This window comes from Geodermatophilus sp. SYSU D00697, assembly GCF_054050175.1.
Window position 1 is genome coordinate 1 of the sequence record NZ_JBJGYV010000011.1, and the last position, 55,532, is coordinate 55,532.

Sequence of the window (55,532 nt, forward strand, 5' to 3'; positions counted from 1 at the left end):
GATCCTGCAGAACTCAGTCTGGCTGTGACCTCCAGCAAGCCGGCATGGCAGTGATCCGGTGGGGACCCGGGGTGCGCCAGCGACCCTGTCAGTCAGTCACCGGCCCGTCGAGGGTGCTCCAGTGAGCAGGCCCGTCCTCCCCACCCCGGGCTCGCGCAGGGTGGGGAGGACGGCCGGCCCCTCAGATCCAGCCGTGCCGGCGGGCGGCGGCGACGGCCGCGTGCCGGTTGGGCGCACCGAGCTTGGTCGCCGCGGACGACAGGTGGTTGCGGACCGTGCCCGGTGACAGGTGCGCGCGGGCGGCGATCTCCTCGACCGGTGCTCCCCCGGCCGCGAGCTCCAGGACGTCGGCCTCCCGCGGCGTGAGCGGGCTGTCCCCGGCGCTGATCGCCTCCGCGGCGAGCTCGGGGTCCACGTAGCGGCCGCCGCGGTGCACCGTGCGGACGACGTCGGTGAGCACCGGCGCGCTGACCGTCTTCGGCAGGAACCCGCGGATCCCCGCCTCCAGCGCCCGCTTCAGGTGCCCGGCCCGCCCGTGCCCGGTGACGATGACGACGGCGCAGCCGGGCACGGCCGACAGCAGCTCCCCGGCCACGTTGATGCCGTCCCGGTCGGGCATCTGCAGGTCGAGGACGGCGACGTCGGGGGTGTGCGCTCGCGCCATCGCCAGCGCCTCCGCACCCGAGGCGGCCTGGGCCACGACCTCGAGGTCCTCCTCGAGGTCGAGCAGCGCGGCCAGCGCCGTGCGGATGAGGTTCTCGTCGTCGGCCAGCAGGACCCGGATCACGCCGGCACCCCCACCGGCACCGACGCGGTGACCACGAACCGGTCGCCCTCGGGCCGGGCCGCCAGCCGGCCGCCGGTCCCGGCCAGCCGCTCGGCGAGTCCGGTCAGCCCGTTGCCCCACCCGCCGGTCGTCCCGGCCACCCCGTCGTTGGCCACCCGCAGCTCCGCCTCTCCTCCGTGGGCCCGCAGCGTCACGGTGCACTCCGTCGCCCGGCTGTGCCGCAGCACGTTGGTCACCGCCTCGCGCACCACCCAGGCCAGCGCCGTCTGCACGGACTCCGGCAGCGCGGCGGCGTCGTCCTCGCCCTCCACCGTGCAGGTGACCCCCGCCGCGCGCAGCACCGACCGGGCGCCGGCCAGCTCACCGGGCAGGTCGCTGCGGCGGTACCCGCGCACGACGTCGCGCACCTCGCGCAGCGACTCCTCGGCGACCCGGCTGATGTCGGCGAGCTCGTCGGCGGCGCCCTCCCGGCCGCGGCGCACCAGCTCGGCCGCCAGCTGGCTCTTCAGCGCGATGGCCGACAGGTTGCGGCCCATGACGTCGTGCAGGTCGCGGGCGAAGCGCAGCCGCTCCTCGGCGACGGCCAGCTGCAGCTGCACGCCGCGGGTCCGGTCCATCTCCCGGACGACGTCGAGCACCCACACGGAGAACCGGAAGGCCAGCGTCAAGAAGGTGACGGTGGCCCCGAGGACGACGGCGAGGACCGCCCCGACCCCCAGCGGTGCGCCCACGGCCAGCAGGACGATCCCGCTCGCCCCGCCGATGCCGAAGCCGACGCGGGCGAGGGTCCGGGTGGGCCACACCGTCGAGGCCGCGCAGAGCGCCATGGCCGGGGGCATCGCCAGCCCCCAGGGCAGGGCCGGGGAGTCCGGGACGTCAGCGGCGAAGGCCGGGACCGCGACCGCCGCGGTGAGGACGGCGGTGGCGGCCGCCGCGGTCAGCATCGCGCGCGGCAGCCCGCGGCCGGCCCGGTGGGCGGTCAGCCCGGCGCGGGCGAGCAGCACCGCGGTGACGGCGACGGCGAACGAGCCGAGGACGAAGACCGTCGTCGCGGGCTGGACCGCCGGTGGCCCCGCCGAGCCGGCCACGCCGACGGCCAGCAACGGCGTCATCGCCAGCCAGCCGTAGAACGACCAGCGGGTGTAGAGCTCGATGCGCTGCGGGTCCGAGCGGCTCTCCCACCAGCGGGCGACGGTCGGCACGGCGCTCATGCTGCCGCACCGACCGCGCCCGCCCGGGACGCCGGGGTCACCGCCGCGGCGCCCAGCGGAACACCCGGGCCGCCACCAGGCCCCCGGCGGCGGTCCACACGGCGAGCACGACCAGGGGCAGCAGGCCCGCGGACCAGGCGCCGGCGAGGTCCACGACCCGCCCGTCCCAGGTCCGCCCCAGCAGGCCGAGCGAGGCCAGCTCCACCACCGGGCTCAGCGGGAGGAACCGCAGCACCCCGGCGACGGGCTCGGGGAAGGCCGACAGCGGGAAGAACAGCCCGGACACCGACGTCGCGACCAGCACCAGGGGCAGCGTGGTGATCTGCGCGCTCTCCGCGGTGCGGGTGAAGGCGGTGCTGGCGGCGGCGAGCACCCCCATCAGCGCCACACCGCCGACGAGCGCCAGCAGGGGCAGCACGACGTCGACGGGCGCCGTCCACTCGCCGATGACGGCGACCCCGAGGGCCACCAGGGCCACCTGGACGACGGTCACCAGCAGCGTCGGGACCGCCGTCCCGAGCAGGACCTCCGGCTCGGTCAGCTCCCCGGTGCGCATCCGCTGGAGCACCAGCTCCTCGCGGCGGGCCACGAAGGTGGTGACCAGGTTGTAGTAGGTGAGGAACACCAGGGTGACCCCCAGCGCGGTCACCACCAGGCGGGGGCCGCTGGCGGTGTCCAGCCCGATCAGTCGCACGCTGGCGACCAGCAGCAGGGGCATGAGCAGTGAGTTGACGACGGCGGTGCGGTTGCGCAGCAGCAGCCGGGTCTCGGCGGCGGCCAGGGCGAGCACCCGGCGACGGGCGCGGGGACGAGCGGGGGCGGGGGCGAGCGCGGTCACGGCGGTCTCCTCGGGGTCGGGCGGCGGGTGGTCAGGCGGCGGCGGTCTCGGCGTCGGCGACCGCGAGGAAGGCCTGCTCGAGGGAGGCGGAGCGGGCCTGCAGGGCGCCCAGCTCGACGCGGCGCTCGGCGGCCCACGCCAGCAGTGCGGTCAGCGCCGGCTGGAGGGCGCGGGTGTGCAGCTCCACGTGCGGCTGCGCGGCGACGACCCGGACGCCGGGGAGCGACGGCAGCGGCGGAGCGCCGGCCGGGAGGGTGAAGCGGATGGTGGCCGGCTGGGTCGCGGCGATCTCCTCGCGGGTGCCGGCGAGGACGATCTCGCCGGCGCGCATGACCGCGATCCGGTCGGCCAGCTCCTCGGCCTCCTCCAGGTGGTGCGTGGTCAGCACGACCGCGGCGCCGCCGTCCACGAGGCCGCGGACCAGCTCCCAGACGGTGCGCCGGCTCTCCGGGTCCAGTCCCGTCGTCGGCTCGTCGAGGACGAGCACGCGCGGGCGGCCGAGGAGGGCCAGCGTCAGGTCCAGGCGGCGACGCTCGCCGCCGGACAGGCTGCGCACCTCCACGTCGGCGCGGTCGGTCAGGCCGACCTGCGCGATCGCCTCGGCGACCGGCCGCGGATCGGTGAGCGTGCGCGCCCAGGTGGCGACGGTCTCGGCGACGGTGAGGTCGCCGGGCAGGCCGCTGGCCTGCAGCAGCACCCCCAGGTCCCGGCGGACGGCGGCCCGCTCGCGCTGCGGGTCGCGGCCGAGGACGCGCACCGTGCCGCCCGACGCGGGGGCCAGCCCCTCGAGCACCTCGAGCGCGGAGGTCTTCCCGGCCCCGTTGACGCCGAGCAGGGCCAGCACCTCACCCGGGTACACCTCGAAGGAGACGCCGCGGACGGCCTCGAACGCGCCGTAGCGGCGGCGCAGGTCGGCGACCTCGACGGCGGGCTGCGGGGACGGGGTGTGGACGACGTGCACGGGACCTCCTCGGTGCGCCGCCGGCCGCGGTCGGCCGGACCTCTCGGACGCACCTCCGACCCTGCCGCCGGCCCGGGACCGGCACAGGTGCCGGATCTCACGACCTGCGGCGGAGACGCCACGGGCCCCCCATGACACGTGTCACGGGGGGCCCGTGCGGGCGGGCGGGGTCCTAGACGGAGGCCCGGGGCCGGTTGCCCTTGAGGACCACCGCCTTGTCCTCGGACAGGTCACGCTTGGCGGTCTCGCCGTAGGTGGCGACGGCGAGCAGCGTGACGACGGCGCAGGCCACGACGTACAGGACCACGGCCAGCACGTTCGGGTCGGTGAAGCTGCCCAGCAGCGCCAGCGCGATCAGCGGCGCGGGGGCACCGGCCACCAGCGAGGCCAGCTGGGCGCCCACGGAGACGCCGGTGTAGCGGGCCTTGGTCCCGAACAGCTCGGAGAAGAACGCCGCCTGCGGGCCGTACATGGCCCCGTGGAACAGCAGGCCGACGGTGATCGCGAGCACCGCGAGGCCGAAGTTGCCGGTGTCGAGCAGCCGGAAGAAGGCGAACGCCCACACCCCGACACCGAGGGCGCCGAGCAGGTAGACCGGCCGGCGACCGATCCGGTCGGACAGCGCGCCCCACAGCGGGATGGTCACCAGGTGCACCGCCGAGGCGATCAGCACCGCGTTGAGCGCGAACGAGGAGTCCAGCCCGACGACGTTGGTGAGGTAGGTGAGGCTGAAGGCGGTCAGCAGGTAGAAGGAGACGTTCTCGGCGATCCGCGCCCCCATGGCGGTGAGCACCTCGCGCTTGTAGCGGGTGAGCACCGTGACGATCGGCGCCTTCTCCACCTCGCCGGTCTCGGCGGCCCGGGCCTCGGCCGCCCGCTGGGCCTCCAGGAACACCGGGGACTCCGACACCGTGAGCCGCACCCACAGGCCGACGAAGATCAGCACGGCCGAGAGCAGGAACGGGATCCGCCAGCCCCATGCCTCGAACGCCGCGTCGGACTGGAAGGCCGCCAGCAGCGCGAGGACACCGGTGGCCAGCAGGTTGCCGGCCGGGGCACCGGCCTGCGGCCAGGAGGCCCAGAAGCCGCGGTGCTGCGGCTTGCCGTGCTCGGAGACGATGAGCACCGCGCCGCCCCACTCACCGCCGAGCGCGAAGCCCTGGATCAGCCGCAGCGCGATCAGCAGCACGGGGGCGAGCACGCCGACCGAGCCGTAGGTGGGCAGCAGGCCGATGAGGAAGGTCGCACCGCCCATCATGAGCAGCGAGATCACCAGCAGCTTCTTGCGGCCGAGCCGGTCGCCGTAGTGCCCGAAGACCAACGCCCCGACCGGGCGGGCGAAGAAGCCCACGGCGTAGGTCGCGAACGCGGCGAGGACGCCGACGAAGTCGTCCTGCTCCGGGAAGAACAGCGGGCCGAACACGAGCGCGGCGGCCGAGCCGTAGAGGAAGAAGTCGTACCACTCCACGGTGGTGCCGACGATGCTCGCCCCGACGACGCGGCCGAAACGCGTGTCGGTGTGCGCGCCGGAGTGCGCGGGTGCGGACATGGGACCTCCTCGCCGAGTGCCGCGGAGGCGGCAGGGTGCCTGTGCCCCTCGACGCTAAGGGCATGTGACCGGGCTCACCACGGGGAGCGGCACCGCTCCGACCGGAACCACCCGCTGCGCCCCCGGCGACCGTGGCGGGGTCGTGTGCCGGCACGAGGTGCAGGCCGTCCGCGGCCCGGCCTACGGTGACGGCCATGGACGCAGCAGGCGGGCTGGCGGGACGGCGGGCGCTGGTGACCGGCGGTGCCTCGGGGATTGGGCGGGCCTGCGCGGTCCGGCTGGCGGCGGCCGGCGCCTCCGTGGTGGTGCTCGACCGGGACGGCGAGGCGGCGAAGGCCGTCGCCGCGGAGGTGGGCGGCACCGCGCTGGCGGTCGACCTCACCGACCTCGACGGCCTCGACGCCCTCGACCTCGACGTCGACGTCCTGGTCAACAACGCCGGGCTGCAGCACGTGGCGCCGGTGCACGAGTTCCCGGTGGACCGGTTCTCGCTGATCCTCCGGCTGATGCTGGAGGCGCCGTTCCGGCTGGTCCGCGGCGCGCTCCCGCACATGTACGGGCGCGGCTGGGGGCGGGTCGTGAACATCAGCTCCATCCACGGGCTGCGCGCCTCGGCCTACAAGAGCGCCTACGTCACCGCCAAGCACGGCCTCGAGGGGCTGTCGAAGGTGGTCGCCCTGGAGGGGGCGCCGCACGGGGTCACCTCCAACTGCGTCAACCCCGCCTACGTGCGCACGCCGCTGGTCGAGGGGCAGATCGCCGACCAGGCGAAGGCGCACGGCCTGTCCGAGGACCAGGTCGTGGAGCAGGTGATGCTCGCCCCCGCGGCGGTCAAGCGGCTGATCGAGCCGGAGGAGGTCGCCGAGGCGGTGGCCTACCTGTGCTCGCCGGCGGCGGCCTCGATCACCGGCAGCTCGCTGGTCATGGACGGCGGGTGGAGCGCCCACTGAGCGTCGCCGCGCCGGCGGCCGGCAGGCCCCGAGGCAGTGTGCACTCCCGGCGCGGTCCCGCGACGGGACGCGTTCGGACCGCACGCCGCCGGTGCGCCGAGCGCGGGACGGAGGTCCCCGGCGCTCCGCCTACCCTGAACCGGTGCGCGCCGACCGACTCCCCCGTGAGGTGTGGAGGGCGCGGTCGGCGGCGCACGCGGAGCGCGCCGACGCGCTGACCGCCGGGCACCGGGCCCGCCGGGCCACCGGGGAGCGGCACCCGGTCGAGGACTTCCTCTACGAGTACTACTCGACCCGCCCGTCGGTGCTGCGGCGCTGGCACCCCGGCGCCGGGACGGCCCTGGAGCCCCCCGCGCCGCACACCGCCTGGCGGTGGTACCGCGACGACGGGGACGGCGTGGTCCTGGACACCCCAGCCCACCTCGCCGACCGCGGGGAGACCGTCGCCTTCGTGCACCGGCTGCTGGCGGCCACCGCGGCCCGGCCCGCGTTCACCGGCTGCTTCGGCCTGCACGAGTGGGCGATGGTCTACCGCCAGGACGAGCACCGGCACCCGCTCCCGCTGCGGCTGGGCCAGGCCGGCACGGACTCCGTCGTCGAGGCGCACCCGATCCGGTGCACGCACTACGACGCCTTCCGGTTCTTCACCCCCGAGGCGGTCGGGCTCAACCGGCTGCAGCCGACCCGGGCCACCCAGCCGGACCTGGAGCAGCCCGGCTGCCTGCACGCCACCATGGACCTCTACAAGTGGGCGGCCAAGCTCGGCCCCGCCGTCCCCGGCGAGCTGCTGCTGGACTGCTTCGAGCTGGTGCGGGACGTCCGGGAGCTGGACATGCGCGCCTCGCCCTACGACCTGCGCGCCTCCGGGCGGGAGCCGGTGCGCATCGAGACCGCCGCCGGGCGGGCCGAGTACGCCGCCCTCCAGCGGGGGTTCGCCGCCCGCGGCGCGGCGCTGCGCGCTGGCCTGCTGGCCGTCACCGCGGCGTTGCTCGGCACTCCCCCGGCAGACCCCGTCCCGTCGCCGGCAGGTCGTACCGTCGGAGAGTGACCTCCACCGCCACCGACCGCTGGCTGACGCTCGACGGGACGACGAACACCCGCGACCTGGGCGGGCTGCCCACCTCCGACGGCGGGAGGACGCTGCCGGGCCGGATCCTGCGCAGTGACAACCTGCAGACGCTCAGCGACGCCGACGTCCGGCGGCTGGTCGGCGAGGTGGGGCTGCGCGAGGTGATCGACCTGCGCACGACCGCGGAGGTGCTGCTCGAGGGCCGCGGTCCCCTGCGCGCGGTGCCCACGGTGACCCACCGGCACTTCAGCCTGCTGCCCGAGCGCGGCCACCACACCGACGTCTTCGCCGTCGAGGAGGCCGACCTGCCCGAGCTCCCGGCCGGCTGGGCCGAGTCGATCCTGCCGCGGCAGGTGGCCGAGGGCGACCAGGGCGAACCGCCGGCGGTGCGCTCCTACCTGGGCTACCTGGCCCACCGGCCGGACAACGTGCTCGGCGCGCTGCGCGCCCTGGCCGCCGGCGCCGAGGGCGCGGCCGTGGTGCACTGCGCGGCCGGCAAGGACCGCACCGGGGTGGTCGTCATGTTCTCGCTGGCCGTCGCAGGCGTGCCGCACGAGGAGATCGTCGCCGACTACGCGCTCACCGCCGAGGTGATCGACGCGCTGGTGGCCAAGCTGGCGACCTCGCCGACCTACGCGGAGGACATGACCACCCGCGGCGTCGCGGTCCACACCCCGCGTGCGGAGACGATGGACCGTCTGCTGACCCTGCTCGACGAGCGGCACGGCGGCCCGGTGGGCTGGCTGACCGAGCACGGCTTCGGCCGCGGGGAGCAGGAGGCGCTGCGCGCCCGCCTGCGGGCCTGAGCGAGCGCCGCGGTCAGGCCTCCGGGCCCTCCCGGTCGGCGTGCTTGTGCCGGTACATCGCCGCGTCGGCAGCGCGCAGCAGGTCGTCGGCGACGCCCCACTCCCCGCTGTGGACGGCGACCCCGACGCTGGTGCCGACGGCGACGGCCGTGCCCTCCAGCCGGAAGGTCTCGTCGAAGCACCCGAGCACCCGGGCGACGACGCGGTCGGCGTCCTCGGTCCGGGTCAGGCCGGGGAGCAGGACGGCGAACTCGTCCCCGCTGAGCCGGCCCACCGTGTCGCCGGGCCGCACCGCCGACCGCAGCCGGGCCGCGACCTGCCGGAGCAGCTCGTCTCCGGCGGCGTGGCCCAGGGAGTCGTTGACCGCCTTGAACCGGTCCAGGTCGCAGAACAGCACGCCCACGTGCTGCTGGGGGCCGGTCGCGGCGAGGGCGCTGCCGACCCGCTCGAGGAACAGCACCCGGTTGGGCAGCCCGGTGAGCGCGTCGTGGGTCGCCTGGTGGCGGACGGTCTCCAGCAGCCGGGCCTTCTGCAGCGCCGTCGCGGCCTGGTCGCCGACACCCCGCAGGCGGGCCAGCACCTCCCCGTCCAGCCCCGCCGGTGACCGGCCGGCCGCCCAGCCCGCCGTCGCGACGCCGAGGAACGTCCGGCCGGCGAGCAGGGGGACGGCGACCGCACGGGTGACGCCGAGCGCGGTGAGCAGCCGCGCCAGGCCGGCACTGCAGGTGGCGGCGTCGAGGACGCGGGGCTCGCGGTCGGTGAGCATCCCGACCAGCTCGGGGGTGTCCTCGGCGCGCAACGGGGTGGCCAGGAGCTGCTCGCGGCGGGACGGGTCGGGACCGGCGACCGCGGCGGCGAGCAGGGCGCCGTCAGCGGGCTCCCACAGCAGCATGGTCGCGCTGTCGGACCCGACGATGCGCGGCAGGGCCTCGGCCACCACCGAGCAGACCGCCGCGGCGTCCCCGGCCTGGGCCAGCTCGTGGGCCAGCGCCAGCAGCGCACCGGCCCGCTGGGCCTCCCGCCGGGCGCTCTCCAGCGCCATGAACAGGTCCAGCGTCGCCGCCGCGTGGCCGGCGTACGCGGAGAGCATCTCGCGCTCGTGCCCGATCGCGCCGTCGCCCGGGCGGTAGACCGCCGCCAGGCGGCCGTGCGTGCGGCGGGCGGAGGCGACGTCCACCGCGACGACGTTCGGACCGGGGTCGGCGCCGGCGAGCAGGGTCGCAGCCAGCCCGTGGACCATCTCGGCCGGCAGCCCGGCGCCGTGCACCAGCGGCGGTCCGCCGTCGGGGTCGGTGACCGCGAGCACGTACCCGGGGGCCAGGACCGCCTCGGCGGCCCGCGCGACGATGCGCCGCAGCACCGTGTCCACGTCGTCGCTGGCCACCAGGTCGGCGGCCGCGGACTGGAGCACCCGCAGCTGGTCGCGCAGGGCCGACAGCTCCGGCTGGGCCTCCGCGGTGGTGGCCCGCGGACGGCGCCAGCGGCGGCGGTGCTCCCAGGTCAGGTGGTAGACGCAGGCGGGGTGCCCGTCGGACTCGCACTGGTTGTGCAGGACGTCGGCCGGCGGGAGCCCGAAGACCGCGGGCACCATGCCGACCAGGCCCTGCGCGTACTCGCAGTCCAGCCGGGAATGCGCGTAGCCGGGACGCAGGGTGAACCGGATGGTCGCGTGCCCGGCGCCGACCTCCAGCATCTCCATCGTGGAGGTGGTGGAGAACTTCGCGACCGCCCGCGGCAGCTGCCGGTACACCTGCCCCGGCGAGCCCATCGCCCGGATCAGGAGGACCAGCGCGGGGTTCAGCCCGTGGGCGAGCGCCTCGCGCCCGACGCGGAACATCGTCGCCGGGTCGCCGAGCACCTCGGTGGCGGCCGCGAACAGCCGGATGCGCGTCTCGTAGCTCGTCCAGTGGGAGGGGCTGGTCAGCTGCTCGGCTGGCGTGGACACCCCCGCCCGCCGCAGGACCTCACTGACGGCCGCGTCCCCTGCCTGGCGCCGCACGTAGCCGAGGACCAGGCCGGTGGTGGCGCCGGAGGTCTCGCGGGGCTCGGGCGACGGCGCGGTGGCGGTCACCACGGGTCCCCTCCCGCCTGAGCGCGTCGTAGGGGGCACGTCCGGCCCGATCTCCTCACGACTGCTCGATCGGCACCCCCGGCGGTGCGGTTGAGGACAACGCCCCGAAGGAGGTACGCCGGTCCCGCGGAGCGGAGGGCCGTGCAGGCGGCCCTCCGGCGGTGCAGAAGGTGCGTCACACCCCAGGGGTGGCGCCGTCGTCCACGGGATGCACGAGGAGCACCCCGTCCTCCTTCCCCCTCGCACGCTCGGGCGGGCCTCGGGACGGGCCCGCGCCCTCCTCGGCGGGGAACCGCGGACAGCAGACGACCCCGGTCTCCGAGGACGGAGGCCGGGGTCGCGCGTTGTCGGTGCGGCGCCTCAGCGGAAGGTGTAGCCGCTGCCGTTCGCCATCGTCAGCAGCTCGTCCCGCATCGCCGGGCTGCTGGTGCGCGCGAGGGCGCGGTCGATCGCCCGGCGCGTCCGCGCCGCCTGCCGACGCAGCCGCCAGCTGGAGGTCACGCTGTTCATCGTCCGTTCCTTCTTCCGGTGTCGTCGAGGTCGTACCCGTAGCAAGCCAGGTACGAGGTCAATTATTCCGAAGGAACGCAGGCGACGAGGCCGACACGGCGACGATTGCTCACCCTCGAGGGTGAGCTCGGCCTCACTCCACGCCGAGCACCGCACGGACGGCGGCGCGGGCACCGTACGGGTCCTCCGCGGCGAGGGCGACCTCCGCGGCCTGCCGGCAGGTGTCGGTGTCGACCGTCGCCAACCGCGCCCCGACCCCGGCGATGGACGACGCGGCACAGGACAGCGAGGTCACCCCCAGTCCCACGAGCACGCAGGCCAGCAGCGGGTCGGCCGCGGCCTCGCCGCAGACGCCGACCGACCTGCCGGCCCGGCGGCCCGCGTCGGCGGTGACCCGCACCAGGCCCAGCAGCGCCGGCTGCCACGGGTCGGTGAGGTCGGCCAGGTCGGCGGAGAGCCGGTCGGCCGCGAGGGTGTACTGCGAGAGGTCGTTGGTGCCGATCGACAGGAACTCCACGTGCTGGAGCAGCCGGTCGGCGAGCAGCGCCGCTGACGGCACCTCGATCATCACGCCGGGCACCAGGCCCCGGTCGCGCACCAGCCGGCCGAACTCCGCCGCCTCGGGGACGGTCGCCACCATCGGGGCCATCACCCACGGCTGCGCACCGGTCCGCCGCGCGGCCTCGGCCACCGCGTCCAGCTGTCGCTCCAGCAGGCCCGGGTCCCGGCGGGCCACCCGCAGGCCGCGGACGCCGAGGGCCGGGTTGGCCTCGTCGGGCATCGTGGCGAAGGCCAGCGGCTTGTCCGACCCGGCGTCCAGCGTCCGGACGACGACCCGCCGACCCGGGAAGGCCTCGAACACCTCGGCGTAGCCGCGGGCCTGCTCCTCCACCGACGGCTCCTCGGCGCGGCTGAGGAACGCCAGCTCGGTGCGCAGCAGGCCGACCCCCTCCGCGTGCGCGGCGGCCGCCGCCCGGGCCCCCGCGCCGTCCTGCACGTTGGCCAGGACCTTCACCTCGACGCCGTCCCGGGTGCGGCCGGGACCCCGGTACCCGGCCAGCGCCGCGGCGGCGGCACGGGCGGTCTCCACGCGGGCCCGCGCCTCGTCGGGCTCGGGGTCGACGGTGACCGTGCCGCGCTCGCCGTCGAGCAGCACGGTGACACCCGCCGGGACGTCGTCGAGCCCCCCGACCGCGACGACGCAGGGCAGCCCGAGCTGGCGGGCGATGATCGCGGTGTGGCTGGTCGTCCCGCCGAGACGGGTGGCCAGGCCGACCACCCGGGCCGGGTCGAGGCCCGCGGTGTCGGCGGGGGCGAGGTCCTCGGCCAGCAGCACCGACGGCACCTCGGGGCGAGGCACGCCCGGCTCCCCCTGCCCGGTGAGCTCGGCGACGATCCGGTCGCGGACGTCGCGCACGTCGGTGACCCGCTCGGCCATCAGCCCGCCGAGCGAGGTGAACAGGTCGATGAACTGCTGGGCGGCCTGCACCGTCGCGACGGCGGCCGGCGTGCCGGCGTCGATCCGCTGCTCCACGGCCGAGAGCAGGCCGCGGTCGCGGGCCAGCCCCGCGGTGGTGGCCAGCACCTCGGCACTGACCCCGGTCGCGCCGGCGGCCCGCTCGGTGAGCCGGTCGGCGACGACGGTCGCCGCGGCGACGAAGCGATCGCGCTCCCCCGCGCGCCGGTCCTCGGGGACGACGGCGCCCTCGTCGGCGGGCAACTGCACCGCCCCCGACGGGCGGACGACCGGGCCGAGCACCACGCCGGGCACGACCGGGGTGCCGGGCAGGACCACGGGCCCACCGGTCGGCGGCAGGGCAGCGGTTCCGGGTGCGGTGGTGGACATGGGTACCTCGCCTCGGTTCGGGGGTCGGAGGAGCAGGACGACCGGTGACCAGCGTCACGAAAAGGTGTTGACTTGTCAACGGATCGGACGTAGAACAACAGCATTCCAACGCAAAAACCACATGTTCGGGCAACGAGAGGGGGGCGGTCGTGTACCCCGAGGAGCGTCAGCAGGCCATCGCGGGGCTGGTGACCGACCGGGGCCGGGTCGCGGTGACCGCCCTGGCCGAGCAGTTCGGCGTCACCACCGAGACGGTGCGCCGCGACCTCGCCGTCCTCGAGCGGGCCGGCACGCTGCGCCGGGTGCACGGCGGGGCGGTCCCCGCCGGGGCCCTCACCTACGTCGAGACGGCGCTGACCGAACGGCACGGCACCCGCAGCGAGCAGAAGCGGAAGATCGCCGCCGCCGCGCTCGACCTCGTGCCCGGCTCGGACGGCAGCGTGCTGCTCGACGGCGGCAGCTCCACCGCCGCGCTCGCCGACCTCCTGCCGGGCGACCGCCGGCTGCTCGTCGTCACCCACTCCGTGCCCATCGCCGCCCGGCTCGCGGCCGCTCCCGGCCTGGAGCTGCACGTGCTCGGCGGCCGGGTGCGCGGCATCACCCAGTGCGCGGTCGGTACCCCCGCCCTCGCCACGCTGGCCGACCTCCGCGTGGACGTCACCTTCCTCGGCGCCAACGGCGTCACCCCCGAGCACGGGTTCACCACCCCCGACGACGCGGAGGCCGCCGTGAAGCGCGCCATGGCCCACGCCGGCCAGAAGGTCGTCGTCCTCGCCGACAGCAGCAAGCTCGGCCGCGAGCACCTCATCCGGTTCGCCGAGCCGACCGACGTCGACGTCCTGGTCACCGACGCCGAGGCCGACCCCGCGGACGTCACCCGGCTCGAGGACGCCGGCGTCGAGGTCGTGATCGCGTGAGCGCCGTCGTCACCCTCACCGCCAACCCGAGCCTGGACCGCACGCTGGCGCTGCCGGGCCCCCTCCAGCGCGGCAGCGTGGCCCGCCTGGGGCCGAGCTCCACCGAGCCCGGCGGCAAGGGGGTCAACGTCGCCCGCGCGCTGGCCGCCGCGGGCGTCGACGTGGTGACCGTGCTGCCGGCCGGGGACGACGACCCGATCGTGGGCGCACTGCACCGGCTGGGCCTGCCGCTGGCCGCGGTGCCGATCGGGACGCCGGTCCGCACCAACTACACCCTCGCCGAGCCCGACGGGACCACCACCAAGCTCAACGAGCCCGGCGCCCCGCTGGACGCCGCCACGCGCGCCGCCCTCGTCGCGGCCCTGCACCGGCACGCCGAGGGCGCCCGCTGGGTGGTGCTCTCGGGCTCCCTGCCGCCGGGCACCCCGGTCGACTGGTACGCCGAGCTGGTCGTCTCCCTGCGCGACACCGGCGCGCGGATCGCCGTGGACACGTCCGAGGCTCCGCTGCTCGCCCTGCTCGCGGCCGGGCCGGAGGCCGCTCCGGACCTGCTCAAGCCCAACTCCGAGGAGCTCGCCCAGCTGGCCGGCGTGCCCGAGGCCGAGCTGACCGCCGACCGGGACGCGGCGCTGGCCGCCGTCGCCACCCTGCACGGGCGCGGCGTGGCCGAGGTGCTGCTGACCCTCGGCGCCGACGGCGCGCTGCTGTCCGCGGCCACGGGAGGGGTCTGGTCTGCGACCCCGCCGCCGATCGCCGTCCGCAGCACCGTGGGCGCCGGCGACTGCAGCCTGGCCGGCCACGTGCTCGCCGACCTCGCCGGCGCCGACCCCGCGAACCGGCTGCGCAGCGCGGTCGCCTACGGCGCGGCCAGCGCGTCCCTGCCGGGGTCGGCCGTCCCGACCCCGGCCCAGGTGGACGGCGACGCCGTCCACGTCACCGTCGTCCGGGCCCCCGAGGGCCCCGCCTCCGGATCCCGCTCCGCTCCCGGCACCACCGCTGCACCCGGCACCACCCCCGTCCCGGCCGCCGGCCGCGACGTCCGCTGACGCCTCCTGGAGAGGTCCGCCATGCCCGCCCTGATCACCCCCGACCTGGTCGTGCTCGACGCCGACCTGGGCACCGACAAGAGCGCCGTCGTCCGCCGGCTCGCGGCCCTGGTGGCCGAGGCCGGCCGGGCCACGAGCGCCGACGGCCTCGCCCAGGACGCCCTCGCCCGGGAGGCCCAGGCCGCCACCGGCCTGCCGGGCGGGATCGCCATCCCGCACTGCCGCTCGGAGGCGGTGACCGAGGCGTCGCTGGCCTTCGCCCGCCTGTCCCCGAAGGTGGACTTCGGCGCGCCCGACGGCCCCGCCGACCTGGCCTTCCTCATCGCCGCGCCGGCGCACGGCGACGCCGACCACCTCACCCTGCTCACCGCGCTGGCCCGGGCCCTGGTGCGGCCGGAGTTCGTGGCCTCGCTGCGGGCGGCGGGGTCGGACGCCGAGGTGGTCGCGCTCGTGCAGGAGGTCGTCGCCCCCGAGCCGGCGGCGGCCCCGGTCGGTTCCCCCGCCGGCGCGCCGGCCCCGACCCCCGCCCCCGCCGCCGCGCCGGAGTCCGCGGCCGGTACGCGCAGCCTGGTCGTGGTCAGCGCCTGCCCGACGGGGATCGCGCACACCTACATGGCCGCCGACAAGCTCGCCGCCGCCGGGCAGGCCGCCGGCGTCGACGTGCACGTCGAGACGCAGGGCTCCTCGGGTTCCACGCCGCTGGACCCGTCGGTCATCCGCGCCGCCGACGCGGTGATCTTCGCCGTGGACGTCGGCGTCAAGGACCGCGAGCGGTTCGCGGGGAAGCCGGTCGTGCAGTCGGGCACCAAGCGGGCCATCAACGAGCCCGACGTGATGATCCGCGAGGCGCTGGCCGCCGCGGACGACCCGAACGCCCGCCGGGTGCCAGGCGGCGGCACGGCGGGTGGCGCCGCCGCGTCGTCCGCGGGCCGGCCGGGCACCGGATCCGAGGTCCGTCGCTGGCTGCTCACCGGCGTCAGCTACATGATCCCGTTCGTCGCGGCCGGCGGACTGCTCATCGCGCTCGGGTTCCTGCTCGCGGGCTACCCGGTCGCGCTGACCAACCCCGACTCCGGGAACTCGTGGGCCAAGGACTGGGTGCTCAACAACTCCCTGTTCGACCTGCCCACCAGCACGGTCGCCGACCTCAACGGCGGGCTCGCCGGCTACCTCGGCGCGATGCTGTTCTTCATCGGCTCGCTGGCGTTCTCCTTCCTCGTCCCGGCCCTGGCCGGCTACATCGCCTACGCGATCGCCGACCGGCCGGGCATCGCGCCCGGGTTCGTCACGGGCCTGGTCGCCGTCCAGGTCAACGCCGGCTTCCTCGGCGGGCTGATCGGCGGCGTGATCGCGGGCTTCGCGGCGCTCTGGCTGAGCCGGCTGAAGGTCGGCCGCGTCGCCCGCGGGCTGATGCCGGTCGTGGTCATCCCGCTGTTCGCGACCCTCTTCGCCAGCGGTCTCATGGTGCTCGTCCTCGGCCGGCCGCTCGCCGCGGCCATCACCGGGCTGACCAACTGGCTCAACGGCCTCTCCGGCACGTCCGCGGTGCTGCTCGGGGTCCTGCTCGGCCTGATGATGGCCTTCGACATGGGCGGCCCGGTCAACAAGGCCGCCTACGCCTTCGCCACGGCCGGCCTGTCGAGCTACATCGCCAACCCGACGGAGAACACCGGCCCGCTGGTCATCATGGCGACGGTCATGGCCGCCGGGATGGTGCCGCCGATCGCGCTGTCCCTGGCCACCGTCGTCCGGCCGAGGTTGTTCACCCCGGCGGAGCAGGAGCAGGGCAAGGCCGCGTGGCTGCTGGGCCTGGCGTTCATCACCGAGGGCGCGATCCCGTTCGCCGCCGCCGACCCCCTGCGGGTCATCCCCTCGATCATGCTCGGCGGCGCGACCACCGGCGCGATCGTGGCGGCCGCCGGCGTCCAGGCGCAGGCCCCGCACGGCGGCATCGTGGTGTTCTTCGCGATCAACGGGTTCCTCATGTGGCTGCTCGCGATCGTGGTGGGCACGATCGTCGGCGCGGTCGCGGTGATCGTCGCCAAGAGCATCGGCCGGACGAAGGCCGAGGACGTGCCCGAGGACGCCGTGGACCTGGCCCACGCGCACAGCGCCGCCCCCGTCACCCAGCCGGCTCGCGCCTGAGCCGCCAGGCTGTACCCCGACCCCGAACCCCAGAGCGAGGGAGATCCCCCATGCCCAGCCAAGTCGTCACCGTCGGTTCCCGCGTCGGGCTGCACGCCCGGCCGGCGGCGCTCATCGCCGAGGCCGTCGGCAAGGCCGGGGTCCCGGTCACGCTGGCCACCGCGGGCGGCAACCCGGTGGACGCCGGGTCACCGCTGATGATCATGACGCTCGGCGCGAAGCAGGGCATGGAGGTCGTCGTCTCGAGCGATGACCCGGCCGTGCTCGAGCAGATCGCCGGTCTGGTCGCCCAGGACCTCGACGCCGAGTAGCAGCAGGACCCGCGCAGGGTCCCGCCACGGACGACGGCGCCCGTCCCCTGCAGAAGGGGGCGGGCGCCGTCTCGCGTGTCGGGGTGCGCTCAGGCCTGGTCGGGGCGGGAGACGTCCCCGCGCCAGGCGCCGGTCTCGGTGCCCCGGCTCTCGATGAACTCCTTGAACCTCTTGGCGTCGGCCTTCACCTGGCGGTCGTCGAAGCCGAGGGCCGCGCCGGCCTTCTCGACGAGGCCCGTGGGCTCCCAGTCGATCTGGATCATGACGCGGGTCTTGGCGTCGTCGAGCCGGTGGAAGGTGACCACACCGGCGTGCTTGGCCTCGCCGCCGGTGCTGGTCCAGGCCACCCGCTCCTCGGGGTGCTGCTCGGTGATCTCGGCGTCGAACTCCCGCTTGACGCCGTCGATGTTGGTGACCCAGTGGGTGTGCGTGTCATCGAGCTGGGTGATCCGCTCCACCCCGCCCATGAACTGCGGGAAGGACTCGAACTGGGTCCACTGGTCGTAGGCGACCCGGATCGGGACGTCGACGTCGATGGATTCCTGCACGCTGGCCACTGCCTGCTCCTCTGCTCGGGTGCTCGGTCGTGCACGACGTACCCCTGCGAGCCGGACTGAACACGTCCGTGACACCGGGGTCGGTGCCCGCCGCCGGGCCGGGCCGGCGGCGGGCGGGTCGCCTAGAACGCCAGGGCGGTGCCGGGGTCGGACAGCAGGGCCCCGACGTCGGCGAGGAAACGGCTGCCCAGCTCCCCGTCGACGATGCGGTGGTCGAACGACAGGGCCAGCTGGGTCACCTGCCGCGGCCGCACCTTGCCCTTGTGCACCCACGGCATCTCCCGGACGGCGCCGAACGCCAGGATCGCCGACTCGCCGGGGTTGAGGATCGGCGTCCCGGTGTCGACGCCGAACACCCCCACGTTGGTGATCGTGATCGTGCCGCCGGTCATGTCCGCCGGGGCGGTGCGGCCGGCCCGCGCGGTCTCGGTCAGCTCGGTCAGCGCCGCGGCCAGCTCGGTCAGCGACAGGCGGCCGGCGTCCTTGATGTTCGGGACGACGAGCCCGCGCGGGGTCGCCGCGGCGATCCCGAGGTTGACCTGGCCGTGGACGACGATCTCCTGCGCCGCCTCGTCCCAGGAGCTGTTGACCATGGGGTGCCGGCGCGCCGCCAGCAGCAGCGCCTTGGCGACGAACAGCAGCGGGCTGACCTTGACCCCGGCGAACTCGGGCCGCGCCGCCAGCCGTGCGCGCAGCTTCATCACCCGGGTGACGTCGACGGTGAGGAACTCCGTCACGTGCGGCGCGGTGAAGGCGCTGGCCACCATCGCCGCGGCGGTGTGCTTGCGCACCCCCTTGACCGGGATCCGCCGGGTCTCCCCCGCCGGGAGCGCGACGACCGGCGCGGGCGCGGCGTCCGGGGCGGGTGCACGGCCGGCGGCGGCCTCGACGTCCGCGCGGGTGATGACCCCGCCGGCGCCGCTGCCGGTCAGCGCGGTCAGGTCGACCCCGAGGTCCTTGGCGAGCTTGCGCACCGGCGGCTTGGCCAGCGGCCGCAGCCGCCCGCGCCCGGGGGCGGCCACGAGCGCGGTCGCCGCCTCCTCGGCGGCGGCGTGCGCCTCAGCGGCCCGCCCGACCTCCAGCCCGCCGTGCCGCACCGGCTTGGTCCGGGCGTCGGGGGCGGTGGTGAGCAGTGGCGTCCCGCGGGAGTCATCGTCGGCGGACCCGGCCAGCGGTGCCGGCGCCGGGTGGGGGTGGACGGCGCGGCGCGGCCGCCGGCGGGCCTCGGTGGTGCGCGGGCCGTAGCCGACGAGCACCGCGGTGCGCCCGCCGGGCGCCTCGCCGCCGATCAGGCCGGCTGCGGGCTGCTCGGCGGCGCCGTCACCCGTCGGGGCCGGCGGCGCGTCCCCACCGGTGTCGATGGTGATGATCGGCGTGCCGACGTCGACCGTCGTCCCGACCTCGTGCAGCAGCTCGGTCACCGTGCCGGCGTACGGGGAGGGCAGCTCGACGGCGGCCTTGGCCGTCTCCACCTCGCACAGCGGCTGGTTGACCGTCACCGTGTCGCCGACGGCGACCAGCCACTGCAGGATCTCGCCCTCGGTGAGGCCCTCGCCCACGTCGGGCAGCCTGAACTGTCGCAGCGACATGGCCTCAGAACCCCATCGCGCGGTCGACGCCGTCGAGCACCCGGTCGAGGTCGGGGAGGTACTCCTCCTCGAGCTTCGACGGCGGGTACGGGGTGTCGTAGCCCCCGACCCGCAGCACCGGCGCCTCCAGCGCGTGGAAGCAGGCCTCGGTCACCCGGGCGGCGATCTCCGCACCGAGGCCGAGGGTCACCGGGGCCTCGTGGACGACGACGCAGCGGCCGGTGCGGCGCACCGAGTCGAACACCGGGTCCAGGTCGAGCGGGCTCAGCGTGCGGAGGTCGACCACCTCGAGCGAGCGGCCCTCCTCCGCCGCCGCCTCGGCCGCCTGCAGCGCCGTCTTCACCATCGGGCCGTAGGCGCAGACGGTGACGTCGTCCCCGCCCCGCACCACCCGGGAGGCGAACAGCGGGCCGGGCGTCGCGTCGGTGTCGACCTCGGCCTTCTCCCAGTACCGGCGCTTGGGCTCGAGGAAGACGACCGGGTCGGGCGAGGCGATCGCCTGCTGGATGGCCCAGTAGGCGTCGACGGGGTTGCTGACGGCGACCACCTTGAGGCCGGGGGTGTGCGCGAAGTAGGCCTCGGGGCTCTCGCTGTGGTGCTCGACCGCACCGATGCCCCCGCCGAACGGGATGCGGATGACGATCGGCATGGCGAGCTTCCCGCGGGAGCGGGCGTGGATCTTGGCGACCTGGGTGACGATCTGGTTGTAGGCGGGGAAGACGAACCCGTCGAACTGGATCTCGCAGACCGGCCGGTAGCCGCGCATCGCCAGGCCGACGGCGGTGCCGAGGATGCCGGCCTCCGCCAGCGGGGTGTCGACGACGCGGTCCTCGCCGAAGTCCTTCTGCAGGCCGTCGGTGATGCGGAAGACGCCGCCGAGCCGGCCGATGTCCTCGCCCATGAGCACGACCTTGGCGTCGTCCTCCATCGCCTTGCGCAGGCCCAGGTTGAGCGCCTTGCCGATGGTGAGGGTCTGCGCGGCCATCAGTGCTCGCCCCCCTCGAAGGACGCCTGGTACGCCTCGAACTCCGCCTGCTGCGCGGCCAGGGGCGGCGTCTGCTCGGCGTAGACGGCGTCGAACATCGCCGTCCCCGGCGGGTCGGGCATCTCGACCGTGCCCTTCCGGATCCGCGTGGCCAGCTCGTCGGCCTCGGCCTCGACGGCCGCGAAGAAGTCGTGGTCGGCGACGCCGCTCCGGGAGAGGTGGGCCTTGAGCCGTGCGATGGGGTCGCGCAGCTTCCACTCCTCCAGCTCGCTGGCCAGCCGGTAGCGCGTCGGGTCGTCGGAGGTGGTGTGCGCGCCCATGCGGTAGGTGAACGCCTCGATGAACGTCGGCCCCTGTCCGTCGCGGGCGGCAGCCAGTGCCGCGCGGGTCACCGCCAGGACGGCGAGGACGTCGTTGCCGTCGACCCGCACGCCGGGGAAGCCGAAGCCGGCGGCCCGCTGGTAGAGCGGCACCCGCGACTGGCGCTCCAGCGGGACGCTGATCGCGTACTGGTTGTTCTGGCAGAAGAAGACGACCGGCGCCGAGAAGCTGGCCGCCCAGATCATCGCCTCGTTGACCTCGCCCTGGCTGGTCGCGCCGTCGCCGAGGAAGGCCAGTGCGGCCGACTCGGCACCGTCGCGCTGCAGGCCCATCGCGTAGCCGGTGGCGTGCAGGCACTGCGCCCCGATGACGACCGTGTAGAGGTTGAAGCGGGTCTCGACCGGGTCCCAGCCGCCGTTGTCGACGCCGCGGAACAGGCTGATGACGTGCAGCGGGTCGACCCCGCGGGTCCACGCCACGCCGTGCTCGCGGTAGGTCGGGAAGGCCATGTCGTCGGGGTGCAGCGCGCGGCCGGCGCCGATCTGGGCGGCCTCCTGGCCCAGCAGCGAGGCCCAGATGCCCAGCTCGCCCTGGCGCTGCAGGGCGGTGGCCTCGACGTCCCACCGGCGGACCAGCACCAGGTCGCGGTACAGGCCGCGGAGCTCCTCGTCGCTGACGTCGATCGAGTACTCGGGGTGCTCGACCCGCTCGCCCTCGGGGGTCAGCAGCTGCACCAGGTCCGGCTGCTGGGGCAGGTGCGGGGCCCCGGCCCCGGGTACGGGGTCGACCACCTCGGTGGTCGCGCTCGACACGCTCACGGGCATCTCCTCGCCGTCGGCCGCAGCGGCCGGGGTCGCCGGCGCTGGCGGTGCTGGACGTCTCGCGGCGCCGGGGTGTGGCGCCACTCACACATCGTGGCACGACCGGGCCTCCCGTGGAGCAGACACTCCTCGCGCGATCTGCGCAAGATCCCATCGCGGTCCTGCGCACGATGCCCGGTACTAGGACGTCCTCGCATGTCAGACTGAGCAACGTGCCGGCCCTCGACGCCACCGACGCCCGCCTGCTCCGGGCCCTCACCGAGGACCCGCGCGCGAGCGCCACGGCGCTGTCCCAGCGCCTCGGCCTGGCGCGCAACACCGTGCAGGCCCGGCTCGCCCGGCTGGAGGGCAGCGACGCGCTCGCGCCGTTCGACGCGCGGGTGCGGCCGGAGGCGCTCGGCTACCGGCTCGGCGCCTACGTCACCGTGCAGGTCGTGCAGCGCAGTCTGGCCGACGTGGGCGAGGCGCTGGCCCAGATCCCCGAGGTGCTCGAGGTGACGGCGCTCTCCGGCGTCGCCGACCTGCTGGTGCGGGTCGTGGCCACCGATGCCGACCACCTGTGGCGGATCACCGAGCACGTGCTGACGATCCCCGGCGTGCAGCGGACCGACACCGCCCTCGCCCTGCGCCGGTTGGTCGACCACCGGTTGACCCCGCTGCTCGACCGCGCCGCCGGGACGGACTGACCCCGCTGCTCGACCGCGCCGGCGGGTCGGGTCGGGTCGGCGGCGGGGTACGCCAGCCACCCGTCACGCCCGCGCCCGCCCGGGTCTCGCCTCCTGCGGGCATCGCGACGCTGACCGATCCAGCGACCCACCGGGCGAGCGCCGCCTCCACCCCCCACCGTTCCCCCGGGCTGGACTGCTGCTGACCGACGAAGTCCGCCTGCGGCTCGCGTCAAGCCCTGTCCGCCGTCTGTGGACGGCGCCTTGACCTGCGGCTTCAGGTCGTGGGGTGACGCTCTCGCTGCTGTGCGAGCGGCACCGAGATCCACACCGGCCCACTCCTGCCACCGCCGCCTGAGCCGGCGCGCGATCGCCCCTGCGCGAGCGCCGGGCGGACCGGTCCACCTCAGCCCGGTCGGCGGATGCGCACGGGGCCGCGGACGGTCGTGACGTCCACGACCTCGCCGGACTGGGTGACCTCGGCACGGCCGGTCGCCGCGAGCCGCCCGGCTGCGGCCCGTGCCTCCGGCATGAGCGCGCGCCAGTCCGCGGGAGCGACCGCGCGCGCGGCCTCGGAGGGACAGATCGACGTGCCGGCCCGCCGGGCATCGAGGAGCTCCTCGATCGCCCGCTCCAACCGCACGCCGACGTCGTCCACGGCTCCAGCCTGCGGACGGTGCCGCGTCGCCGCCACTGGTCTCGGACGAGGGGCCCGGGGGATGCTCGCGCCGTGCGCCGGACGACGACCTGCCTGCTCGGCACCGTGGTGCGACGGGTAGCGCGGTGACCGATCCCCGCGCCGACCGGCTGGCCGTGCTCGCCGCGATCGAGGCCGTCCTCGCCGACCCGGCCCGGTTCGTGCAGGTGCTGGCGGAGGCAGAGGACGACGCGGCCGCCGTCGACGGTCTCCGGGCCGCGTTCGGGCTGACACCGGACGGCGCCGCCGCCGTCCTGGACCAGCAGTTCCGCCTGCTCACCCGCGAGCGCCGGGCCCGGCTCGCCGGTGAGATCGCCGTGCTCCGGGCCGAGTGGGGACCTCCCCTGGAGGCGCGGCTGCGCTTCGACGGGACCCGGTCCGCCGTCCTCGAGCTCGACGGCACCGGCCATGCCTTCCGTGCCCGCGGCAAGAACGGCGTCCTGGACGAGGTGGGCGCGTTCCTCTTCGGCGAGGTCGCCCGGCCCCGGCTGCGGCCGGTCGTCGTCCAGGTGGAGGGAGCGCCCGCCGGACCGGGCCGCTTGGTCGTCGACCCGGGCGGCACCACCCGGTACGAGGGATACCCCGAGGACGCTCCGAGGTAGGCGGCGGGGCCCGTGCCCCGACCAGAGGAGTCCCGTGTCCCCCGACGACCGCGCCCTGCTCCAGGACCTGCTCGCCGCCTACGGGCCCGGAGGCCAGGAGGACGACGTCCGCGAGGTCTGCCGAGGAGCACTCGCCCCCTGGTCGACGAGCTGTCCGTGGACCCCGCCGGGAACCTCGTCGCCCTGCTGCGGGGCGCGGGCGACCCGGACGCGCCGGTGGTTCGGGTGATGGCCCACATGGACGAGCTCGCCATGATCGTCAAGCGGGTGGAACCGGACGGCACCCTGCGGCTGTCCCAGCTCGGCACGATGTACCCGGGCAACTTCGGCCTCGGCCCCTTGACCGTCCTCGGCGACGAGGAGCAGTTCACCGCGGTCCTGCTGCTCGGCTCCGAGCACACCACCCAGGAGACCAGCCAGGTCTGGCGCACCACGCCCGACGGCGGCGACCAGGCCATGCAGTGGAGCGACGTCTACGTCTTCACCGGCCGCGGCGTCGAGGAGCTCGAGGCCGCCGGCGTGCACCCGGGCACGCGCGTCTGCGTGCACGCGAGCCGGCGGACCCTGGTCGGGTTCGGTGACTACGTCGGCTCCTACTTCCTCGACGACCGCGCCGCCCTCGCCACGCTCGTCGGCGCCGCCCGGCTGCTCCACGAGCAGGACCGGCGCCCTCCGGCGGACGTCTACCTGGTCTGCACGGTCGGGGAGGAGATGGGCGGCATCGGCGCCACCTACGCCAGCCGGACCCTGCCCGGGGACGTCACGCTCGCCCTCGACGTCGGGCCGGTGGAGGCCGAGTACCAGGTGCCGGCCGACTCCGGCCCGGTCGTCGCCTACGCCGACGACGCCGTCGTCTACGACAAGGCCCTCTCCGACCACCTGCTGGCGCTCGGGCGCGAGCTCGGGCTCGGCGCGCGGGCCGCCGTCTGGGAGTCCTTCGACTCCGACGCCTCGCAGGCGCGCGCCAGCGGCCAGACGGCGCGGGCGGCACTGCTGTCGCTGCCGACGCTGAGCACCCACGGCTACGAGGTCCAGCACGGCCAGACCGTCGGGCGGTGCGCCCGGCTCGTGGCCGAGTTCCTCTGCCGGCCGGTCCCACGCGTGTGAACAGCGCGACGGGGTAGGGCGCGGCCATGGCGAAGCGCACCCCCGTGGGGACGATCGGCAAGGGACGGCGCGGGATCAGCGTGCCCGGCTGGGCGCTGCGCGGCGCCGCGGCGGGAGCGGCGGCCAGCACCGCGCTCAACGCCGTCACGTACCTGGACATGGCCGTCCGGGGCCGCGGCACCAGCTCCACCCCGGAGCAGACCGTGGAGAAGCTGGCCGAGAAGGCCCACGTGCCGATCCCCGGCGAGGGCGAGACCCGCAACAACCGGGTGCAGGGGCTCGGCCCGCTGACCGGGCTGGTGACGGGTGTCGGTGTCGGCGTCGTCGTCGGGCTGGTGCGGGCCGCCGGCTTCCGGTCGCAGCCCCTGGTCGGCACGCTGCTCACCACGGCCGGGATCCTGGTCGCGGCCAACGGCCCGATGACCGCGCTCGGCATCACCGACCCGCGCAGCTGGTCGGCGACCGACTGGGCCAGCGACCTCGTGCCGCACCTGGTCTACGGCGCGGTGCTGAAGACGACGATGGACGCCTTCGACCTGCCGTGACCTGCGCGGCTCAGTGCCGCCAGCCCTCCTCGTCGACCCCGCCGGGCACCGGGGCCTCGGGGTCGTAGGGCGTGCGGGTGAAGACGAAGGTGCCCAGGTCCAAGTGGTCCGGGGCGATCCGCAGCGGCTCCCCGGCGTAGTAGCCGTCCAGCCCGAGCCAGGTGCCGTCGTCCCGGCGGGCGAAGCGGCTCGCGCGCCCCGCCCGGCCCGGCAGTGGCCCCAGGTGCAGCAGCCCGCCGTGGAGCGCCCGGAGCACGTGCGGAGCCGGACCCCAGAACCAGATGCCGAGGTGCTCCAGCGGAACGGGGGACGGCGCGGGGGTCCACGGGTCGACGATCCGCGGCTCGGCGGCCCGCAGGTCGGCCAGCAGCCCGAACACCACCGGCTCGGGACCGCTCGTGGCGTTGGCCAGGGACACCGCCCCGGTCCGCTCGTCGCGGTCGACGAAGACGCCGGCGAGGAAGCCGGGCATCGACCCGCCGTGCCCGACGAGGGTGCGCCCGTCGACGCGCACGACCTGCAGGCCCAGCCCGTAGGCCGACCACCCCGGCGCCGAGGGGTCGACCCCGCCGGGGATCGTCATCTCCTCCAGCGTCGCCGGGTCCAGCACGTCGCCGGTGTCGCCCAGCAGGAAGACGGCGAACCGGGCGAGGTCGGCCAGGGTCGCCCAGAGCTGACCCGCGGCGGCCATCACGCCCGCGTCGTGCTCCGGCTCGGGCAGGACGACGTCGGCCCAGGGGTGCACGGCGTGGCCCTCCGCGGCCGGGGCGACCGGGCGCGGCGTCGTCCGGGTCATGCCGAGCGGGGCCAGCACCTCGTCGCGGACGACGTCCCCCCACGCGCGTCCGCGCTGCCGGGCCACCAGCTCGCCGAGCAGGCCGAAGCCGAGGTTGGAGTAGTGGAACCGGCGGGCGGCCCCCAGGACCACGTGCTCGTCGTCCAGGCCGAGGTCCTCGAGCGAAACGCCCGGCGTCCGCTCCCACCAGCCGCCCGGGCTCTCCGCCGCCGCACCGCCGAGGTGGGCCAGCAACTGGCCGACGGTGCGGTCGCCCATCGGCGTGCCGGGCACGTGCCGGTCGAGCGGGTCGTCGAGGTCCAGCCGCCCCTCGTCGCGCAGCCGCAGCACGGCGACCGCGGTGACCGTCTTGCTGATCGAGCCCAGCCGGTACTGCACGTCCGTGTGCGGCTCCGGGACGTCTCCCCGCCCGGCCGACCACACCAGGCCGTCCTCCCGCACGACGCCGGCGACCAGGCTGGGGGCCCGGCCCTCGCGCTGCGCCCGGGCGGTGCGGGCGAGCAGGGTGCGGGCGGTGGAGGGCAGGACGGGCTCGGACACGCCCGCGACCGTAGCGAGCGGCCCCGGTCGGTCAGGAGGCCGGCGCGGGGTCCGGCAGCGGCAGCCGCTCGGTGCGGGTGGCCCAGCGGTCGAACCACAGGGTGGCCAGCGGGGGCACCGAGGCCGCCAGGGCGAGCCCGGTGGTGACCAGGTTCCACCGCAGCACCCGGCCGGCGAGCAGGGCGACCAGCACGTAGGCGACGAAGATCCCGCCGTGGATCGGGCCGAAGATCTGCACGCCGCGCTCGGAGGTGGCCAGCACGTACTTCACGAACATGCCGAACAGCAGGCCCACCCAGGAGCAGGCCTCGGCGAGGGCGACGGCACGGAAGGCGAGGGCGACGGCACGGGGGTTCATCGCCCCCCATCCTCCCCGATCCCGGAGCCGAGGTGGGCACTGCCCCGGGAGGAGAGCTCGTACCCGACGGGCAGCCTCCGGGTGAGGCCGAGTTCCTTGAGCCGCCGCACGTCCCGCGTGGACGGCAGGGTCTCCCGCCCAGGGCCGCGGCCAGGTCGGGCGCGCGCACCCCGGGCCGCTCCGCGATCAGGCGCAGCACCGCCCGCGTCCAGGGGCCGGTCGCGCGCGCCGCGTCCCCGTGGTCCAGCCGGGCGTCGAGCGCCTGACGCTCCTCGGGGGACAGCGACGCCTGCTCGCGCAGGGCGATCCGCGGGTCGGGCCCGGCGGGGCGCACGCGCGCCGCCCGGTCGCACCCGGGGCCGGTCCCACCGGGGAACGCCAGGGTGACCGCCCGTCCATGATCCCGCCGGCGGCGGCCGGTGGGATGAGCACGGACGGATGCTGGCAGGGTCGTCGGCCGTGCGGGGGCTGGCGCGGCGGGAGTTCTGCCTCGTGCTGTTGCGCCGCATGGCCGACCTGCGCCCCGACCTGGTGGCAGAGGCGCTCCCCCGCGTCGGCGCCACGCGCGCGGAAGCGCACGCGGCACACACCCGGTGGCAGGCGCTGCAGCACTCGCCCCGCGCACCGCGGGGGCTGGCCCTGCGCACCGCCGTCCTCGGCCCCCCGGAGGAACTGGAGGACCGCCGGTTCGGCGACCTGGACCTCCAGGTCCGCCGCTGGCCGCTGCCGCTGTGGCCACACCTGTGCTGGGAGGTGCTCTCCGGCCCGGGCGGCTCGGTGCTCCAGGAGCACCTGGTCCGCGCGCCGGGCTCGCCGGTCCCGCGCGCCACGGCGGGCCGGTTGCGGGTGTGGGAGCACGTCCTGGACGACGTGGTGGGGCTGCCCGGAGCGCGCAGCGTGGACCCCGGGGTGGTCACCCGCTGGGAGGTCCACCTGCCCGGGGACGTCCGGGCCCGCTTCGTCTGGGGCCTGCTGCAGCAGGTCAGCCGGCCGGCGCCGCGCTGACCGCGACCTCCGGCGCGGGTGCGGTCAGCGGCCCGGACAGCACGCTGCCCAGGACGGCGGCGACGACCAGGACGGCGGCCAGGCGCGGCGACCCCACCGCCAGCAGCGCGGCGCCCGCCGCCCCGAAGACGGCCACCTTCGTGAGGACGACCAGCACGGCGACGTGCACCACGGCCTGCGGCGCGGCGAACAGCCACCACAGGACCGCCGCGACGAGGGGGACGCCGAGGGCGAGGAGCCACCGCGCCGTCGGCGTCCCGCCGGAGACCCACCCCCAGTAGCCGAGGGCGGCCAGCGCGCCCAGCTCGGTGGCGAACGCGACGCCCGCCCAGCTCCACTGCCATGCCTGCGCCATTCCGCACCCACTCCGCGATCACTGATCTGTATGGAGAGCAGTGTTCACGGATGAGCCCGGACGGTCAAGACACGACCGAGCCCCCGGACGCGCGTGGCGTCCGGGGGCTCCGGCTGGCGCCGTCCCGAGGCTCGCCGCGAGCCTGCGAGCGGTGAGGAGGACGGGGTCCTCCTCTCAGCTGGCGATGCGGTTGAACTTCGGGGTGGCGCCCATGGCGTCGACGCTGGCGACCTTGACGACGTCGCCGGAGGTCGGCGCGTGCACCATCTGGCCGTTGCCGAGGTAGATGCCGATGTGGCTGACCGGGCTGTAGAAGGCGACCAGGTCGCCGGGGCGGGCCTCGGAGCGGGAGACCTGCTGCCCCATCGAGGACTGCATCCGGCTGGAGTGCGGCAGGCTGATGCCCGCGGCCTGGAACGCGTACTGGACCAGCCCGGAGCAGTCGTAGGAGCCGGGGCCGGAGGCCGCCCAGACGTAGGGCTTGCCGCGCTGGGCCATGGCCCGGTCGATGACCGCCTGGAGCGCGCCGCCGCCGGCGACGACGGGAGCCGACCCGGAGGACGGCGCCGCCCGCTCACCGCGGCTGGCCCGCTCCCCACCGCCGTGGGCGGTGGCTGCCGCCGCGAGGGCGGCGCGCCGCTCGTCGGCGCTCAGCCGCGCGTAGTCGGCCTGGTACGCGGCGATCTGCGCCTGCAGGTCGGCCTGCTGCTCGGCGACGGCGTCGTACTGCTGTTGCGTCTCGGCGGCGATCCGGTCGGCCTCGGCCTGGGCCGCGGCGGCGGCCTCGCCGGCGGCGACCGCCTGCCCGAGCAGGTCGTTCTGGTGACCGGCGACGGCCTCCAGGAGCGTCACCCGGTTGACGAACTCGTCGGCCGAGCCGCTGGTCATCAGCGCCTGCAGCGACCCCATGCTCTCGCCGGTGAAGGCGCTGCGGGCGATGCCCTTCACCTGCTCCCGCGCGGTGGTCACCACGGCCTGCGCCTCGGCGACCTGCGCCGCCGCGGCCTGGACGGCGGCCTGCTGGGCGGCGAGCGCCTCACGCGCCTCGTTGAACTGCTCGGTGACGACCTCCAGGTCGTGCCCGCGGGCGGCGACGAGGGCGGCGGCCTCCTGGGCGGTGGCCGGCTCCTCCGCCCCGGCGGAGGTCGGGACGAAGGCGACGCCGAGGGCGGCGGCGAGGACGAGCGCAGCGCGGCGAGCGGCGCGGTGGGACGCCATGGTCTGGCGGCTCTCCGTTCTTCCACGAGCCGCCTACCGGGTTAGCTGACGGGTTCGAGCGGGAAGGCGCCCGGCGCGCCCGGCCTGAGCCGTGCGTGCTCCACCCCAGTGCTGCGTTGGGTCCCCGGCCCGGCTCCCCCGGAGGGAGGAACCGGCTCGACGGCGCCCGCGGGGTGTCACCCATTGCGGTGACGGAGCGCCCCGGCGGACACACACACCGTAAGGGCCGTGACGCTGTCGTGACAATTACCCAGATGTGATTTCGTGGACTCTCACCTCGACCCCGATCGGTCGCCGAGACCCCTGGGGCGACCGGGGCGCGTGGGGTTTGCCGACGGTCCCCGGCGAGCACGTGCAGCGCATGGATCTCAAGCGCCCCCTGGTCGTGCTCGCCCTCGTCGGGGCGCTCGCCGGGTGCAGCAGCACCAACAACTCCAACACCGACCTCGACCGCAACGAGCAGGACTGCGGCACGGCCGAGCAGGCCCCGGGACAGGGCTGCGAGGAGAGCGAGGACGCCCCCACGCAGGGCGGCTGAGGACCCCGCACCCGCTACCGTCCGCCGGGTGAGTGCACGCAGCAGGTACGACGCCGTCGTCGTGGGGGCCGGGCACAACGGGCTGGTCGCCGCCGCCTACCTGGCCCGCGCCGGGTGGTCGGTGCTCGTCCTCGAGCGGCTGGAGCACGTCGGCGGCGCCGCGGTCAGCCAGCAGGTGTTCCCCGGGGTCGACGTCCGGCTCTCGGCGTACTCGTACCTGGTCAGCCTGCTGCCCGACCGGATCGTCGCCGACCTCGGACTGGAGGTGACCCTCGCCGACCGGGAGGTGGCCTCCTACACCGCGGTGCCCGGGGCGTCCGGGCTGCTGGTCGAGCGGGACGAGGGGCCGGCCACCGCCGCGTCCTTCCGGGACCTCACCGGCTCGGACGACGAGCTGGCCGGCTGGCGGCGCTTCTACGGCCGGCTGGCCGACCTCGCCGAGGACCTCGCCCCGACGCTCACCGAGCCGCTCCTCTCCCCCGCCGCCCTCGCCGGGCGGCTGCGCGACCCGCAGCTGTGGCAGGACCTGCTCGAGCGGCCGTTGGCCGACGTGGTGGCCGACGACCTCGACCACGACGTCGTCCGCGGGGTGGCCCTCACCGACGGGCTGATCGGCACCTTCGCCGACGTGCACGCCGCCGACGGCCCGGCCGGCCGCTGCTTCCTGTACCACCTGGTCGGCAACGGCACCGGCCGGTGGCGGGTGCCGGTCGGCGGGATGGGGGCGGTGACCGGCGCCATGGCGGCCGCCGCGCGCGGCGCCGGCGCGGAGCTGCTGACCCGGGCCACGGTGACGGCGCTGGACCCGCGGCCCGACGGCGTCACCGTGCACTGGACCGACGACGAGGGCACCGAGCGGGCCGCGGACGCGGGCGCGGTCGTCTGCGGCGCCGCGCCGGCCGTGCTCGACCGGCTGTTCGGCGTCCCGGCACGGACGACGCCGGACGGCGCCCAGCTCAAGGTGAACATGGTGCTGGCCCGGCTGCCCCGGCTGCGGTCGGGCGTGGACCCGGCCGTCGCCTTCTCCGGGACCTTCCACGTCGACGAGGCCGCCACGCAGCTCGACGCCGCGCACGCCCAGGCCGCCGCCGGCCGGCTGCCCGACGTGATCCCGTTCGAGGTCTACTGCCACTCGCTGTCCGACCCCTCGATCCTCGGGCCGGCGGAGCGGGCGGCCGGCCACCAGACGCTCACCCTGTTCGGCCTGCACACGCCGGCCGCGCTCTTCCGGGAGGACCCCGTGGGCACGCGCCGGGAGGCCGTCCGCCGGGTCGTCGCCCAGCTCGACGCCCACCTGGAGGAGCCGCTGCTGGACTGCCTGGCCCGGGACGCCGCCGGGGAGCCCTGCCTGCAGGCCGCCTCACCCCTGGACGTCGAGGCGTCCCTGGCGATGCCGGGCGGCCACATCTTCCACGGCGACCTGTCCTGGCCCGTTGCCGCGACGCCCGCGGAGGTGGGCACCTGGGGCGTGGCGACGGCGCACCCGCGGGTGGTGGCGGCCTCCTCCGGCGGAACGGTGCGGGGCGGTGCCGTCAGCGGCCTGGGCGGCTACGCCGCGGCCCGCTCGCTGCTGGACCGGCGCTGAAGGCGGACCCCGGGAGGACCCCCGGAACGGCTCCGTCCGGCGGGATCGGTCCCGACCTGGTGGCATGACCCGGTGGACCTGCGGCGGGAGACCAGGGACCTGATCCGCGGCGCGGCGCGCCGGCTGCAGGGTCGGGACCTCGCGCTGATCGCCGCCGGGCTGACGTTCTACGCCGGCATCGCGGTGGTGCCGCTGCTGCTGGTGGCCTTCTCGCTGACCGCCCTGCTCACCTCGCCGGACACGGTCACCGACCTCACCGGACGGCTGGCCGGTCTGCTGCCGGCGCAGCTGGGCGCCCCCGAGGCCCTCCGCGCACTCGCCCGGGCCGGCGTGGGCATGAGCCTGCTGGAGTTCGTGCTCGCCCTGCTCCCGCTCTCCTTCTACGGCGAGGGCCTGCGGCGGGCGCTGCTGCGCTTCACCCCGCGCCGGGACACGCTGACCGGCTGGCGCGGCCGGCTGCTGGCGCTGCCGCTGGTGGTCGCCACCCCGCTGCTGCTGTACCCGCTGCTGCTGGCGGCCTCGGCGATGGTCGGGCTGACCGAGCGGGGCGCCCGGCTGGGCAGCCTGGCGGTGGGCTACTACTCGGTGCTGGCCGCGCTCACCGTGCCGCTGCTGTGGGGGTTCGGCGTGATCGCCGCCGGCTGGCTGCGGTGGCCGGCCCTCGTGTCGGGCGCGCTGTTCACCGCCGCCTGCCTGTCGGGCTTCCTGCAGGGCTTCGTGCTGTTCCTGTCCCTCCCGCTGGCCCTCGGCGCGCCGTTCGGCGGGCTGACCGTGGTCGGTGCGGTGGTGGCCATCAGCCTGTGGCTGTTCCTCCTGCACCTGGTGCTGATCGGCGGCTGGCTGCTGACCCAGTCCCTCGACGAGCGGATCCGCCGCGGTCAGCCCTCGTCGTCCTCGAAGTCCTCGCCGGAGTCGAACTCCTCGTCGGAGTCCCCGCCGTCCTCGTCGGAGTCCCCGCCCTCGTCGAAGTCGCCCTCGGCGGGGTCCTCGGGCGGCGGCTCGGGTGCCGGTTCGGCCTCCTCCTCCGCCGGTGGCGGTCCGGCCGGCTCCTCGGGGGCGGGCGGGTCCTCCGCCTCGCGGGCCGGCGGCTGCTCGGGCTCCGACCGCCGCTGGGGAGCCGGCTCCACGTAGTCGGCGCCGTTGCTCACCAGGATCGAGACGAGCTGGCCCGGCACGGCCCGACCGCCGCGCGGCGGGCTGGTGCCCAGCAGCGTGCCGGCCCCCCGGGAGCTGTCCACGCGCACGGTGGTGTGCTGGAACCCGGCGTCGGCCAGCGCCGCCTGGCAGGCCCGGACCGACGAGCAGCCGGGCACCGGCCGGGTGTTGCCGTTCATCACGACCTCGTCGGCCGGCGGGAACTGCCCGCTCCCCCGCGCCTCCAGGACCGGCGCCATGGCGTCGCGCCAGACCGTGGCGGCCTTCCCGCCGCCGAAGCCGCCGACGTTCTGCTTCGTCTTGGGGTTGAGCACCATGACGCTGGCGGTGATCTCGGGGGTGTAGCCCACGAAGGCGATCGAGTCGTTGTCCTGCGACGTGCCGGTCTTGCCGGCGATCTGGTGGCCGGGGACGTGCGCGCGGGCGCCGGTCTGGCCCGGGTGCCCGGGCGCGACGTCCTTGACCAGCATCTGGTTGAGCGTGTTGGCCACGCCCGGCGGGATCGCCTCGGGGGTGCACCGGTCGCCCACGGCGAGCGGCTCGCCGTCGGCGCCGAGCGCCGGCTGCCCGTGCCGGTCGAGGACGGCGGTGACCGGGACGACGTCGCACTGCGTGCCGCTGGCGGCCAGGGTGGAGTAGGCGCTGGCCAGCGCCAGCGGGCTGGTCGCCTCGGCGCCGAAGGTGAACGAGCCGCGGTTCTCGTCGACGATCTGCTGCGGCAGCGCCGGGTCGCTGAACTGGAACAGGCCCATCCGCTCGGCCATGCGCACCGGCTCCTCGACGCTGCCCAGGGCGTCCTCCAGGGCGAGGAAGTAGGTGTTGGAGGACTGGTAGAGCGCGGTGGTGAGGTCCAGCGTCGACCGGTACCGGCCCGCGTTCTGGACGTCGTAGCGGCCGGCGCCGTCCCGGTAGACCCGGGAGACGTAGGGATCGGACGTGGACAGCGTGTAGTAGCTGGAGTAGCCGCGGGCCAGCGCCGCGGCGGCGGTGAACACCTTGTACGTCGACCCGGACCCCTTGCTGGGTGCGACGTTGAGGTTGAACGACTCCTGCGCCGGGTCCTCCTTGTCATACCCGAACACCCGGTTGACGCTCATCGCCAGCAGGTGCCCGGTGCCCGGCTCGACGGCGGTGAACATGGCCGCCAGCGAGTCGCCCATGGGCAGGGTCTCGACGACGGCCGCGTCGCCGGCCCGCTGCAGGTCGACGTCCAGCGTGGTCTGGATGACGTAGCCGTCGTTGTCCAACTGCTCCTGGGTGAGCCCCAGCTCCTGGATCAGGTACCGCTGGACGAAGTCGCAGACGAACGCGCCGACGCCGGCCTCGACGCAGCCGCGGCGGGGCGCCGGGCCCGGGGCCAGCCCCAGCGGGGCGGCCTGGGCCGCGGTGCCCTCGGCCGGGGTGACGTAGCCCTGCTCGACCATCCGGGAGAGGACCTCGTTGCGCCGCTCGGTGGCCGCCTCGGGGTTGGTGAACGGGTCGTCGGCGGCCGGGCTCTGCGCCAGTCCGGCGAGCAGCGCCGCCTGGGGCAAGGTCAGCGCGGAGGCGTCCACGCCGAAGAACGCGCGCGCGGCCGGTTGCACGCCGTAGGCGTTCTGCCCGAAGTACACGACGTTCAGGTAGCGGGTGAGGATCTCGTCCTTGGAGTAGGCGTCCTCCAGGGCCAGCGCCAGCCGGGCCTCGCGCAGCTTGCGGCCCACCGTCTGCTCCGTGGCCGCGCTGCGCTCCTCCGGCGTGCGGGCGGTCTGCAGCAGGGTCTGCTTGACCAGCTGCTGGGTGAGCGTCGAGCCGCCCTCCTGCACCCCGCCGGCGGCGATGTTGGTGAGCAGCGCCCGCAGCGTGCCCTGGACGTCGAGGCCGTGGTGGTCGCGGAAGCGGGCGTCCTCGATGGCCACCATCGCCTGCTTCATCACCTCGGCGATCTGGTCGCCGGCCACCGGCGCGCGGTTCTCCTCGTAGAAGTACGTGATCGGCTCGCCGTTGGCGGCCAGCAGCACCGTGTTGCCGGCCGGGGGGTCGATGCTCAGCTCGGTGGGGAGGTCCCCCAGCAGGCTGGTCGACTGCTGGGCGGCCAGGGCCGGCCCGCCGACCCACGGGAAGAGGACCGCCGCGACGAGGGCCCCGGCCGCGACGACCGTGGCGGCCAGCTTGAGCAGCGTCCTGACCCGTGCATCCGTGCGCAGGTCCATGGGCCCCCTTCCGTGACGGGGCTCACTGGAACAGGAAACCTGACCGTCCACAACCACCCGCGCCGCGCACGCCCGGTCTGGACGCCCCTGCGTGACCGGGTGTTCACCCCGCGAGGAGGTCGGGCAGGTCCCCGCGGTGCAGGACGACCAGCGTGCTCACCGCCCGGGTGAGGACGACGTAGAGCCGGTGCAGGCCGCGCGGCTCGGCGGCGGCGATCGCGGCGGGGTCCACGACGACGACCGAATCGAACTCCAGCCCCTTGGCCAGGGACGCCGGGACGACGGTCAGGCGGCCCGCCTCCCCGTCGTCGGTGAGCACGGGGGCGGGGAGCCCGGCCGCGGCCAGCGCGGCGGCCACCTCGGCGGCGGTGGCGTCGGTGCAGACGACGCCGACCGAGCCCGGCTGTGTGGCGAGGTCGGCGACGACGTCGGCCAGGACCCCGTCGGGCTGGATGCGCAGCGCCCGAGCGCCCCGGCGCACCGCCGTCGCCGGGGCCAGGCCGGGCGCGATCGCCGGCAGCAGCCGGTTGGCGAAGTCGAGCACCTCTCCCGGCACGCGGTAGCCGCGGGTCAGCGGCCGGACGACGGTGTCGGGGCGGCCCAGCGCGGCCAGCGTCCGGCTCCAGTCGGCCGCCGACCAGGGACTGGTCCCCTGGGCCAGGTCGCCCAGCACCGTGAGCGACCCGGCCGCCAGCCGGCGGGCCACCGCGCGGCACTGCATCGGCGAGAGGTCCTGGGCCTCGTCGACGACCACGTGCCCGAAGCCGGGGGTGCGCTCCAGCGAGCCGGCGACCTCGTCGACGAGCACCGCGTCGGCCGCCGTCCACGGCGCGGAGCGCAGGGGTCCGGCCGGTCGCAGCAGCAGGGCCTGCTCGTCGTCGGAGAGCACGCCCCGCGCGGCCCGCCCCAGGCGCGCCGGGTCGGTGAGCAGGCCGTGCACGAAGCCGGCGGGGTCCTGCGCGGGCCAGGTCGCGTCGCAGAACGCCCGGACCTCGGGGCTGCGCGCCGCGCGCCGCGTCTCGGCGTCGGTCGCGCTGCCGCCGGCGGCCTCGGCCTGTCTGCGGGCGTCCTCGGCCAGGCTCATCGCCAGCCGCTCCCGCCCGGCGGTGTGGTGCAGCCGCTGCTGGTCGTCGCCGGCGCGGCCGCGCCGGCGCAGGTCGTCGACGGAGCGCTTGAGCCGCTCGACCGGCACCCGGTACCGGCGCCCGCACAGCGGCACGAGCACCTCCTCGGCGGGCTTGGCGATCGACCCCCACAGCGCCCGGTCCAGCACCTCGGCCATGCGCGCGTCGCCCTTGAGGACGGCGACCGGGGGCGGGTCGACCGCGCGGACCGGCACCCGCGCGGTGAGGTCGGCCACCGTGGTCTGCTCGACGTCGACCTCCCCGAGGGCGGGCAGCACCTGCTCGATGTACCGGAGGAAGGCGCGGTTGGGGCCGACGACGAGGACGCCGGTGCGGGTCAGCTGCCCGCCGTGGGTGTAGAGCAGGTAGGCGGCCCGGTGCAGGCCCACCGCCGTCTTGCCGGTGCCCGGCGCGCCCTGGACGCAGATCGACTCGGCCAGCGGCGCGCGCACGATCGCGTCCTGGTCGGGCTGGATGGTGGCCACGATGTCGCGCATCGGGCCGCTGCGCGGGCGCTCGATCTCCTCCCGCAGCACAGAGAGGACCCCCCTGCCCCCCACCGGAGGAGGGCCTTCCTGCTCCCCACCGCTCGCAGGCTCGCAGCGGACCCCTGCAGGAAGACCGGCGGCGGGCCCCTGCAGGGGGGCCGAGTCGCCGGCACCGAGCAGCTCGTCCTCGTAGCCGGTGAGCTCGTCGCCGGAGAAGCCGAACCGGCGACGGCGCACCAGGCCCTGCGGGTCGGCGGCACCGGCCTGGTAGAACGGCCGGCTCATCGGCGCCCGCCAGTCGATGACCACCGGCGTCCCGTCCGCGTCGCGGACGTGCCGGCGGCCGATGTGGAAGGTCTCGGTCGCGGTGTCGGTGCGTCCGAAGAAGGCCGGCACGCCCGGGTCGTCGGCCAGCGCCCGCAGCCGCTCGGCGCGGGCCGCGCCCAGCCGCTCGGAGGCCCAGGCGTCCACCCCGGCGTCCACGACGGCGGAGGCCGACGCGCGCATCCGGGTCAGGCAGTCGGCCGCGTGCGCCAGGTGGGCGCGCTCGGCGAGGAGGACGGGATCGGGGGCGGTGGTCGTCGCGCTCGTTGCGGAGGACACGGTCGGGAGACGTTACGCGCGGTGGGAACCGGGGAGGAAGAGGTCGTGCCCGAGACGATGCTCGCCGGACGGTTGGACGTGCGCACCCGCGACTTCGCGGTGAAGGAGGTGCCCCGGCCGGTGCCCGGGCCCGGGGAGGTGCTGATCCAGGTCGCGGCGGCGGGGATCTGCCTGTCCGACGTCCACCTCGTCGAGGGGCAGCTGTCCCCACTGTTCCCGGCCGGCGAGGAGGTCACCCTCGGCCACGAGGTGGCCGGCACCGTCGCCGAGCTCGGGCCCGGTGTCGCGGGCTGGGCCGAGGGGCAGCGGGTGCTCCTGCAGGCCGGCGAGCGCAGGAACGGGGTCGTGCACACCCGCGGCGTCGACTACGACGGCGGCTGGGCCCAGTACGCCCTGGCCACCGTGGAGACGCTGGTCGCCGTGCCGGACGGGCTGCCGCTGGAGCAGGCCTGCATCGTGCCTGACGCCGTCTCGACGCCGTGGGCCTCGATCGTCAGCACCGCCGGCGTGCGGGCGGCCCAGCCGGTCGGGGTGTGGGGCATCGGCGGCCTGGGCGCCCACGCCGTCCAGCTGCTGCGGCTGGCCGGGGCGGCGCCGATCGTCGCCGTCGACCCGGTGCCGGAGGCGCGCCAGCGCGCGCTGGCCTTCGGCGCCGACCTGGCGGTGGCCCCGGCCGAGGACGTCGGCGCCGCGATCCGCGAGGCGACCGCCGGCGCGGGACTGGCCGTCGCGTTCGACTTCGCCGGCGTGGCGGCGGTGCGCGAGCAGGCGGTGCGCACCCTGGCGGCCGGCGGGTCGCTGGTCCTCGTCGGCCTCACCGACCAGCCGCTGACCATCCGCAACGGCACCGCGTTCAGCTACCTCGGACAGCGCGTCCTCGGTCACTACGGCTCCGAGCCCGAGCACGTGGTCGAGCTGGTGTCGCTGGTGCGGCACGGCCGCCTGGACCTGTCCCGGTCGGTCTCCGGGACGCTGCCGCTGACCGAGGCCGCCCGCGGGATCGAGCGGCTCGCGCACAAGGAGGGCAACCCGATCCGGCTGGTCCTCCGGCCCTGACCCCGGGTGCACCGGGCGAAGACCGGCCCTGTCGCATCGTCAGTCCATCGGTCCAGGCTACCGGGGGCTGTCCGGCCGGGCGGGGAGCGCCCGCGCCGCCGGTCAGGCGTTGCGGTCGCCGGGCTCCACGAGGTGCACGGCGACGGCGCGGAACTGCTCGGGGGTGGCCAGCAGCGCCGCCTTCGTCGGCTCCCCCACCTCCAGCGGCGGCACCCGGCGCTCCGCGGCCAGCGCCCCCAGCCGGGGGTCGGCCAGGACGGCGTCGACCAGTCCGCGGTCGCCCCCGGTGAACAGCCCCTCCACCTCGCCGGCGTGCGGCAGGAGGACCCGGACGGCGGTGTCGGCGGCGGCCGCGACGACGGCGTCGGTCTGGTTCGCCCGCCGGCGGGCGAACCGCTGCTGGCTCCACCCGCCGGCGGCGGTCCGTCCCTGGACCAGCCGGGTGTCGACCTTGGAGACGAGCAGCTCCGCGCCGTCGAAGACGCCGACCGCCCAGCGCCCGCGCCGGACCAGCAGCACCGCGGCCCGGTGCGGCTGCCGAGCCGCGGAGGTGAACGCGGAGAGCAGCGCCGGGCCGGGCCGCCAGGGGAACGGGGCGCGCAGGACGACCGTCGTCGTGTCCGCGCAGGTGATCCGCAGCGCGCCCTCCTCGGGCTCGACCGTGTCGAAGGCCCCGTGCCGGGCGGCCACGCCGTCGAGCCAGCGGCCCAGCCGCTCCGGCGGCACGCGCAGCAGGCGGCCGCCGCCGGCCGCGGGGCGGGGGCGGGTCACCGCGGCGGGCGGGACGGCCGCACAGCGGGGACGGCGGCACGGGAGGGACCCACGGCGCGGATCGTAGGACGCCGGACCGGCCCGACCCGGCTTGTGGGCCCGAGCCCTCGCCCGGCAGGGTCACCGGCGTGCCCCTGCCCCTGCCGCCGGTCCCCGCCCGCATCGTCTGCGCCCCCATGGCCGGAGGGCCGTCCACCCCGGCCCTGGCCACGGCGGTGGGCGAGGCCGGCGGGCTGGGCTTCCTCGCCGCCGGCTACCGCACGCCCGAGCAGGTCACCGCGGAGGTGGCCGAGGTCCGTGCCCGCACCGGGGCGCCGTTCGGCGTCAACGTCTTCGCGCCGGTGCCCGAGCGGCCGGAGGAGGCCGCCCGCCTGCCCGGCTACGCCGACCGCATCGCCGCCCGCGCCGCCCGGCTGGGCGCCACCCCCGGCGTCCCGGCCCACTCCGACGACGGGTTCGCCGCGAAGGTGGAGCTGCTGCGGGAGCTGCGGCCGGCCGTCGTGTCCTTCGCCTTCGGGCTGCCGCCCGCGGACGTGCTCGACGCGCTGCACGACGCCGGGCTGCCCGTGTGGGTCACCGTCACCTCGCCGGAGGACGCGGCAGTCGCGACGGCAGCCGGCGCCGATGCGCTCGTCGTCCAGGGGTGGGAGGCGGGCGGGCACCGCGGCGGGCTGTCGGACGAGGAGCCCGCGCAGCTGGGCCTGCTGCCACTGCTGACCCTCGTCCGGCGGGTGTCCCCGCTGCCGCTGGTCGCCGCCGGGGGCATCGCCGACGGGGCCGGGGTGGCCGCGGCGCTGGCCGGTGGGGCGTCGCTGGCCCAGCTCGGCACCGCGTTCCTGCCGACGCCGGAGGCGGGCACCGCGGCGGTGCACGTCGCCGCGCTCGCCGAGGGGCGGCCCACGACGGTCACCCGGGCGTTCACCGGCCGCCGGGCGCGGGCGCTGGTCAACGACGCCGTCCGGGAGCTCGGGGACGCAGCACCGGCCGCCTATCCGGAGGTGCACCTGCTCACCGCCCCGGTCCGGGCCGCGGCACGGGCCGCCGGCGAGGTCGAGGAGCTGCACCTGTGGGCCGGTCAGTCGGCCGCACTGGCGCGGGCGGAGCCGGCCGGTGAGCTCGTCCGCCGGCTCGCCGCCGAGGCCCGGACGGCGCTGGACGGCGCGGTGCGGCCGGGGTGAGCGGCGGTCAGTCGCGCGTCGTCGGCAGGCCCGCCGCCCGCCAGGCCTGGTAGCCGCCGACGACGTCGGTCGCCCGGTGCAGGCCCAGGCCCCGCAGCGAGTCGGCGGCGAGGCTGGAGGAGTAGCCCTCGTCGCACAGCACGATCACCTCGACGTCGTAGCCGGTCGCCTCGGGCAGTCGCGCGTCGCTGGCCGGGTCGAACCGCCACTCCAGGTGGTTGCGCTCGACGACCAGCGCTCCGGGCACCGCCCCGTCGGCGTCCCGCTGGTACGCCGGGCGGGTGTCGACGAGGACCGCGCCCCGCGCCGCATGGGCGGCCGCCTCCTCGGGTTCGAGCCGGTGCAGGCGGGTCCGCGCCTCGGCCAGGACCTCGTCGATGGTCCTGGCGCCCGGTGGCCGTCCGGTGCTCACCGGACCATCGCCGGTGCGGCGGCGTGCTCGGCGGGGACGTGCAGCACGCGCTGGCCGGCGGCGACGACCACCGCGGCGACGAGGGCGGCGACGGTCGAGACCGCGAACGCGGCGTTGGCCCCGGCCACGTCGACCACCTTGCCGGCGACCGAGGCGCCGATCGCCACACCGAGGCCCAGCGCGGTGCCGATCCAGGTGAACGCCTCGGTGGTCGCCGACCGCGGCACGAGCAGTTCGGCGAGGGTGAAGGAGCTGATCAGCGACGGCGAGACGGCGATCCCGGCGATCACGACGAACGGGATCATGACCCAGATGCTCCCGATGAGCAGCAGCGGGACGCTGAGCACGGTGAGGGCGACCAGCACGACCGCCAGCCGGATCCGCAGGGGCGAGCGCCAGTGCACCGTGCCCCAGCCGATGCCGCTGGCCATCGACCCCACCGCGAGGGCCGCGATGAGGACGCCGGACAGCGACATCGCACCCACCTCGTCGGCGAAGGCGACCAGCGCGATCTCCAGCGTGCCCAGGATGGCGCCCACGGCGGCGCCCACCACGAACAGCACCCGGATCCCGGCGCTGCGGATGGCCCGGGGGCCGCTGCGTGCCTCGTGGCCGTGCGGCGGGGGCTCGGTGCGACCCTGCGCGGCGAACAGCAGGCTGCCGATGACGGCGAGGGTGAAGGCGGTGACCACGCCGGAGGTCGCGTGCCCGGTGGTGGAGAGGAAGGTGACCAGCACCGGACCGACGATGAAGACGAACTCGTCGACCACCGACTCCATGGCCAGTGCCGTCGGTAACCGGTGGGTGCCGCGCAACAGGTGGGTCCAGCGGACCCGGATCATCGAGGCGACCGGCGGGATGCAGGCGCCGGCGACACCCGCCGAGGCGAACACGATCCAGCGCGGCCAGTCCTCCTTGACCGCAGGCAGGAAGACGCAGCCGGCCGCGACGAACACCACCACCACCGGCAGCAGGGTCCGGCGCTGGCCGTGGGTGTCGGCCCACCGGCCGATCAGCGGCCCGGCGATCGCCGTGGTGACCGCGCCCGTGGCGGCGACCGCACCGCCGTAGCCGTAGGACCCGCTCTCCGAGGCGATCAGCAGCACCGAGCCCAGGCCGACCATGGACAGCGGCAGCCGCCCGATGAACGCGGCCAGCACCATGGGGAGGGCGTGCGGCGTGCGCAGCACGTGCAGATACGGATTGGGCACGGGCGGTAGGGCCTGTCGTCGATTCGGCTCGGCGCTGAGCCGGGGAGGGGTACGTCAGGTCACGCTAGCCGACCTGGGCGCGCCCGGCTGGGCGGCGCGGATGCGCGGTCGTGGCCCGCCGGGCGGGACGCGACAGGGCCCCGCCCCGGTCGCCGTTGACCGGTGCGGGGCCCATGGCCGCCCTGCAGCTCCTCGGCGAGGAGGAGGTCCTGCGTCAGGCGAGCCGGTGCTTCAGGATCTCCAGCTCGTCCCACATCGTGCTGGGGAGCTTGTCGCCGAACTTCTCGAACCACTCGGTGATCTGCGGGACCTCGGCGCGCCACTCGTCCTTGTCGACGGCGAGCGCCTTCTCCACCTGCTCGGGGGTCAGGTCCAGGCCGGAGACGTCGAGCGCGTCGGCGGCCGGCACGTGCCCGATCGGGGTCTCGACGGCGGCCGCCGTCCCCTCGAGGCGCTCGACGACCCACTTGAGGACCCGGCTGTTCTCGCCGAAGCCCGGCCACAGGAAGCCGCCGTCCTCGTCGCGACGGAACCAGTTCACGTAGAAGATGCGCGGCAGCTTGGCGGCGTCGTGCGCCTTGCCGGTCTCCACCCAGTGCCGGAAGTAGTCACCGGCGTTGTAGCCGATGAAGGGCAGCATCGCGAACGGGTCGCGGCGGACGACGCCGACGGCGCCGGTGGCCGCGGCCGTCGTCTCCGAGGAGAGCGTGGCCCCCATGAAGACGCCGTGGTTCCAGTCGCGGGCCTCGGTGACCAGCGGGATCGTGGTCTTGCGGCGGCCGCCGAAGAGGATCGCCGAGATCGGCACGCCCTTCGGGTCGTCGTACTCGGGCGCCAGGATCGGGCACTGGGTGATGGGGGTGCAGAACCGGCTGTTGGCGTGGCTGGAGGGCTCCTCGCTCTCCGGCGTCCAGTCCCGGCCCTTCCAGTCGGTGAGGTGGGCCGGCGGCTCGTCGGTCATGCCCTCCCACCAGATGTCGCCGTCGTCGGTCAGGGCGACGTTGGTGAAGACCGAGTTGCCCTTCTCGACGGTGCGCATGGCGTTGGGGTTGGTGTCCCAGCCGGTGCCCGGCGCGACGCCGAACAGGCCGTACTCCGGGTTGAGGGCGTAGAGCCGGCCGTCCTCACCGAAGCGCATCCACGCGATGTCGTCGCCGAGCGTCTCGACCTTCCACCCGGGGATGGTCGGCTCGAGCATGGCCAGGTTGGTCTTGCCGCAGGCGCTCGGGAAGGCCGCGGCGATGTAGTAGGTCTTCTGCTGCGGGCTGGTCAGCTTGAGGATCAGCATGTGCTCGGCGAGCCAGCCCTCGTCACGGGCCATCACCGAGGCGATCCGCAGCGAGTAGCACTTCTTGCCCAGCAGGGCGTTGCCGCCGTAGCCGGAGCCGTAGGACCAGATGGTCCGCTCCTCGGGGAAGTGCACGATGTACTTGGTGTCGCTGCACGGCCAGGGGACGTCCTGCTGACCTTCGGTCAGCGGCGCCCCGAGGGAGTGCATCGCCGGCACGAACGGCCGGTCATCGCCCATGGCCTCGAGGATCCGGCTGCCGATGCGGGCCATGACCCGCATGGAGACCACGACGTACTCCGAGTCGGTGAGCTCCACGCCGAACATCGGGTCCTCGGCCTCGACCGGGCCCATGCAGAACGGGATGACGTACATCGTCCGGCCGCGCATGCACCCCCGGTACAGCTCGGTCATGATCGACTTCATCTCGTCGGGGGCCATCCAGTTGTTGGTCGGCCCCGCGTCGGCCTCGTCGACCGAGCAGATGAAGGTGCGGTCCTCGACGCGTGCGACGTCGCGCGGGTCGGAGGCGGCCCAGAACGAGTTGGGCTTCTTGTCCAGGCGGCGGAAGGTGCCGGCGTCGACGAGCTTCTGCGTGAGGCGCTCCCACTCCTCGTCGCTCCCGTCCACCCACACGACCCGGTCGGGGGTGGTCAGGTCGGCCATCTCCCGCACCCAGGCGAGCAGCCGCGAGTGCGTGGTGGGGGCGTTGTCGAGACCGGGGGTGGCCACAGAAGTCACGGCGTCTCCATCCTCTGGGTACGCCGGACGGGACGACCGCCGGCGCTGCTGGTCCTGCTCAGCTGACATCGGTCCGCCCGGGCGCCACGGGCGCCGACTGGGGGCCGGGTCCGGTCAGCGTACAAGCGGGGGCGTCCACTGTAACCGTGAGAGATGTTACGTATAAGACGTCTACCCGATGGGACGAAGGTCCCTGGTGGTCGCCCGTGTCTCCGGAGACCCTCCGAGGCCCGACCGGTGTCAGCCGGCCGGCGTCGCGGCGCCGTAGCCCGGCCCGACCTCGGCCCAGAAGGCGTCCCACTCCCCCGGCCCCTCGCCGCCGGTGAGCTCGGCGTCGAGCTTGTCGAGGTACCAGTGCCAGCCGCCGGCGACGTCCCCGACGGGGAACCCGGCGCGGAAGACCTGGGTGAAGACCAGCGTGGTCGTCGTCCCGTCGCTGGAGAGGTCGAGCTCGACCCGCCATGGCTCCTCCTCGAGGGTCCACTCCAGGACCAGCCGGCGGGGCGGGTCGCACTCGACGATGCGCACGGCCTCCCCTGCCGGCTCCTGCTCGTGGGTCATCGTGAACGTGCCCGTGGCGCCGGGCCCGCGCTCCCCGTCGTAGCGGCCGATCCAGCGGGCCAGGCGCTCGGGCTCGGTGAGCGCGGACCACACCTCCTCGGGCGGGTCGGGCCAGGACCGGCGGAAGACCAGCCGCTGCCGCCCGTCGGGCTCGGTGGTGACGACGCCGCGGCGGGCGGTGGGCACGTCCTGCTGGGTCATGTCGGGTCTCCGCTCCGCGGGGGTGTCGGAGCCCCCCGCTGCTCTCGGGCCCGCCGGCCGCGGGCGATCTCGGTGTCCAGTGCGTCCAGCCGCTGGGCCCACAGGTCGCGGTAGGGCTCCAGCCACGCGTCCAGCTCCCGGAGCGGGCGCGGGTCGAGCGCGTAGAGACGGCGCCGCCCCTCCTCCCGGCAGGTGACCAGCCCCGCCTCGCGCAGCACCCGCAGGTGCCGGCTGATCGCCGGGCGGCTCACCGGGAAGCGGCCGGCCAGCTCGCCGGCCGCCCGCTCGCCCTGCGCGAGCAGGGCGAGCAGCTCCCGGCGGGTCGGATCGGCCAGGGCCGCGATCGCCTCCACGGCCGATGTGTAACACATCTGTTACGCACTGACCAGCGGTTGCCGCGCGGCGGCGTGGGGCACCGGGCGGGCATGACCGTCACCGACCCCGACGTCCCGGACCCGCTGAACGACCCCCGCACGCTGCAGGCCGACCCCGGCGCCCACGGCCAGGGTGACGACCTCGCCTCCACCGCCGACGACCCCGCGGTCAGCGGCGAGGAGGAGCTGGCGGCCGACCGGACCCCGGCCGACGCCGCGGGCGGGGACGCGACCGGCGGGGCCTCCTCCGGGTCCCCGACCGACTGAGACGGAGCGGTCCGTTTCAGGTCCTCAGGGGCGGGAATCGGAAGGACCCCACCGTTCTGAGACGAGGAGGTCTGACATGGCCACCGGTGAGACCGGGTTCGAGGACGTCACCTACGACCTGATCTCGGTGCAGTACCACTCGCTCAAGGCCGGGCACGACTACGGCCAGTACGTGCGCGACGCGGAGAACGCCGGGCTCCAGGACATCGCGGGGTTCTTCCGCGAGGTGATGGAGCAGGACTCGGCACGCGCCCGGCGCTGCCACGAGTTCCTGCGGCAGATCTCCGGCACCGAGCAGGGCGGTCCCGCGACCCAGTAGGGCCGAGAACGACGGCCGCCTCCCCGGAGCACCCGGGGAGGTGGCCGTCGTCCGTTCGCGGCCTCGTCTCCCTCAGACCGCGCAGCTGTCGTCGGTGCAGCCCTCGGCCGGGGGCACCGTCTCCAGGGGCCGGGCGTCGGCCCAGGCCTTCTCCATCACCTGCAGCAGCAGCTCGGCGGGCTGGGCGCCGGCGGCGCCGTACCTGCGGTCGACGACGAAGAAGGGGACGCCGGTGGCGCCGAGCGCCTGGGCCGTCCGGCTGTCCTCGAGCACCGCGGGCCGGTGGCGGTGGTCGGCGAGCGCGGCGCGCACCTCGGCCTCGTCCAGGCCGACCTCGACGGCGAGCGCGGCGAGGGAGTCGACGTCGAAGACCGACCGCCCCTCCTCGAAGTGGGCGTGCAGCAACCGCTCCTTCATCGCAGCCTGCAGGCCGTGCTCGGCGGCCAGGTGGATCAGCTCGTGGGCGAGCAGGGTGTTCCCGCTCAGGCCCTCGGCGAGGTGGTACTCCAGGCCCTCCGCAGCGGCGACCTCCTCGACCTGCCGCTGCATCTGCCGCATCTCCTCGACGCTGCGGCCGTACTTCGCGGCCAGTGCGGGCAGGGCCGGGTGGGTCTGCCCCTCGGGCGCCGTCGGGTCGAGCTGGAACGACCGCCAGACGACCTCGACCTGGTCGCGGTGGGGGAACCGCGCGAGCGCGGTCTCCAGCCGGCGCTTGCCGATGAAGCACCACGGACAGACGACGTCGGACCACACCTCGATGCGCACGAACGCCCCCAACAGCGGAGGCGGCGCCGGTCATCCCGGCCGGTGCGCCTCCGCCTGCGCCCGCCCGTTCCCCGGCGTCGGGTCGAGGAAGACGTACCGGACACCCTCGTGCCGGGCGACCAGCCGCCGCTCGGCCTCGTCCGAGGCGCGCTCGACGTCGGCGACGGTCGCGTCGTCGGCGAAGTCCACCTTGGCGGCGACGATCAGCTGACCCGGGCCGATGACCGTGGTGAACAGGAACGGGACGGCGGTGACCTGCGGCAGGGCGGCGATCTCCGCGCGCAGTTCCTCCTGGATGCGCGGGGACACCGACTGGCCGATGAGCAGCGACACGTTGGCCCGGGCCAGCGACCCGGCGACCAGCAGCAGGAGGACACCGATGGCGATCGCGGCGACGCCGTCCCACGTGGGGTCGCCGGTGACCTGCTCGAGGAACAGGCCGAGCGCGGCGAGGACCAGCCCGACGAGTGCGGCGCTGTCCTCGAAGGTGACCGCCTTGACGGTGGTGTCGCTGGTCTCGGCCAGGTAGCGGCGGGGCGTCGTCCGCCACCGGCGCGCCGAGCTGCGCACCTGGCGGACCGCCTTGAGCCAGGAGGCGCCCTCGAGGACGAAGGAGACGGCCAGGACGACGTAGGCGATGACGGGGTCGCCCTGCTCCTCACCCTCGAGGATCGTGGTGACGCCCTGGTAGAAGGAGAAGCCGGCGCCGAGGGTGAAGGTGGCCAGGCACGCCAGGAGCGCCCAGAAGTAGGTCTCCCGGCCGTAGCCGACCGGGTGCCGGGCGTCGGGTGCGCGGTTGCCGCGCTTGAGCGCGACGAACAGCAGGACCTCGGTGATGGTGTCGGCCAGCGAGTGCGCGGCCTCCGACAGCATCGCCGAGGAGTGGCTGATCAGCCCGCCGGCGAGCTTGGCGACGGCGATGCCGAGGTTGGCCAGCCCGGCGACGACGACAGTGCCGGTGGACTCACCTCCGGACTCGCCCTCAGCGGCGTCCTTCGCCAGGGCGTGCTCGGTGGTGGGGACCGGTTGTGTCATGCACCCGCCGGTGCCCCGGGCCGCTCACGCTCATGCGTCGCCCACCGTGTCGCTCACGGGCAGCGGCTCGGCTCAGCGGGGGGACGGCACCTGGCCGCGGTGTGGTCCGGTCGCGGGGCCCGCAGGGTCCCCGACCGGGACACGGGCAGCGGCTCGGCTCAGCGGGGGGACGGCACCTGGCCGCGGTGTGGTCCGGTCGCGGGGCCCGCAGGGTCCCCGACCGGGACACGGGCAGCGGCTCGGCTCAGCGGGGGGACGGCACCTGGCCGCGGTGCGGTCCGGTCGCGGGGCCCGCAGGGTCCCCGACCGGGACACGGGCGGCGGCTCGGCTCAGCGGGGGGACGGCACCTGGCCGCGGTGCGGTCCGGAGGACCGCCATGTCATCGCGTCACCGCACGCTTACGAGGTCGACGACGAAGACCAGCGTGGCGCCGGGGGCGATGACGCCGCCGGCACCACGGTCGCCGTAGGCCTTGTGCGCCGGGATGGTCAGCCGGCGGCGGCCGCCGACGCGCATGCCGGTGATGCCCTCGTCCCAGCCCTGGATGACCATGCCGACGCCGAGGCGGAACTCCAGCGGGTCGCCGCGGTCCCAGGAGGCGTCGAACTGCTCGCCGCCGTCGTGGGTGACGCCGACGTAGTGCGCGCTCACCAGGTCACCGGCCTTGGCCTCGGGGCCCTCGCCGACGACGAGGTCCTCGACGACGAGGTCGTCGGGTGCCGGGCCGGTGGGCGGCTCGACCTCGGGGCGGGTCAGTTCGGCCACGGTGCTCCCTCCTCGCACCGGGGCTGTCCCGGCGCCGTCGCCTCATCCAATCAGCGGCGGGCGCACGACGCAGACGCGGCCCGGCCCCTCAGACCCGGTCGAGGACCCCGTACGCGGGCGGCTCACCGGCCGGCGAGCCGCCCACGGCTCCGGCGTCGAGCGGGTGCGCGAGCTCGTCGGCCGGCATCCGCGCGGCGAGGACCGCCACGGCGGCCAGCAGCGGAGGAGCCAACCCCGCCACCAGGAAGGTCGCGCCCGATCCGATCAGCTCGCTGACCGGGCCGGCCAGCGCCATGGACAGCGGCATGAGGCTCAGCGACACGAAGAAGTCCAGGCTGGAGACCCGGCCGAGCAGCGCCGGCGGCACCCGCCGCTGCAGCAGCGTGCCCCAGATCACCGTCCCGGCCTCGAACGCGGCACCCACCAGGGCCCCGGCCGCGATCATCAGCGGCAGGCTCGCGGACAGGCCGAACACGACCATCGGCACGCAGCCCAGCCCCCACAGGGAGACCATCACGGTGAGGTAGCGCCGGGGCAGCCGCAGCGACGCGACGACGAGCGACCCGACCGCCCCGCCGATGCCGAACGCGGCCAGGACGTAGGCGTGCTGCGTCGGCCCGCCGCCCGCGTCCTGGATGGCGAAGGGGACGAGGACCTCCAGCGGCCCCAGCAGGGCCAGCACCATCAGCGACGCGAACAGCAGGGTGGCCAGCAGCCAGGGCGTGCGCAGCATGTAGGCGAAGCCCTCGCGCAGGTCCGCCAGCACCCCGGTCGCCGGGGCGCCGTCGTCACCGGCCGCCCGCCGCACGGGGGTGACCGGCAGCGCCAGGACGTACGCGACGGCGAGCAGCGACACCGCCGCGGTGGCCGCCAGGGCCGCCCCGGGCGAGAGCGCGGCGACGAGGAACCCGGCGGCCGCGGGGCCGGCCGCGTTCTGCAGCAGCGGCCGGACGGCGCCCTCCAGCCCGTTGGCCGCCAGCAGGTCCCCCTCCGGCACGAGCGCGGGCAGCTGTGCCGAGTAGGCGGGGTAGTACAGCCCCGTCGCCAGCCCCACGGCCAGGGCGGCCGCGGCGAGCTGCCACAGCGACAGCAGGTCCATCAGCGACAGGACGGCGACCACGGCGACGGCGCCGGCCTGGACCAGCGCCACCGCGAGCAGGAGGTACCACTGCGGCACCCGGTCGGCCAGCACGCCGCCGAACAGGGTGCTGGCCAGCATCCCGCCCGCGGAGAGACCCGTGACCAGCGAGAGCGCGGCCGGGCCGCCACCCAGGGCCACCACCTGCCAGACCACGGCGACCGCCCACAGCCCGGCGCTGGTCAGCGACAACGCCATCGACGCCGCCAGCAGCCGGTAGTGCCGGTGCCGCAGGGGCGCGAGTGCGCGCGGCAGGGCGACCATCGCGGAGCCTCCTCGGTGGGACGGGGGTCCGACCATGGTCGGCGAGGGGTACGACGGAACGCACCCGATTTGCCGACCCGCGCGCCGGAGCGGTGGCCGCCGTCCGCCGTCAGCCACTACGGTCCGGCGGCGTGATCGACCACCTGGGACTGCAGGCCGCGGACGTCCCCGCCGCCGTGGCCTTCTACGCGCGGGTCTTCGCCCCGGTCGGCCTGCGCGAGGCGATGCGGTACGAGACGCCGGACGGCCCGGTCGTGGGGTTCGCCGGCCCCGACGGGCACCCGCAGCTGTGGCTCAGCCCGCTCGCCGAGGGCACCGACCGCCCGGTGCACCTGGCCCTGCGGGCGCCGTCCCGGGAGGCGGTGGACGAGGTCTTCACCCTCGCCCGGGAGGAGGGGGCCGAGGTGCTGCACGAGCCGCGGGTGTGGCCGGAGTACCACCCCGGCTACTACGGCGCGTTCTTCCGCGACCCCGACGGCAACAACGTCGAGGCGGTGCACCACACCCCGCCGGCCGCCTGACGACAGCCCGGCAGCATCGCAGCGGGGAACGAGCAGCGGGGAACGAGCGAGGAGCGGACCGGGCGCGGAGCCAGGCCGATGTCACGGCCGCCGCAGGACTGACCGTGCGCCGTCCGGCCCGGCGTGCTGGGCTGGGCCGGTGCCCGACGCGCCCGCCTGGTGGACCCGTGCCGTCGTCTACCAGGTCTACCCCCGCTCGTTCATGGACTCCGACGGCGACGGGATCGGCGACCTCGGCGGCATCCTGCAGCGGCTGGACCACCTCGCCGACCTCGGCGTGGACGTCGTCTGGCTCTCGCCGGTCTACCCGTCGCCGCAGGCCGACAACGGCTACGACATCAGCGACTACACCGGCGTCGACCCGCTGTTCGGCAGCCTCGCCCAGCTCGACGAGCTGATCGGCGCGCTGCACGACCGCGGCATCCGGCTGGTCCTGGACCTGGTGGTCAACCACACCAGCGACGAGCACCCGTGGTTCGTGGAGTCCCGGTCGTCGACGGACTCCCCCAAGCGGGACTGGTACTGGTGGCGGCCGCCGCGGGCCGGCCTGGCCGCCGGAGCGCCGGGCGCCGAGCCGACCAACTGGCACTCCTTCTTCTCCGGCTCCACGTGGGAGCTCGACGAGGCCAGCGGCGAGTACTACCTGCACCTGTTCGACCGCAAGCAGCCCGACCTCAACTGGGAGAACCTCGAGGTCCGGCAGGCGGTCCACGCGATGATGCGGTGGTGGCTGGACCGCGGGGTCGACGGGTTCCGCATGGACGTCATCAACATGATCAGCAAGGACGTCGCCCCGGACGGCTCGCTGCACGACGGCCCGCCGCTGCCGGGCGTGCCCTACGGCGACGGGTCGGCGTCCTACCTGTGCGGGCCGCGCATCCACGAGTTCCTGCAGGAGATGCACCGCGAGGTCTACGCCGGGCACCGGGAGCGGCTGCTACTGGTCGGGGAGATGCCGGGCGTCACGGTCGAGCAGGCGCGGCTGTTCACCGACCCGGCCCGCGCCGAGGTGGACATGGTGTTCCAGTTCGAGCACGTCGGGCTGGACTTCGACGGGTCCAAGTTCTCCCCGCGCCCCCTGCGGATGGCCGACCTCAAGGCCTCCTTCGGCCGGTGGCAGGCGGGGCTGGCCGACGTCGGCTGGAACTCCCTCTACTGGGACAACCACGACCAGCCGCGGGCGGTCTCCCGGTTCGGCGACGACTCGCCGCGGTACCGCCGCGACTCGGCCACGTGCCTGGCCACGCTGCTGCACCTGCACCGGGGGACGCCGTACGTCTACCAGGGCGAGGAGCTCGGCATGGCCAACGCCCCCTTCCCCTCGCTCGACGACTTCCGGGACGTGGAGTCGCTCAACCACTTCGCCCAGGCCGTCGCGCACGGCGAGGACCCGGGCACGGTGCTGGCCGCGATGCGGCGGACGAGCCGGGACAACGCCCGGACGCCGGTGCAGTGGGACGCCTCGGAGAACGCCGGGTTCACCACCGGGACGCCGTGGATCGCGGTCAACCCCGACCACGTCGAGTGGAACGCCCAGGCCCAGCGCGCCGACCCGGACTCGGTGTTCGCCCACCACCGGCGGCTGATCGCGCTGCGGCACGAGCTGCCGGTGGTCGCGACCGGGGACTTCACGATGCTGCTGCCGGAGCACGACTCGGTGTACGCGTTCACCCGCTGCCTGGACGGCGACCGGCTGCTGGTCGTCTGCAACCTGAGCGGGCACGAGTACCGGTTGGGCGAGCTGCTCCCGGAGGCGGTCGACGCCGATCCGGTGCTGGGCAACCTGCCCGAGCACGACCCCGCCGTCCTGCGCCCGTGGGAGGCTCGGGTGCTCCGGCCGGCCTGAGGCGGAGGGGATCGGTGCGCCTCACCCGGACGATCCCAGTCCCCCCGGGGCCGGTCGGCGGTCCAGTGGGTGGGCGATCTCGTCGGTGGACAGGCGCGCCGCCAGCAGGGTCCCCGCGGCGAGCACCGGGGGCACCAGCCCGGCGACCAGGAAGGTCGCGGTCAGCCCGATGAGCTCGCTGACCGGGCCTGCCAGGGCCATCGACAGCGGCAGGAACGCCGTCGAGACGAAGAAGTCCAGGCTCGAGACCCGGCCGAGGAGCGCCGGGGGCACGCGGCGCTGGAGCAGCGTGCCCCAGATGACCATCCCGGCCTGCGCCGTGGCGCCGGTGACCAGTCCCGCGGCGATCATCGGCAGCAGCGACGTGGACGTGCCGAAGACGACCATCGGGACGCAGCCGAGGCCCCACAGCAGGGTCATCACCGTCAGGTAGCGGCGGGGCAGCCGCAGCGAGGCGACGGTCGTCGACCCGAGGGCGCCGCCGATGCCGAAGGCGGCCAGGACGAGGGCGTGCTCGACCGGCCCGCCGCCGGCCCGGTCCTTGATCGCGAAGGGGGCCAGCACCTCGAAGGGGCCGAGCACCACCAGCAGCATCAGTGAGGCGAACACCAGCGTGGCCAGCAGCCACGGGGTGGCCACCATGTAGCGGAAGCCCTCGCCCATGTCCGCGAACAGGCCGCGCACGGGGTGCGCGGGCGCCGTCCCCGGCTCCCGGCGGGCCGGCGTCGCCGGCATCGCCGCCACGCAGGCCACCGCCCCGAGCGCCGCGGCGGCCGTGACCGCGAGCGCCACCCCGGGCGAGGCCGCGGCGACCACGCCGCCGGCCAGCGCGGGCCCGGTGGCCTGGAACAGGACCGGGCGCATGGTGCCCTCCAGCCCGTTGGCCGCCAGGAGGTGGTCCTCCGGGAGCAGCGCGGGCACCAGCGCGGAGTAGGCCGGGTAGTAGAGGCCGTTCGCCAGGCCGCCGGCCAGCCCGACGGCGGCCAGCTGCCACAGCGTCAGGACGCCGACCAGCGACAGCGCCGCGACGAGGGCGGTGCCGACCGTCTGGACGAGCGCGACGGCCAGCAGGACGTGCCGCTGGGGGACGCGGTCGGCGAGCGCGCCGCCGAGGAGGGCGCTGGCCAGCATCCCGCCGGCCTGCAGGCCGCTGACCAGCGAGAGCTGCGCCGGCCCGCCGCCGAGGGCGACGACCTGCCACACGACGGCGACCGCGAAGGTGCTGTTGGTCAGCAGGGAGAACCCGAGCGACGCGGCGAGCAGGCGGTAGCAGCGGTACCGCAGCGGCGTCAGGGCACGCGGCCGGCCATCGAGAACTCCCCCGTCCATCCCCGTCGTCCCCGGACCTCGTCGCCGGCCCGCTCCCACTGTCCCCGGCCTCCGCCGCGCCGCCTCGTGTTGCACGTGGAACAGCCGCCGGAACCGTCACACCCCCCGGGCATGGTGGCGGCGTCCCGGTTGTTGGACCGGGTGCACCTCCCCAGCAGGAGACACGTCATGCGCAGGCCCACCTTCCTGAGGGCGCCGGCCGTGGACGACCTCCGACGGGACGACGTCCGGCGTCGGGAGACGCCGGCCCCGACCGCCGTGCCGCACGACCCGACCCCGGACCCCGTCCGCGCGGCCACACCCGCGCCACGACCGGTGGCACCCGCCCCGGCCCCGCCGCCCGCGGAGCAGCACCCGGCACCGGGCCGTCCGGCCCACTGGGCACCGCCGGACCCGCTCGGCGACATCCTCGCGGTCGCCTGGCGGCCGGGAGCCGCGCCGCCGCGGGAGATCCACGTCCGGCCCGAGGTGCGCGACCGGATCCTCGCCCAGCTGCCCCCGGCCGACCGCGCGCTCACGCAGGCGCGCGGCACCGTGGGCGGGCCGGTGCCCGTGCCGCTCGTCGTCGACGCGGAGCTGCCCGCGTTCCCCGGCTTCGAGGTCGTCCGGACCCGCCCGGACCGGCTCGCCGCCGCCTGACCGCCCGCCGGGCTGTCCCCGATCCCCCGCCGGGCCTACCGTCGACCCGCACGGGCTGGTCGGGGCGGGTCCGGCGGCGGCCGGCACCCCCTCGCGACGGAGGGCTGGGCCGATGGCGACGTTCGTGCTGGTGCACCCCGCCTGGTTCGGGGGCTGGTGCTGGCGGAAGACCACCCCGCTGCTGCGGGCGGCCGGGCACGAGGTGGTGACCCCCACCCTCACCGGGCTCGGCGACCGGGCCCACCTCCTCGACCACGGCATCGACCTGCTGACCCACGTCGAGGACGTCGTCAGCGTGCTCACCTACGAGGACCTCGACCATGTCGTGCTGGTCGGGAACAGCTCCGGCGGCATGGTGGTCACCGGGGTCGCCGACCGGGTGCCCGAGCGGATCGCCGAGGTGGTCTACCTCGACGCCTTCGTGCCCGAGGACGGGCAGTCCGTGCTCGACCTGGTCACGCCCGAGCGCCGGGTGGGCATGGCCGCGCTGGTCGAGCAGGAGGGCGACGGCTGGCTGCTGCCCCGCATCGCGCCACCGCCCTGGGAGGAGATCCTGCCCCGCCTGTGGGAGATCACCGACCCGGCGGACCTGGCCTGGGTCCAGCCGCGGCTGCACGCCACGCCGGTCGGCCACTTCAGCCGGCCGGTGCGCCTGGTCAACGGAGCGGCCGGGGAACTGCCGCGCACCTACGTCCGCTGCGCCCGGTTCCCGACACCGACATTCGACCGGTACGCGCAGCAGGCCCGGGAGGCCCCGGGCTGGCGGTACCGCGAGCTGGACTGCTCCCACATCCCGTACGTGACCTGCCCCGACGCGCTGGCCGCCGTCCTGCTCGACGTGGTGATCGACCGGAACGGCCCCTCCACGGGGTCCCGCCGCGAGCCTGCGAGTGGTGGGGGGTAGGAGAAGGACCCCCTCCTCCCCACCCCTCCCACGCTCGGGGCGGTGCCCGGAGGGGCCGTCAGCGCGGTCCTCGCTCCCGCGCGAGGGCGACGTAGTGCTCGACGGCGGCCGGGTCGTCGACCGCGCCGACGTTGAGCGCCCGGGCCGGGTCGACGCCCTGGAACAGCCGCTTGAGCGGCACCTCCAGCCGCTTGCCGGTCCGGGTGTGCGGCACGCCGGGGACAGCGACGACCTCGTCGGGCACGTGCCGGGGACTGGCCTGGCGCCGGATGGCGTCCTTGATCGTGGCCTCGAGCTCGGCGGTCAGCTCCTGCCCGTCGGCCAGCTTCACGAACAGCGGCATCCAGTAGCCGCCGTCGCGCTGCTCGACGCCGAGGACGACGCAGTCGAGGACCTCGGGGATCGCCTCGACGGCGGCGTAGATGTCCGCCGTCCCCATGCGGACGCCGCCGCGGTTGAGCGTGGAGTCCGACCGGCCGGTGATGACGCAGGTGCCGCGGTCGGTGACCTCCATCCAGTCGCCGTGCCGCCAGACGCCGGGCCAGGTCTCGAAGTACGCCTCCCGGTAGCGGCTGCCGTCGGGGTCGTTCCAGAAGTACAGCGGCATCGACGGCATGGGCTCGGTGACCACCAGCTCGCCGAGCTCCCCGACGACCGGCCGGCCCTGCTCGTCCCAGGCGGCCGCGGCGACACCGAGCATCGGCCGCTGCAGCTCGCCGGCGGTCACCGGCAGGAGCAGCGTGCTGCCCACGAAGCCGGTGGCGACGTCGGTCCCGCCGGAGAGGGAGCCGAGGAAGACGTCGGGCTTCACCGCGTCGTACACCCACCCGAAGGCCGACGCCGGCAGGGGGGAGCCGGTGGAGCCGATGAACCGCAGCGCCGACAGGTCGTGGGTCACCCCCGGCCGGATGCCCGCCTTCTCGCACGCGGTGAGGTAGCCGGCGCTGGTGCCGAGATAGGTCAGGCGGGTCTGCGCGGCGATGGCGAACTGGGCGTCGATCGACGGGTACGCCGGGGCGCCGTCGTGCACCACCACGGTGGCGCCGCAGAGCAGCGCGGAGGTGGCGATGTTCCACATGATCCAGG

The 55,532-nt window shown here is 75.6% G+C and carries 53 protein-coding genes, 1 pseudogene and 1 riboswitch (1 of these 55 running past the window's edge); of the genes and pseudogenes, 23 read left to right on the forward strand and 31 right to left on the reverse strand.

Translation table 11 applies throughout. The annotated features are described in order from the left end of the window. Positions 1-181: 181 nt before the first annotated feature. From ACI79C_RS11275 to ACI79C_RS11295, 5 genes are all read right to left on the reverse strand, one after another. Positions 182-787, reverse strand: coding sequence for a response regulator transcription factor (locus tag ACI79C_RS11275; RefSeq protein WP_456945746.1), 606 nt, complete (start codon positions 785-787; stop codon positions 182-184). Continuing rightward, positions 784-1,998, reverse strand: coding sequence for a sensor histidine kinase (locus tag ACI79C_RS11280; protein ID WP_456945747.1), 1,215 nt, complete (start codon positions 1,996-1,998; stop codon positions 784-786). The genes ACI79C_RS11275 and ACI79C_RS11280 overlap by 4 nt, the downstream gene beginning before the upstream one ends. Before the next feature lie 37 nt (positions 1,999-2,035). Next, complete coding sequence (locus ACI79C_RS11285) at positions 2,036-2,836, reverse strand: ABC transporter permease (RefSeq protein WP_456945748.1); 801 nt, start codon at positions 2,834-2,836, stop codon at positions 2,036-2,038. Positions 2,837-2,867: 31 nt separating this feature from the next. After that, complete coding sequence (locus ACI79C_RS11290; RefSeq protein WP_456945749.1) at positions 2,868-3,797, reverse strand: ABC transporter ATP-binding protein; 930 nt, start codon at positions 3,795-3,797, stop codon at positions 2,868-2,870. A gap of 172 nt (positions 3,798-3,969) precedes the next feature. Then, complete coding sequence (locus tag ACI79C_RS11295; RefSeq protein WP_456945750.1) at positions 3,970-5,346, reverse strand: MFS transporter; 1,377 nt, start codon at positions 5,344-5,346, stop codon at positions 3,970-3,972. Positions 5,347-5,540: 194 nt separating this feature from the next. Here ACI79C_RS11295 and ACI79C_RS11300 point away from each other — a divergent pair, with 194 nt between their 5' ends. The 3 genes from ACI79C_RS11300 (at position 5,541) to ACI79C_RS11310 (ending at position 8,171) form a co-directional block, all read left to right on the forward strand. Next, positions 5,541-6,296 (forward strand): 3-hydroxybutyrate dehydrogenase, encoded by a 756-nt coding sequence (locus ACI79C_RS11300; RefSeq protein WP_456945751.1) that lies wholly within the window; start codon positions 5,541-5,543, stop codon positions 6,294-6,296. Between the two features lie 142 nt (positions 6,297-6,438). Further along, positions 6,439-7,344 (forward strand): 3-methyladenine DNA glycosylase, encoded by a 906-nt coding sequence (locus ACI79C_RS11305; RefSeq protein ID WP_456945752.1) that lies wholly within the window; start codon positions 6,439-6,441, stop codon positions 7,342-7,344. Beyond that, entirely contained in the window at positions 7,341-8,171 is an 831-nt protein-coding gene (locus tag ACI79C_RS11310; RefSeq protein ID WP_456945753.1) for a tyrosine-protein phosphatase, read from the forward strand. Before ACI79C_RS11305 ends, ACI79C_RS11310 begins: the two co-directional genes overlap by 4 nt. Before the next feature lie 13 nt (positions 8,172-8,184). Here ACI79C_RS11310 and ACI79C_RS11315 read toward each other — a convergent pair whose 3' ends face one another. From ACI79C_RS11315 to ACI79C_RS11325, 3 genes are all read right to left on the reverse strand, one after another. Beyond that, positions 8,185-10,245 carry a diguanylate cyclase domain-containing protein gene (locus ACI79C_RS11315; RefSeq protein WP_456945754.1) on the reverse strand — a complete coding sequence of 687 codons (2,061 nt, stop codon included), beginning with the start codon at positions 10,243-10,245 and terminating at the stop codon, positions 8,185-8,187. Between the two features lie 357 nt (positions 10,246-10,602). Continuing rightward, complete coding sequence (locus ACI79C_RS11320; RefSeq protein WP_456945755.1) at positions 10,603-10,752, reverse strand: hypothetical protein; 150 nt, start codon at positions 10,750-10,752, stop codon at positions 10,603-10,605. A gap of 133 nt (positions 10,753-10,885) precedes the next feature. Further along, positions 10,886-12,598 (reverse strand): phosphoenolpyruvate--protein phosphotransferase, encoded by a 1,713-nt coding sequence (locus tag ACI79C_RS11325; protein WP_456945756.1) that lies wholly within the window; start codon positions 12,596-12,598, stop codon positions 10,886-10,888. A gap of 149 nt (positions 12,599-12,747) precedes the next feature. Here ACI79C_RS11325 and ACI79C_RS11330 point away from each other — a divergent pair, with 149 nt between their 5' ends. From ACI79C_RS11330 to ACI79C_RS11345, 4 genes are read left to right on the forward strand one after another with little or no spacing between them, the layout of a single operon-like run. Further along, the gene (locus ACI79C_RS11330; protein WP_456945757.1) at positions 12,748-13,515 is read left to right on the forward strand and encodes a DeoR/GlpR family DNA-binding transcription regulator; all 768 of its coding nucleotides are present in this window, start codon (positions 12,748-12,750) and stop codon (positions 13,513-13,515) included. After that, a complete protein-coding gene (locus ACI79C_RS11335) occupies positions 13,512-14,561 on the forward strand; it encodes a 1-phosphofructokinase family hexose kinase (RefSeq protein WP_456945758.1) in 1,050 nt (349 codons plus the stop codon). The genes ACI79C_RS11330 and ACI79C_RS11335 overlap by 4 nt, the downstream gene beginning before the upstream one ends. A 21-nt stretch (positions 14,562-14,582) precedes the next feature. Then, entirely contained in the window at positions 14,583-16,706 is a 2,124-nt protein-coding gene (locus ACI79C_RS11340; protein ID WP_456945759.1) for a PTS fructose transporter subunit IIABC, read from the forward strand. Positions 16,707-16,756: 50 nt separating this feature from the next. Beyond that, positions 16,757-17,017 carry an HPr family phosphocarrier protein gene (locus ACI79C_RS11345; protein WP_456945760.1) on the forward strand — a complete coding sequence of 87 codons (261 nt, stop codon included), beginning with the start codon at positions 16,757-16,759 and terminating at the stop codon, positions 17,015-17,017. A gap of 89 nt (positions 17,018-17,106) precedes the next feature. Here the strand turns inward: ACI79C_RS11345 and ACI79C_RS11350 are convergent, their stop codons facing one another. The 4 genes from ACI79C_RS11350 to pdhA form a co-directional block, all read right to left on the reverse strand. Continuing rightward, positions 17,107-17,574: an SRPBCC family protein gene (locus tag ACI79C_RS11350; protein ID WP_456945761.1), complete on the reverse strand. Its 468-nt coding sequence runs from the start codon at positions 17,572-17,574 to the stop codon at positions 17,107-17,109. Positions 17,575-17,696: 122 nt separating this feature from the next. After that, positions 17,697-19,163: a dihydrolipoamide acetyltransferase family protein gene (locus tag ACI79C_RS11355; RefSeq protein WP_456945762.1), complete on the reverse strand. Its 1,467-nt coding sequence runs from the start codon at positions 19,161-19,163 to the stop codon at positions 17,697-17,699. A gap of 4 nt (positions 19,164-19,167) precedes the next feature. Then, positions 19,168-20,148: an alpha-ketoacid dehydrogenase subunit beta gene (locus ACI79C_RS11360; protein ID WP_456945763.1), complete on the reverse strand. Its 981-nt coding sequence runs from the start codon at positions 20,146-20,148 to the stop codon at positions 19,168-19,170. After that, a complete protein-coding gene (gene pdhA / locus ACI79C_RS11365) occupies positions 20,148-21,287 on the reverse strand; it encodes a pyruvate dehydrogenase (acetyl-transferring) E1 component subunit alpha (RefSeq protein WP_456945764.1) in 1,140 nt (379 codons plus the stop codon). Before pdhA ends, ACI79C_RS11360 begins: the two co-directional genes overlap by 1 nt. 215 nt (positions 21,288-21,502) lie before the next feature. On the opposite strand from pdhA, the gene ACI79C_RS11370 reads away from it, so the two are divergent. Continuing rightward, positions 21,503-21,976, forward strand: a complete 474-nt coding sequence (locus ACI79C_RS11370; protein WP_456945765.1) for an Lrp/AsnC family transcriptional regulator — start codon at positions 21,503-21,505, stop codon at positions 21,974-21,976. 385 nt (positions 21,977-22,361) lie between these two features. Here the strand turns inward: ACI79C_RS11370 and ACI79C_RS11375 are convergent, their stop codons facing one another. Continuing rightward, positions 22,362-22,613: a DUF3253 domain-containing protein gene (locus ACI79C_RS11375; protein WP_456945766.1), complete on the reverse strand. Its 252-nt coding sequence runs from the start codon at positions 22,611-22,613 to the stop codon at positions 22,362-22,364. 125 nt (positions 22,614-22,738) lie between these two features. Here ACI79C_RS11375 and ACI79C_RS11380 point away from each other — a divergent pair, with 125 nt between their 5' ends. The 3 genes from ACI79C_RS11380 to ACI79C_RS11390 all read left to right on the forward strand — a co-directional run bounded on the left by ACI79C_RS11380 (position 22,739) and on the right by ACI79C_RS11390 (position 24,906). Continuing rightward, positions 22,739-23,254: a hypothetical protein gene (locus tag ACI79C_RS11380; protein WP_456945767.1), complete on the forward strand. Its 516-nt coding sequence runs from the start codon at positions 22,739-22,741 to the stop codon at positions 23,252-23,254. Positions 23,255-23,410: 156 nt separating this feature from the next. After that, positions 23,411-24,361 carry a hypothetical protein gene (locus ACI79C_RS11385; RefSeq protein ID WP_456945768.1) on the forward strand — a complete coding sequence of 317 codons (951 nt, stop codon included), beginning with the start codon at positions 23,411-23,413 and terminating at the stop codon, positions 24,359-24,361. A 26-nt stretch (positions 24,362-24,387) separates the two neighbouring features. Continuing rightward, entirely contained in the window at positions 24,388-24,906 is a 519-nt protein-coding gene (locus ACI79C_RS11390; protein WP_456945769.1) for a hypothetical protein, read from the forward strand. A 10-nt stretch (positions 24,907-24,916) separates the two neighbouring features. Here the strand turns inward: ACI79C_RS11390 and ACI79C_RS11395 are convergent, their stop codons facing one another. Together ACI79C_RS11395 and ACI79C_RS11400 are read right to left on the reverse strand one after the other, a co-directional pair. Further along, positions 24,917-26,242 (reverse strand): serine hydrolase domain-containing protein, encoded by a 1,326-nt coding sequence (locus tag ACI79C_RS11395; protein WP_456945770.1) that lies wholly within the window; start codon positions 26,240-26,242, stop codon positions 24,917-24,919. A 31-nt stretch (positions 26,243-26,273) separates the two neighbouring features. Beyond that, complete coding sequence (locus tag ACI79C_RS11400; RefSeq protein WP_456945771.1) at positions 26,274-26,600, reverse strand: DUF3817 domain-containing protein; 327 nt, start codon at positions 26,598-26,600, stop codon at positions 26,274-26,276. 438 nt (positions 26,601-27,038) lie between these two features. On the opposite strand from ACI79C_RS11400, the gene ACI79C_RS11405 reads away from it, so the two are divergent. Continuing rightward, entirely contained in the window at positions 27,039-27,605 is a 567-nt protein-coding gene (locus tag ACI79C_RS11405) for a hypothetical protein (RefSeq protein ID WP_456945772.1), read from the forward strand. Here ACI79C_RS11405 and ACI79C_RS11410 read toward each other — a convergent pair. Together ACI79C_RS11410 and ACI79C_RS11415 are read right to left on the reverse strand one after the other, a co-directional pair. Next, positions 27,583-27,960 (reverse strand): YrdB family protein, encoded by a 378-nt coding sequence (locus ACI79C_RS11410; protein WP_456945773.1) that lies wholly within the window; start codon positions 27,958-27,960, stop codon positions 27,583-27,585. The genes ACI79C_RS11405 and ACI79C_RS11410 overlap by 23 nt on opposite strands. Before the next feature lie 174 nt (positions 27,961-28,134). Continuing rightward, positions 28,135-29,178 carry a C40 family peptidase gene (locus tag ACI79C_RS11415; RefSeq protein WP_456945774.1) on the reverse strand — a complete coding sequence of 348 codons (1,044 nt, stop codon included), beginning with the start codon at positions 29,176-29,178 and terminating at the stop codon, positions 28,135-28,137. 35 nt (positions 29,179-29,213) lie between these two features. Further along, positions 29,214-29,307: riboswitch (cyclic di-AMP (ydaO/yuaA leader) on the reverse strand. Positions 29,308-29,539: 232 nt separating this feature from the next. On the opposite strand from ACI79C_RS11415, the gene ACI79C_RS11420 reads away from it, so the two are divergent. The 3 genes and pseudogenes from ACI79C_RS11420 to ACI79C_RS11430 form a co-directional block, all read left to right on the forward strand. After that, entirely contained in the window at positions 29,540-29,716 is a 177-nt protein-coding gene (locus ACI79C_RS11420) for a hypothetical protein (RefSeq protein WP_456945775.1), read from the forward strand. 28 nt (positions 29,717-29,744) lie between these two features. Further along, a complete protein-coding gene (locus ACI79C_RS11425; protein ID WP_456945776.1) occupies positions 29,745-31,301 on the forward strand; it encodes a phytoene desaturase family protein in 1,557 nt (518 codons plus the stop codon). Between the two features lie 72 nt (positions 31,302-31,373). Further along, positions 31,374-32,156: pseudogene (locus ACI79C_RS11430) on the forward strand (YhjD/YihY/BrkB family envelope integrity protein); the annotation flags it as partial. A 23-nt stretch (positions 32,157-32,179) separates the two neighbouring features. Here ACI79C_RS11430 and ACI79C_RS11435 read toward each other — a convergent pair. Together ACI79C_RS11435 and ACI79C_RS11440 are read right to left on the reverse strand one after the other, a co-directional pair. Next, positions 32,180-34,645: a transglycosylase domain-containing protein gene (locus ACI79C_RS11435; RefSeq protein ID WP_456945777.1), complete on the reverse strand. Its 2,466-nt coding sequence runs from the start codon at positions 34,643-34,645 to the stop codon at positions 32,180-32,182. Between the two features lie 103 nt (positions 34,646-34,748). Next, positions 34,749-36,860, reverse strand: a complete 2,112-nt coding sequence (locus ACI79C_RS11440; protein WP_456945778.1) for a HelD family protein — start codon at positions 36,858-36,860, stop codon at positions 34,749-34,751. Between the two features lie 45 nt (positions 36,861-36,905). On the opposite strand from ACI79C_RS11440, the gene ACI79C_RS11445 reads away from it, so the two are divergent. Then, positions 36,906-37,916, forward strand: a complete 1,011-nt coding sequence (locus ACI79C_RS11445) for a zinc-binding dehydrogenase (RefSeq protein WP_456945779.1) — start codon at positions 36,906-36,908, stop codon at positions 37,914-37,916. Positions 37,917-38,018: 102 nt separating this feature from the next. Here the strand turns inward: ACI79C_RS11445 and ACI79C_RS11450 are convergent, their stop codons facing one another. Beyond that, entirely contained in the window at positions 38,019-38,687 is a 669-nt protein-coding gene (locus ACI79C_RS11450) for an acVLRF1 family peptidyl-tRNA hydrolase (protein WP_456945780.1), read from the reverse strand. Between the two features lie 128 nt (positions 38,688-38,815). Here ACI79C_RS11450 and ACI79C_RS11455 point away from each other — a divergent pair, with 128 nt between their 5' ends. Beyond that, entirely contained in the window at positions 38,816-39,865 is a 1,050-nt protein-coding gene (locus ACI79C_RS11455) for a nitronate monooxygenase (protein WP_456945781.1), read from the forward strand. A gap of 7 nt (positions 39,866-39,872) precedes the next feature. Here ACI79C_RS11455 and ACI79C_RS11460 read toward each other — a convergent pair whose 3' ends face one another. The 5 genes from ACI79C_RS11460 to ACI79C_RS11480 form a co-directional block, all read right to left on the reverse strand. Further along, positions 39,873-40,277, reverse strand: coding sequence for a rhodanese-like domain-containing protein (locus ACI79C_RS11460; protein WP_456945782.1), 405 nt, complete (start codon positions 40,275-40,277; stop codon positions 39,873-39,875). After that, positions 40,274-41,488 carry an MFS transporter gene (locus ACI79C_RS11465; RefSeq protein WP_456945783.1) on the reverse strand — a complete coding sequence of 405 codons (1,215 nt, stop codon included), beginning with the start codon at positions 41,486-41,488 and terminating at the stop codon, positions 40,274-40,276. The genes ACI79C_RS11460 and ACI79C_RS11465 overlap by 4 nt, the downstream gene beginning before the upstream one ends. Before the next feature lie 214 nt (positions 41,489-41,702). Continuing rightward, positions 41,703-43,517 (reverse strand): phosphoenolpyruvate carboxykinase (GTP), encoded by a 1,815-nt coding sequence (locus tag ACI79C_RS11470; RefSeq protein WP_456945784.1) that lies wholly within the window; start codon positions 43,515-43,517, stop codon positions 41,703-41,705. A 240-nt stretch (positions 43,518-43,757) separates the two neighbouring features. Beyond that, a complete protein-coding gene (locus tag ACI79C_RS11475; protein WP_456945785.1) occupies positions 43,758-44,279 on the reverse strand; it encodes an SRPBCC family protein in 522 nt (173 codons plus the stop codon). Beyond that, a complete protein-coding gene (locus ACI79C_RS11480; RefSeq protein ID WP_456945786.1) occupies positions 44,276-44,632 on the reverse strand; it encodes an ArsR/SmtB family transcription factor in 357 nt (118 codons plus the stop codon). The genes ACI79C_RS11475 and ACI79C_RS11480 overlap by 4 nt, the downstream gene beginning before the upstream one ends. A 72-nt stretch (positions 44,633-44,704) precedes the next feature. On the opposite strand from ACI79C_RS11480, the gene ACI79C_RS11485 reads away from it, so the two are divergent. Both ACI79C_RS11485 and ACI79C_RS11490 read left to right on the forward strand, forming a co-directional pair. Beyond that, positions 44,705-44,920 carry a hypothetical protein gene (locus ACI79C_RS11485; protein WP_456945787.1) on the forward strand — a complete coding sequence of 72 codons (216 nt, stop codon included), beginning with the start codon at positions 44,705-44,707 and terminating at the stop codon, positions 44,918-44,920. Between the two features lie 76 nt (positions 44,921-44,996). Then, on the forward strand, positions 44,997-45,239 hold the full coding sequence (locus tag ACI79C_RS11490) for an acyl carrier protein (RefSeq protein WP_456945788.1): 243 nt from the start codon (positions 44,997-44,999) through the stop codon (positions 45,237-45,239). Positions 45,240-45,311: 72 nt separating this feature from the next. Here the strand turns inward: ACI79C_RS11490 and ACI79C_RS11495 are convergent, their stop codons facing one another. The 4 genes from ACI79C_RS11495 to ACI79C_RS11510 form a co-directional block, all read right to left on the reverse strand. After that, positions 45,312-46,004, reverse strand: a complete 693-nt coding sequence (locus tag ACI79C_RS11495; RefSeq protein WP_456945789.1) for a DsbA family oxidoreductase — start codon at positions 46,002-46,004, stop codon at positions 45,312-45,314. Positions 46,005-46,034: 30 nt separating this feature from the next. Then, the gene (locus ACI79C_RS11500; RefSeq protein WP_456945790.1) at positions 46,035-47,039 is read right to left on the reverse strand and encodes a cation diffusion facilitator family transporter; all 1,005 of its coding nucleotides are present in this window, start codon (positions 47,037-47,039) and stop codon (positions 46,035-46,037) included. Positions 47,040-47,427: 388 nt separating this feature from the next. Continuing rightward, positions 47,428-47,805, reverse strand: coding sequence for an FKBP-type peptidyl-prolyl cis-trans isomerase (locus ACI79C_RS11505; RefSeq protein ID WP_456945791.1), 378 nt, complete (start codon positions 47,803-47,805; stop codon positions 47,428-47,430). Positions 47,806-47,893: 88 nt separating this feature from the next. Continuing rightward, the gene (locus ACI79C_RS11510; RefSeq protein ID WP_456945792.1) at positions 47,894-49,207 is read right to left on the reverse strand and encodes an MFS transporter; all 1,314 of its coding nucleotides are present in this window, start codon (positions 49,205-49,207) and stop codon (positions 47,894-47,896) included. Between the two features lie 131 nt (positions 49,208-49,338). On the opposite strand from ACI79C_RS11510, the gene ACI79C_RS11515 reads away from it, so the two are divergent. Together ACI79C_RS11515 and ACI79C_RS11520 are read left to right on the forward strand one after the other, a co-directional pair. Beyond that, positions 49,339-49,728 carry a VOC family protein gene (locus ACI79C_RS11515; protein ID WP_456945793.1) on the forward strand — a complete coding sequence of 130 codons (390 nt, stop codon included), beginning with the start codon at positions 49,339-49,341 and terminating at the stop codon, positions 49,726-49,728. A 139-nt stretch (positions 49,729-49,867) separates the two neighbouring features. Continuing rightward, a complete protein-coding gene (locus ACI79C_RS11520; RefSeq protein ID WP_456945794.1) occupies positions 49,868-51,574 on the forward strand; it encodes a glycoside hydrolase family 13 protein in 1,707 nt (568 codons plus the stop codon). 21 nt (positions 51,575-51,595) lie between these two features. Here the strand turns inward: ACI79C_RS11520 and ACI79C_RS11525 are convergent, their stop codons facing one another. Then, complete coding sequence (locus ACI79C_RS11525; protein ID WP_456945795.1) at positions 51,596-52,903, reverse strand: MFS transporter; 1,308 nt, start codon at positions 52,901-52,903, stop codon at positions 51,596-51,598. A gap of 168 nt (positions 52,904-53,071) precedes the next feature. On the opposite strand from ACI79C_RS11525, the gene ACI79C_RS11530 reads away from it, so the two are divergent. Both ACI79C_RS11530 and ACI79C_RS11535 read left to right on the forward strand, forming a co-directional pair. Further along, on the forward strand, positions 53,072-53,542 hold the full coding sequence (locus tag ACI79C_RS11530; RefSeq protein WP_456945796.1) for a hypothetical protein: 471 nt from the start codon (positions 53,072-53,074) through the stop codon (positions 53,540-53,542). 112 nt (positions 53,543-53,654) lie between these two features. Beyond that, complete coding sequence (locus ACI79C_RS11535; protein ID WP_456945797.1) at positions 53,655-54,446, forward strand: alpha/beta fold hydrolase; 792 nt, start codon at positions 53,655-53,657, stop codon at positions 54,444-54,446. A 58-nt stretch (positions 54,447-54,504) separates the two neighbouring features. Here ACI79C_RS11535 and ACI79C_RS11540 read toward each other — a convergent pair whose 3' ends face one another. After that, positions 54,505-55,532 carry the 3' portion of an acetoacetate--CoA ligase gene (locus ACI79C_RS11540; protein WP_456945798.1) on the reverse strand. It continues 982 nt past the right edge of the window, so 1,028 of the gene's 2,010 nt are visible here — the last part of the coding sequence; the start codon falls outside the window, past its right edge; it ends in the stop codon at positions 54,505-54,507.

What these genes read in the sequence shown, in the direction of transcription:
- ACI79C_RS11355 (WP_456945762.1), bottom strand. Translation starts at nt 19,163, where the DNA reads ATGTCGCTGCGACAGTTCAGGCTGCCCGACGTGGGCGAGGGCCTCACC.
- ACI79C_RS11530 (WP_456945796.1), top strand. Translation starts at nt 53,072, where the DNA reads ATGCGCAGGCCCACCTTCCTGAGGGCGCCGGCCGTGGACGACCTCCGA.
- ACI79C_RS11280 (WP_456945747.1), bottom strand. Translation starts at nt 1,998, where the DNA reads ATGAGCGCCGTGCCGACCGTCGCCCGCTGGTGGGAGAGCCGCTCGGAC.
- ACI79C_RS11410 (WP_456945773.1), bottom strand. Translation starts at nt 27,960, where the DNA reads ATGGCGCAGGCATGGCAGTGGAGCTGGGCGGGCGTCGCGTTCGCCACC.
- ACI79C_RS11320 (WP_456945755.1), bottom strand. Translation starts at nt 10,752, where the DNA reads ATGAACAGCGTGACCTCCAGCTGGCGGCTGCGTCGGCAGGCGGCGCGG.
- ACI79C_RS11340 (WP_456945759.1), top strand. Translation starts at nt 14,583, where the DNA reads ATGCCCGCCCTGATCACCCCCGACCTGGTCGTGCTCGACGCCGACCTG.
- ACI79C_RS11360 (WP_456945763.1), bottom strand. Translation starts at nt 20,148, where the DNA reads ATGGCCGCGCAGACCCTCACCATCGGCAAGGCGCTCAACCTGGGCCTG.
- ACI79C_RS11485 (WP_456945787.1), top strand. Translation starts at nt 44,705, where the DNA reads ATGACCGTCACCGACCCCGACGTCCCGGACCCGCTGAACGACCCCCGC.
- ACI79C_RS11345 (WP_456945760.1), top strand. Translation starts at nt 16,757, where the DNA reads ATGCCCAGCCAAGTCGTCACCGTCGGTTCCCGCGTCGGGCTGCACGCC.
- ACI79C_RS11420 (WP_456945775.1), top strand. Translation starts at nt 29,540, where the DNA reads ATGGATCTCAAGCGCCCCCTGGTCGTGCTCGCCCTCGTCGGGGCGCTC.
- ACI79C_RS11475 (WP_456945785.1), bottom strand. Translation starts at nt 44,279, where the DNA reads ATGACCCAGCAGGACGTGCCCACCGCCCGCCGCGGCGTCGTCACCACC.
- ACI79C_RS11510 (WP_456945792.1), bottom strand. Translation starts at nt 49,207, where the DNA reads ATGGTCGCCCTGCCGCGCGCACTCGCGCCCCTGCGGCACCGGCACTAC.
- ACI79C_RS11500 (WP_456945790.1), bottom strand. Translation starts at nt 47,039, where the DNA reads ATGACACAACCGGTCCCCACCACCGAGCACGCCCTGGCGAAGGACGCC.
- ACI79C_RS11325 (WP_456945756.1), bottom strand. Translation starts at nt 12,598, where the DNA reads ATGTCCACCACCGCACCCGGAACCGCTGCCCTGCCGCCGACCGGTGGG.
- ACI79C_RS11295 (WP_456945750.1), bottom strand. Translation starts at nt 5,346, where the DNA reads ATGTCCGCACCCGCGCACTCCGGCGCGCACACCGACACGCGTTTCGGC.
- ACI79C_RS11525 (WP_456945795.1), bottom strand. Translation starts at nt 52,903, where the DNA reads ATGGACGGGGGAGTTCTCGATGGCCGGCCGCGTGCCCTGACGCCGCTG.
- ACI79C_RS11490 (WP_456945788.1), top strand. Translation starts at nt 44,997, where the DNA reads ATGGCCACCGGTGAGACCGGGTTCGAGGACGTCACCTACGACCTGATC.
- ACI79C_RS11405 (WP_456945772.1), top strand. Translation starts at nt 27,039, where the DNA reads ATGCTGGCAGGGTCGTCGGCCGTGCGGGGGCTGGCGCGGCGGGAGTTC.
- ACI79C_RS11435 (WP_456945777.1), bottom strand. Translation starts at nt 34,645, where the DNA reads ATGGACCTGCGCACGGATGCACGGGTCAGGACGCTGCTCAAGCTGGCC.
- ACI79C_RS11390 (WP_456945769.1), top strand. Translation starts at nt 24,388, where the DNA reads ATGGCGAAGCGCACCCCCGTGGGGACGATCGGCAAGGGACGGCGCGGG.
- ACI79C_RS11300 (WP_456945751.1), top strand. Translation starts at nt 5,541, where the DNA reads ATGGACGCAGCAGGCGGGCTGGCGGGACGGCGGGCGCTGGTGACCGGC.
- ACI79C_RS11535 (WP_456945797.1), top strand. Translation starts at nt 53,655, where the DNA reads ATGGCGACGTTCGTGCTGGTGCACCCCGCCTGGTTCGGGGGCTGGTGC.
- ACI79C_RS11400 (WP_456945771.1), bottom strand. Translation starts at nt 26,600, where the DNA reads ATGAACCCCCGTGCCGTCGCCCTCGCCTTCCGTGCCGTCGCCCTCGCC.
- ACI79C_RS11415 (WP_456945774.1), bottom strand. Translation starts at nt 29,178, where the DNA reads ATGGCGTCCCACCGCGCCGCTCGCCGCGCTGCGCTCGTCCTCGCCGCC.